The sequence below is a fragment of the Mycoplana sp. 10N416 genome, from assembly GCF_056394765.1.
This window is the reverse complement of record NZ_JBFTIM010000020.1, coordinates 1-41,165: the sequence shown is the minus strand read 5'-3', so window position 1 is coordinate 41,165 and position 41,165 is coordinate 1. Positions and strand designations below refer to the sequence as shown.

Here is a 41,165-nt window from a genome sequence, read left to right as displayed (position 1 = left end):
GTAAGGGTCGACCTCCGCGTGGTGGTGCAGGACGTGCCGCCGCAGGATGTGATTTCGCGCGACAACGTGTCGGTGAAGGTCAATGCGGTGCTCTATTTCCGCATCGTCGATCCCGAACGGGCGATCATCAGGGTCGAGGACTATATGGCAGCGACCAGCCAGCTTGCGCAGACGACGGTGCGTTCAGTGCTCGGCAAGCATGAACTCGACGAGATGCTGGCCGAACGCGACAGGCTCAACGCCGCCATCCAAGAGATTCTCGACCAGCAGACCGACGCCTGGGGCATCAAGGTGACCAATGTCGAGATCAAGCATGTCGACCTTAACGAGAGCATGATCCGGGCGATTGCCAAGCAGGCCGAGGCCGAGCGGCTGCGCCGCGCCAAGGTGATCAATGCCGACGGCGAACAGCAGGCGGCCCAAAAGCTGGTCGAGGCCGGAAAGATGCTGGCCAAGGAGCCGCAGGCGATGCAGTTGCGCTATTTCGAGGCGCTGCACGACATCTCCGGGGAACGCTCGTCGACGGTGGTGTTTCCGCTGCCGATCGACCTGCTCGGCCTTTTCAACAAGACGCGTGGCGACGCGAAGTGAGTTCACTTGCGAAGTTTTTTGTAGGACCTGGCCTTCGTTGCGCGCTAGATGTCGACTTACGGGCCGGGCATATGCGTGAGCAGGCAACCATTGCCTGATTCATGGCCTGCCCAACTGAAGAGGTCGTGATCGCGCCCCAAAGCGGACGATGGTAGGCCTACGGCTTGATCTGAATTTCCCCTGCGATCCGCTCGATCTCAAAATCGCTGATGAACACATCCAGGCGAACTTTCCAGACGCCGGGGAGTGGCAGCACAAGGTCCGAAACCCGCCACGTTCCATCTGTCTGCTTGCCTGCCTTGCGCTTGATTTGCTCCACGCCGGCTGAAGGATTGGCAAGAACGAACGTCACTTCCTTCGCATCCAGCGGGGAAAAGTCGGCATCCATGATGAAGGCCGAAGCGTCGACAGCCCCGACTTTGCCGGGGGCAATCGTTACTTCCGCCATTACCTTTTTTCCGTGGAGATGGACTGAAGCTGGCTGTGCGGCTGCAACGGCCAAGGTTCGTGGAGGCGGGGTAAATCGCCACACGGCTGCAACGCTGAATATTGTCAGGACTACCAGCGCTTCAATAACAACTGTCCGTACCAGAGTTCTGGCCGCGCGTTTGTCACCTGCCTCAGTGCGAGCGGTGAGCATCCATCGGTTGAACGCCGCCAGGGCGAAAAGAAGCGAGACGAGCGCGAGCTTGACAACAAACACGTTGCCGTAAGCCGTGTCTACCAGCGCTGAAGGGCTCTCAAGCTGAACGACTGCGAGCGCCATGCCGGTTGCGACGAGGACGGCAACGACGAAGGGAGCAAGCACGGAAAATCGGTGCAGGGCCTGTATACCGTTCACAGGATCGCCTTTAAGCACCTTTGCAAGCGGCAACAATGCTCCCACCCAAAGCGCAACGGTCAAGGCATGCAGGAAAACCGTCGGCCGCATAAGCCATTGCGGTTCGGCGGCACTGGCGTGACCGCTGAGCGACAGGGCCAGCGATCCGGTAACGAGGGCGATGAGGGATCCCGCCCGTTTCAGGCGTGGATGAAGTGCGAGCGCGCCAAGGGCCAATGCGGCAGCCATTGCAAGCACGGTCCTGCCGAAGCTTGTTGCCAGACCGGTTGACCAAACCAGAGGCTCCAAAAAGGCTGACAGCGGTCTGCCAAGCGCGTCCAAGCCTTGCAATCCGGCAGACAGCCCGACCCCCAAGAAACCTATTGCCAGCATTACCGCGTTGAACCGGCGCGCCACCAATGCGTTCCGGAGCAGCCAGTTGACGGCAAAGACGCCGCCAATGCCAAAGAACAGGCCGACGTACATGGCGATGCGGCCGGACCAGATCGCGGCACGAACCCGCCAATCGTTCGTTTCTGCGACCGGCGCGGACAAGCTCGGCGATCCAATCGAGAAGATGATAGAGCCGCCTACCGGATGACCGTCTTCGGATACGACGCGCCAGGAAAGCACGTGCGTCCCTGAAGACAGACCAGGTGGTGTTGCGATTTCTACGGTGCGGTCCCGAAGGACGAACCGCGTGAGCTCTATTGTGGAACCGTCCGGCTGGATCAGCCTCAATGTCAGCGGCGAAACCGGCTCGCTGAACGACAGCGCAAGTTTTGCCGGAGCGACATCGACGACGGCACCGTCGGGCGGTTCTGTTGCCGTCAGCGAGGCGTGGGCCAAGGCCGTGGTCACCAGGAAGAGCAAGGCCAGAACAGCCATGGCTGCTCGACCGATAAGAGCAGATGTGATGATGCTGACCTTGCTCACTGCCTAGTCCGATCTGAAGGAGGAATAGCTGGCGCAAAGCGCCGACTATTGGCTCAATGTCCGGAGACCTTCTCTTGCAGCGTCAACCCCGGAGCGGGCAGTTCGAGGTCATCGGAAGACTGACCGGCCGCAGGTATCTCAATCCAACGCTCGGCCATGCCATCCGGGCACTCCTGCACGACGGGAAAATACAGTGTTTCCCCTGCTTTTAGATCGGGCGTCAGAAACACCCGAAACTCAAACTCATCATACTCGTCGTCGGCAAGGCTGCCCCCACTCCAGATCACTTCCTTCACCCCTTCGCTCGTCGGGGTACCATAGTAGTCGTAGGTCTTGCCGTAGGAGCCCTTTACCTTCTCCAGTTTCCAGCCGTGTTTCGGTTGCGGTTTGATGGCGATCACGCCATCCGGAATCTGAATGCGGACCGTCGTCGTCGGCTTGCCTTCGCAACCGTGCGGGATCTGCAGGATTGCCTTGTAGGTCGAGCCGACGGGTGCTTCCTTGACCTGCAAGGTGACGTGGGCCAGGGCCGCGCTGGTTCCGAGCGCCAGGATGGTTGCGGTGGCGATAAGCTTCTTGAACATTTGTTTCTCCATGTCGCCTGCTTCGTTGCGCGGCGATGAATTGCTGGGGCATGGCCTGATAGAATCCCGGCATCTCCGCCCGATACGGGCCAGGCGTGCAATCCGGATGGGTAAAGTGGGTATTGTCGAACGGTCGCGAACGGACTTAGCTCAGTACGGAGGCGCTCTCGGGCTTCCCTGAAACTCGTTCAGCAGTTGGTGACGGGCAACATCACGCTCCGCATTGACCTGTTCTGCAAGAACAGGAAATGGTCGGTCAACGGCATAGATCAGTTTGCCATTGAGAGCGGCGGCAGCAGACGCACCGCAAGCAAGTGTGCAGCAATCTGGCTTTCCAGAGTGATGGCTGGGGGGAGCGGTCTCTTTCGCGCCGTGGTCAGAACCAGACACGCACAAGGGATTGCCGAAAGCATCCAATGGGACTTGGCTGAATGCCGCATTGGCTCCTGCGGCAAACTGCAGAATAAGGATGCACGCCGCGACTAGCGCCAGCCAGATGCCCCTTTCAGTCCGCAGATGCTGCAACATCGATTGCTCCAATCGCAGCTTATTTATCACTGTGACCTTCGTTGGAACATGCTCTATCGCAAACATCCTCGAGGAGGTGACCAAAGGCAAGGTCAAACGTTTCCGATCGTTTGGACCAATAGTCCCTGATCTCTTCCTTGAGATCGAAGTTGCTGCCATCCATGCCTACCTCACAAGGTACTGAATATGAAAACGGTCATGGACCGCGGATTTAGCGACATGAGCACGGACGCCGAACACCGTACCGATCAGTTCCTCGGTCAAAACGTCTTCGGGTGCACCGCTTGCCACGACCTTCCCGTGTTGAAGCACGGCCAAACTGTCACAGAACATGGCCGCCAAGTTGAGATCGTGAAGCGCAACGACGCAGGTCAGATCGAGCTTGGAGACGAGGGACAGTATTTCCAGTTGGTGTTGGATATCGAGGTGGTTGGTCGGCTCATCGAGTAGAAGCTCGCTCGGCGATTGCGCCAGAGCCCTGGCGATATGAGCGCGCTGGCGCTCGCCACCGGAAAGCGTCTGCCAAAGTTGCCCCGCCCGGTCCTGCATTCCGACGCTGGAAAGCGCCCGTTGGACGGCTGCGTCATCTTGGACGGTCCAGGACGACCACGCACTGAGATGGGGTGTCCTTCCGAGGCGGACGACATCGCTCACCGTCAACTGGGTTTCGGTTGTCGACTGCTGCTCTACGAAGGCGACGCGGCGCGCGAGTTCATGCCTTGAAATCGTTGAAACGTCGTCATTGCCGAGCCGGATGACGCCGCTCTGGACCTTTCTCAGCCGGGCAATCAGCCGCAGAAGACTGGACTTGCCGGAGCCGTTCGGCCCGAGCAAGCCGAGGACCTTTCCCTTTTCAATCGTGAGGGTGACGCCGTTGATGATAACTGCCTCGCCGGCGGCATAATTGACCTTGTCGATGCTGATGCTCATGCACTCCTCCGAGCGCGATAGAGAATGACCGCAAAGGCTGGCGCACCAAACAGGGCCGTGACCACGCCGATGGGGAGGATCTGTTGGGGTATGATGATCCTGGAAACGATGTCCGCGGCGACCATGAAGATCGCCCCGCCGAGAGCGGATGCGGGAAGCAGTCGATGATGCGCCGGACCGACCAGAAAGCGCGCCGCGTGCGGTATGACCAGACCGACGAAGCCGACCGACCCGACCATGCTGACGACCGTCGCCGTCATTACAGCGGTCGCTCCGAGGAGAACGATCTGCACCCGCCTTACGGCAATGCCGAGCGAAGCGGCTGAATCCGTACCGAACGCAAATGCGTCCAACGACCGGGCGTGGGCCATGCACAAGACGAAACCGGCGATTGCCACCGGAACCGAAAGATAGACGTCCGGCCAGCGGACACCACTGAGAGAGCCGAGAAGCCAGAACAACACGCCTCTTGCCTGCTCCGCATTCGCCGACGTCGTCACGATGTACGATGTCAGCGCATTGAAAAGCTGCGACCCGGCAACACCGCACAGAATGATCCGTTCGCTGGTGCCGCCGGCACCGGCAGCAAGTATCCCGACGAGCAGGAATGCGACGACCGCGCCGATGAAGGCACCGCTGGAAAGGCTGAGGACGCCGTAGCCGAAGCCAAGGATCATGACGCATACCGCTCCGGTCGAGGCTCCGGCGGAGATTCCCAGAACATAGGGTTCAGCCAGCGGATTGCGGAGCAAGGCCTGGAGGATTGCGCCGCAGAGTGCAAGCGATGCGCCAGCACTTGCTGCAACGAGCGCACGGCTCAGCCGATAATCCCAGACCACGCCCTGGTGGATGCGGCTAAGCTCGAAGCCTGTACCAAAGACGCGGTTCGACACGGCTTTCGCCGCCGTTTCGATCGGGATGGATATTTCCCCGATCGAAACGGCAAGGCTGATCATCAGGCCCAAAAACACGAACGCGCAGGCGGTGAGCGCCGAGAGCGCCCACCCCTTTTGCGACAATGCAGATGCACCCCTCACTGCGTCAGACCGAAGGACTTGATGCCGTTCGCCAATGTCTCGATCCCCTCGATCGTCCGGATCGTCGGATTCATCGACTGCGCGTCCATCATCACGAAACGCTTGTTCTTCACCGCGTCCAGCTGACTGGCGACCGCGTCATTTTCCAGGAACTCGAGCTTGATCTTCGGGTCATCGGCCGCGTAGCGCCGCCTATCCATAGTGGCGATGACGATGACGGCGGGATTCGCGTCAGCAATCGTCTCCCAGCCGACGAGCGGCCATTCCTCTTCTGTCGTCACGACGTTCTGTGCCCCAAGTGACTTCAGGATGTAGGCCGGTGCGCTGTTCTTGCCGGCGATGAAGGCGTCTCCGCTCACCTCCTTGCTGGAGAACCAGAAGACGACCGGCAGCGCCTTTGCCGATGCGCCAGCAACGGAAGCGACGGCGGCGGCTTCACGCTTTTTGAGGTCGGCGACAAGCGCGTCACCGCGCTCTTTCACGTCGAAAATCGCCGAGAGCTCCGCGATTTCCTGATAGATCAGGTCCATCGTGAACAGTTCCTTGCGAACACCATCGCCACCGTCGGTGTTGACCTTGGCAACGCAATCCGCCGGCGCGATATAGGTGTTGATCCCGAGTTCGGCGAACTGGTCGCGGCTGCCCACAGAGCCCTGCGCGCCGACATGCCACTCGAATTCGGCTGCAACCATGTCGGGCTCCTCGCCGACGACCGACTCGAAGCTCGGGTCGTTGTCCGAAAGACGTTTGATCTTGGCGTTGACCTCGGCGTATTGCGGCAACACGGGACCAACCCAGACAGCCGTCCCGGCGATCTTGTCGGCGAGGCCAAGCGAATAGAGGACTTCGGTCATGCCTTGGCCGATGGAGACGATCTTTGCGGGCGCTTTTTCGAACGTCACCGGCCGGCCGCAGTTGTTGACGGTCAATGGATATTGGGTCGCAGCGAGGCTCGGTGCGGCAAGGCCGAGCAGGCCGAATGCGAACGTCATACTGGTGAGAAACTGGCGCATGAAATATCTCGATCAGGAGGAAAAACAGCTAGCAACTCCATCGCCGCGCAGCTCGCGAGCGGATGAAGACACAGATACGCAGACGCTAGCGGCGGAAGGCCCAATCAAGGCGGCTGAAAGTCGGAAAACGACGAAGGTTCAGGTCAATCATATCTGCTCCTTTCCGAGCATCCCCGCCCGGCTGATTGGATCGTGATTGACGGCAGGTCTCCTGGCTCACGGATGTTTGTCGGTGATCTGCCTTCCCGCGAAACGTCGCAGTGGCATGGCCAAATGGCCCGAGGATTACCGGCAATCCGCCTACAGTTGCGGGGGCAGCCACGGTCTTGGTCCCTCTTGGGTCGTCCTTACCGTGTTCCCTATTAATCCCCTCAGAGTCATCGTTGGGGAACCGTCACGCTCAGATATGCCCACCTGACATGCGTCGTCAAGGACTTGCTGTCACATCGCAGTTCTTACCGACGAGGTCCGAGTTCGGAGCATTGCGGACTTGGCAAATAGGCCCCGAAGGGCGGCCCGACAGTGCCGTTCGACCGTCGGGCCATCATTCTCAGGCCAGGTTTACCCAGACAGATTTTGTCTGGGTGTATTGCGTCAACGCCTCGAGGCATTTGTCGCGGCCGTTGCCGGTTTGCTTGAAGCCGCCCCAGATGGACGTCATGTCGCCGTGGTCGAAGCAGTTGACCCAGACGACACCCGCTTCGATGTCGCGGGCGAAGTTGTGAGCCTTGGCGATGTCACGGGTCCAGATCGAAGCGGCGAGGCCGTAAATCGAGTCATTGGCGATCTCGATTGCCTGGTCGACGCCATCAACGGGGATGATGGCGGCAACCGGCCCGAAGATCTCCTCGCGCGCGATCTGCATCGTGTTGTTGACCCCCGTGAACAGGGTCGGCTCGACATAGGCTCCCGATGGTGCGCCGGCGAAGGTGCCGCCGCCGAACTTGAGCGACGCGCCTTCCTTGCGGCCGATGTCGATATAGTTCAGCACTCGCTTCTGGTGCGAGGAGGTCACCAGCGGCCCGATCGTCGTCGACGGATCGAGCGGGTCGCCGAGCACGAAATTCTGCTGCGTCCGGGCAACGAAACGATCGACGAAATCGTCGTGGATGCTCTTCTGGACGAGAATGCGCGAGCCGGCGTTGCAGACCTCGCCCTGGTTGCCGTAGATGCCGTTCACCGCATAGGTCACGGCGGTGTCGAGATCGTCGTAGTCCTCGAGAATGATCTGGGGCGTCTTGCCGCCGCACTCGGTCGATACGCGCTTCATGTTCGACTGTCCGGCGTAGATCATCAGCAGCTTGCCGACCTCGGTCGAGCCGGTGAAGCCGATCTTGTCGACGTCATTGTGGAGCGCGAGCGCCTTGCCGGCCTCCTCGCCGAGGCCGTGTACGACATTGAAGACACCGGGAGGGCCACCCGCCTCGATGAAGAGCTCCGCAAGGAGGTTGGCCGAGAGCGGGGATTGCTCGGCGGGCTTGAGAACGACCGAGTTTCCGGTTGCGAGCGCAGGCCCGAGTTTCCAGGCGGCCATCATCAACGGGTAGTTCCACGGGACGATCAGGCCGACGACGCCAAGAGGCTGCCGCAAGATATAGTGCAGCGCGCTGGACGCAGTGGAGGTCACGGCTCCCTCGATCTTGTCGATCGTCTCGGCGAAGAATTTCAGCGACATCACCGAGCCGGGAATGTCGATGTTCATCATGTCCATGACAGGCTTGCCCATGTCGAGGCTATCGAGCACCGCGAATTCCTCGGCATTGCTTTCCACGAGCGCCGAGAATTTTTCGAGAACGGCCATGCGTGACCGCGGGTCCATCCGCGACCAGGAGCCGGACTTGAACGCCTTGCGGGCGACGGCCACAGCCCGATTGATTTCGGCCTGCCCGCCGCGCGCCACTTCGGTGATCGTGCTGCCCGTGGCGGGATTGATCGAGGGGAAGGTGCGGCCGTCGGCCGAGGCGACGTACTGGCCATCAATGAAGTGCTGCGTGCGGAACTTCAATGACGACGCCTTCGAGCGCCAGAAGTCGTGGGTATAGGTTGTGGCGTCCATGGTGTTCTCCCTGTTGGTCTGCGGCTAACGGCGGTCACGCAGAAGCGTGACCGAGAGGATGATGAGGATGAAGGAGGCAGCGACGATAAGTGAGCCGACCGCGTTGATCTCGGGCGTGATGCCCCGTCTCAAGGTGGAATAGATGTAGATCGGCAGGGTCACCTCGCGGCCCGTCAGGAAATAGGTCACCGGGATTTCGTCGAAGGACAGCGTGAAGCAGAGCAATGCCGAGCCGATGACGGAGCTGCGGATTGACGGCAGGGTGACCCGCCGGAAGGTCTCGATCGGCGTTGCCCCAAGGTCCGCGGAGGCTTCGAGCTGGCGACGGTTGAGCTTGGCAAGCCGCGCCATGACCTGCGAGACGACGACGCCGAGCAACGCGGTCGCGTGACCGATGACGACGGCTGTCAGGCTCTGCGGAATGCCGATCTGCTTGTAGAAGTTCAGCATCGCAATGCCGGTGACGAGGCCGGGCAGGCTCAGCGGAAGCAGGATGGCATTCTGGAACAGCCTCTTTCCGGGGAAGTCGTAGCGATCGAGGGCGAGGGCCGCGGTCACGCCGACGACGAGGCTGACGAGCGTTGCGCAGACCGCCACCACAAGGCTGTTCCACAGCGCCCGCAGCATGCCCTCATTGGCAAGGAAGGCCTCGTACCAGTGGAGCGTGAAGCCGGAAAGCGGAAAGGACGTCACCTTGCTGTCGTTGAACGAGAACAGGATGAGCATAACGATTGGCAGGTAGAGGAACGCGAGCACGCCGAGGCTGACGCCCACCAATCCCTTCTGCCACCATCTCAAGGACTGCATCTCAGGCTCCTCAGGTCATGTTGATCCGGCCTGCCCGGTCGAGGCGGCTGGAAATCTGCAGGAGAACGAGAACGAGGATCAGCACCAGCGTGGCGAGCGCCGAACCGAGCGGCCAGTTGAGCGCCGCGCCGAACTGCGTCTGCAGCAGGTTGGCGACCATGGTGCCATCGGGCCCCCCGACCAAGACCGGGGCGACGAAATCGCCGAAAGCCAGACAGAAGGTCATGGTCGATCCTGCGATGACGCCACCAAGCGAGAGCGGCAAAATGACCTGGATGAATGTCATGAACGGCCCGACGCCAAGGTCTTCCGAGGCTTCAATCAGCCGTTTCGGAATGTTGTCGAGCACCGTGTAAAGCGGCATCACCATGAACGGCACGAAGATATAGACGAGCGTGATGACCATGGCGGTCTGGTTGTAGAGGAAGATGTCGAGGGGCGCGTGGATGATGCCGAGCGACACGAGAAGCGAGTTCAGTGCTCCGTCGGTCCCGAGGATGATCTTCCAGGTGTAGGCGCGGAGCAGATAGGACACCCAGAGCGGAACGATGACGGACATGTAGAGCAGGTTCCTGAGCGATCCGGGCCTGACCGTAAATGCGAGAAAATAGGCCAGCGGATAGCCTAGGAGCAACGAGCCTGCGGTCACGAGAGCCGCGATCTTCAGCGTCCTCAGGATGACGGTCGTATATTGGGGGTCCGAGAAGAGCTGGGCGAAGTTGCCGAACTGGAAGTCCGGATAGAAGAGCGGAAACTGCCGGGTCCAGAAGCTGACCGATATCATGATGCCGTAGGGCACGATCAGGAGCAGGATTACCCAGGCTAGCGGCAGGGAAAAGAGCGCGGCGAAACCAGGAAGGGAGCGTCTGTCTACCGTCATCCAGCATGCCCTCCGGTAAAGACGAGGATGTCCGAAGGCTCGACATAGAGATCAAGGTGGCTGCCGGTTTCCGTCTGACTTGAGGCGAGGACGGTCCGAGCCAACTCGGCAAAGATCGGCTTGTCGACCCCTCGCATCATGAGTTCCAGTTTCAGCCGGTCACCATGAAACAGCACTTCCTTGATCGTGAAGGATAGCCGGTTGGCGACTTCCGACCCGGATACGAGCAGCCGTTCCGGCCGGATGCCCAGCATCGCCCCGCTCGCGAGTGCCGACGACGGCTTTCGGGCCGCGCGAATGAGGGTGTCACCCAGGCGATACATGGTGAAACCGCCCTCCGGCCCGGCCGATGTCGCATCGAGCAGGTTCGCTGCGCCGATGAAGTCGGCGACGTAAGGCGTTGAAGGATTGTCGTAAAGTTCCGTCGGCGAGCCGATCTGGGCGATGCGCCCCTTGTTCATCACCACGATGCGATCCGACAGCGCGAGTGCCTCCGTCTGGTCGTGGGTGACCATGATGAAGGTGATCCCGAGTTCCCGGTGGAGGCGCTTGAGCTCGACCTGCATGCCTTCGCGAAGCTTCACATCGAGCGCCGAGAGCGGCTCGTCGAGCAGGAGGACGCGAGGACGCCGTACGACGGCGCGTGCCATGGCGACGCGCTGACGCTGGCCGCCGGACAGCTCTTCCGGCCGGCGGCCGGCCATTCCTTCGAGACCGACCAGTGCCAAGGCTTCGGCCACGCGTGCCGCCTGCTCGGCTCTGGGCACATTGTTGGACTTTACGGATAGTCCATAGGCGATGTTCTGAGAAACGCTCATGTGGGGGAAGAGGGCGTAGTCCTGGAACACGGTGTTGACAGGGCGCAGGTAGGGCGGCCTCGATGTCACGTCCTCGCCGGATATGACGACGCGGCCCGCACTCGCCCTTTCGAAGCCACCGACGAGCCGCAACGTGGTCGTCTTGCCGCAGCCCGACGGGCCGAGGAGGGTGACGAACTCGCCTTCGCCCACCGACAGGTCGGTGGCGTGCAACGCGGTGAAATTGCCATAGGTCTTCGTGACGCCTTCAAGCGACACGATCGGTTTCGAAATCATGTGTTCCCCGAGTATTTTTTAGGTTTTGTATTCCGCGGGCTTAGGCGGATCGCCTCCACCCGCGGAAAGGGATTATGGCGCAGCTTTTACTGCGTTCCAAATCTCGAGGTACTTGTCGAGCCGCTTGGGCTGTTCCCACATTACTAGGCTCTTGACGAACTCGATGTTGCCGACTTGGCGGTCTTTCTTCATCTCGTCGTCCATGCAGCCGCCTACGGCGACCGGGTTGACCGGGAAGTACCCGGTGGACTCTGCGAGGCCGCACTGACCTTCGGCCGACTGCATGAAGGACATAAACTTGTAGGCGCACTCTTCGTTCGGGGTGTCCTTGACCAGCATCATCGAGTCCATCCAGCCCTCGGCCTTTTCCTTGGGCGTGAATTCCGTGACTTCAAACCCCTTCTTGAGGTTGTTGACGTCCTTCGAGGTCAGACCGGTCCAGGCGTTGGAAACGAAGACCTCCTGGTTCGCCATCAGCTCCGTCAGCTCTCCGGCCGAGGTCCAGTACTTGCGCACCAGCGGCTTCTGTTCGATCAGCTTCGCCTTCACGGCTTCCAGTTGTTCGTCCGTGAGATCGAAGGCATCCATGTAGCCGAGGTAGCGAGCGGTCCAGTAGATCGCCGACTTGTCGTCCCACATGGCGATCTTGCCCTTGTTTGCAGGATCGAACAGGACGCCGATCGAGTCGGGCGTGCTGGCGAACTTGTCGGGACGGTAGATCAACGAGACAGAGCCCCAGATCAGCGGGACGGCCCAGGTTTCCGCGTCCACGGCAATATCGGAATGCTTCGCGAATTCGGGGTAGATACCGTCATGCCCGGTCACCTTGGCGGTGTCGATCGGAGACACGAACTCGGCGAGCCTCATCATCGGCACGGTGTCGAGGGAGGGAGTTATGATGTCGTACACGCCGCCGCCGGCGGCCAGCTTTGCGGCGAAGTCGTCGTTGGAGCCGACGAAGGAAGCCGTCACCTTGCAGCCGGATTCAGCTTCGAACTTGGAGATGAACTTTTCGGCGGTATAGCCCTCCCAGGTCAGGATGTTCAGCTCCGCAGCCGTCGCCGCAGCCGTCTGGCCGAACGCGGAAATCGCGGCAACGGTCGCGACCAGAATTCTCCTCAAATTGCTCATTGTCATTCCCCTTTTTTGATTGACGTCTATGATCTCCGCTTCGTCTTTCGGACGAGCGTCGCAATATCGATGCCGAGCGCCTTGGCGGCGCTTCGTTTGCTTCCATTCTCTGCGATGGACTTTTCCAGCACCCACGTCTCGAACTCCTGGACCAGGTCCTTGAAGTTTCCTGCGCGGCTGCCGATTGGGTGGGGCGGAGCCTGATTGACCGGCGACGCTGGCCGGGCGGCCCCCGCCCTCGGTCCGATGAAGTGTTCCGCTGACGCAAGCTCGCTCGCCGACGCCCCGGCGCGCTCCAGGATATTGATCAGCTCCCGGATGTTGCCGTGGTACTGATGGGCGTGCGCGAGCTCACGGAACTCCCTGGAGAGCCGCAAGACTGGCTTCCTGCCCACGTTGAGTGCGGCGAGGTGGTGATCGAGAAGCGTGTCGATCACCGCCGTGTCACCGCGGAGAGGAGGGAGGTCGAAGGTCATTACCGCCACGCGGTAATAGAGGTCTCTTCTGAACAAGCCTTCTCCCATCAGCTCGTCCATGTCGGCGTTCGTTGCCGCTATGATCTGCAGTTTCGCGTGACGTCGTTGCGCCGACCCGACCCGGCTGAATGTCTGCGTCTCGAGGAAGGCCACGAGCATTGCCTGCGCGGACGGGCCGAGGTCGGTGATCTGGTCGAGAAAGAGGATGCCGCCGTCGGCAGCTTCCACGTAGCCGAGTTTCCCACGCGTCGAGGTGTCGAGCCGCGAGCCCGGCTCGATGCCGAACATCTCGGCCTCGAACTGCCCGTCGGAAATCAATCCGCAGCGGACATGGACGAATGGCGGCGCGCCTGCATCGTTTGCCCTTCCGATGAGCCGGGCCATCTCCGTCTTTCCGGTTCCCGTTTCGCCTGTGAGCAGGACGCTCGCGCCACGTCCCAGGGCCGCTTCCGCACGTGCCGACAAGGCCGCAGAATGCGGGGTTGAGAGGAACGAGGTCTTCGTCCGGGTTGACGTCTCGTCGAACCGGAAGTTCTCCGACCCATCGACCGGTCGGGAGGCCCGGTTGGCCTCGCGCATGGTCAAGAGCGCCCCATAAGCGCCCCCATCCTGCGTCCTGAGGATTGTAATGGCGGCCACTACCTGGCGCTGCGAATTGAGAGCACCGGTGACCTCTGTTCGCTTCAATTGCTGGAGGCCGGTCCAGAGCTTTGCCACCACTGGACCTGCGGTCTTCGCATGCTTTGCCAGGTCCGTGCCAACCAGGTCGCGTCGTCCCAGGTTCAACAGCATTTCGATCTTGGCATTGACCAGCTTGATGCGCCCGTCGGTGTCGAGAAGTGCGGCCCCGTCCGGGAGTGCCTCGAGGAAAGATGCGAATTGGGGATCGTCGATGAATCCGGGGCGGAGCCGGCGGGACGAAAGGTTGGTTATGTCGTTGGAATAGAACTTCATCAGAACGCCTCCTCGGTGAGGACACGCGGGCGGCGCTTGGTCTTGCGGCGCGCGGTCACGACATACCTGCGCACTTCGCCCTCCAGGCGGGAGGCATGAAACCTCCAGATGTCCTTGGTACGGTCCGCCGAGATGACCGCGAGATCGCATTCGCCGTCTTCGCTCTCTGAGGCCGCCGAACGAAGTTTCTCTGCTGCGTTCCTGGTCTCCACGAAACGCTGAATGGGACGCCCGAGAATGTCCTCCGCCTCGTGCGCCCAGGCGGCCTGTGTCGCGGGATTCGCAGCAAGGATTGTTCCCTCTTCCGAGATCACGAGAATCGGATCGGGCGTCGCGCTCAGGATGTCCTGCATCGTGTCCGCTCGGTCGTTCAACCGCTGCTCCCGCTCCTTGAAAGGGCTGATGTCGCGCGTCGTGCCCCAAAGGCGGATCAGAAGGCCGTCCCGGATGGCGGCGCGGAAGTCGTTTTCGACGAACATTTCGGTGCCATCGTGCCGTCGGTCGATGGCAGCGGCTCGGTCTAGGCGATAGTTCGCCCTGACCAGCTCTCTCACCATTTCGCGGTTGACTTCGGTGTCCGGAAAATAGCGAGCCACGGGCTGCATGTTGAAGTCCAGTTCCGGTGGCACCCTGTAGAGCCGAGCCATCGCATCGTTGCAGGCCCGCCACCGGCTCTGTTTCTTGAAAATGCTGTCGACGATCTCCTCTTCCGATAGCGATATGTCCACGGGTTCCAGGAATTCGATGCACCAGCATGCGTCGGTCGCAGCCCCGATCATCTGGGAAAGGATCTCCATCCGTTCCGAAAGCTCGATTCCGATGCCCAGCAAGGAGGCGGACAGCGCCTGCTTCACCACGGCGATACCCTGGCCCGGGTTGCGGACAACGGTCGCCACCATCGGGATTTCGCTGTAGGAGGGCGAGTTCACCCAGACGGGAAATGAGGGATCGGGGGGCGTTTCGCCCCTGGCTATCGCCTTGAGCATCTGCGCGGACGTGCTGCTGTAGATGCGCTCGAGTGCGATCGTCCCGCCCTTCTCGACGTCGACTTCAAGTTCTCTGGCTTCATAGGGGCTGACGGCATAGACACGGCCATCCTCATCGATCCAGTCGATCATCAGGCCATCGGAACCAGTGGTGGTCAGTGGTGGTGTCTTCATTTCCATCCCTGCGGCGTTGATGCCCCGATGCCGCTTGTCGCCAATGCGCAGCAGTCGAGCCTTGGTGGGCGATGAAAACAAGCTGGAAACGGGCCACGCAACGAAAATGTACTTTGGAACCGACGTGTGTCGGCGCTACCGCATCAAAGTGATGCGGAATTGCGCACGCAAATTGGCCTTCGTGCCGTGGGCTACAGGTGAGGTGCTTGGCAATGACCGATGTTGGCGCGAAGGCGACGAAACTCCTGCCAATACGATGTCCGCTTTAAGCTCGACCTCGACGACGGCGTCGATGACTGGCTTGGCGGCGCGTTCCGACCGTGGCTGCGTCAGCGAAGTGGACGGATGGCTTTCAGGAATTTCATCGGGGGATGCGAACGGCCGAATCGCGCCCCGAACAGGACTTCGCTCGCCCGGCCCAAGGGGTCGAGCACACCACGGAAAGCGTTCCTGTGGCCGCTGACGCAGGGTCGCCTGCAACGACAGATGCGCGTTTCCTCGGCATTACTCCGCGGGCGGAAGCAGGAAGAGAGCCCAGCGCGCGATCATAGAAAACATAGGCGCCCAGAACGGTGAGCGACCGATCGGCGTTCGAATGGGCCGTGCGTTCGCAAAGGGCGACGGCCTCCTTCTATTCCGGCACCAGCGGGCCATTCGGCCTCCTCAAGTGGCGGCAGCGGTTGGCCGCTTGATGTGATCCGCTTTTAATTCGCGCGAAGCGGAGCCATCGCCTTCTGGATGCTCGCGATCAGTGCGTCCCGCTGCGCGGAAAGGTCCGCCGGCGACTGGCCGTTGGCTTCCTGGGTCACGCCGGCAACGAGCGTCTCTGCAATCGCAGCGTCGAGATGAAGGACGCCGAGATCGTCCCACCAGCGATTGAAACTGTCGGTATAGCGCTCGCAGAAAGCGGCAAGGCCGCCCTCGCCCGCACCGAGGTGGAAAAGCATGGTCGGCCCCATCGCGGCCCAGCGCAAGCCCGGTCCGGCCCACATCGCCTTATCGACGTCCTCGACGCTGGCGACGCCGGATTTCACGAGATGGATGGCTTCGCGCCAAACTGCCGCCTGGAGACGGTTTGCCACGTGGCCGGGCACCTCGCGGTTGACGCGGATCGTAACCTTGCCCACCGCATCGTAGAAGCGCTCGGCCGCCTCCACGACCCCATCTGCAGTTCGCTCGTTCCCCATAACTTCGACCAGCGGGATCAGGTGCGGCGGGTTGAAGGGATGGCCGAGCACAAACCTGCCGGGGTCTTTCCAGCCTGCCTGCATCTCGCTCAGCGTGAGGCCGGAGGCGGAAGTGGCCACGATGGCATCGGCGCTGAGCAAAGATTCGATTTCTGCATAGAGCGCGCGCTTGATCTCGATGCGCTCCGGGACATTCTCCTGAATGAACGACGCACCCTCGACGGCTTCAGCGGCCGATTTGCAGAAGCGAACGCGGTCGGGGCTGCCGCCCTTCACCAAACCGAGATCTTCAAGGGTGGGCCAGGCGCGACTTACATAGTCTCTGACGGTCTTCTCGGCTGTTGGAGAAATGTCGTGAACCGCCACGTCCCGTCCGGAAGCGAGGAAGAGAGCCGTCCAACTCGCACCGATAACACCAGCGCCCAGTACTGCAGTTTGCTTGAATTCGCTCATCAAAATAATCCAGGTTGAAGGGGGATGGGGCGGTCAGCCCGCCAGCGACCACAATGGCCTGTCACGAACGAGCCTTCGGGGCGAAATCTGCCAAGCGCGGCGTTCGCGCGTCTTCCGGTGTTCGGTGGGCCAGGTGGCTGACGATAGAACCGCTGCAGACTTTCTGGGTCGTTTGCGAGCGCGGTGGCGTCCAAGCCCCTAACCGCGGCGTCCACCTGCCCAAGGCTGCCTCACATCAGAACGCCACCTTGTCGGCGCCCTTGAGGCCGAGCCGCGCACGCGCCTCCTCGGCCGTCGCGACCTTGAGGCCGAGATTTTCGACGATAGTCCTGATCTTGCGCACCTGCTGAGCGCTCGAGATCGCCTTTTCACCGGGTCCGATATAGAGACTGTCCTCCATGCCCACACGAACGTTGCCGCCGAGGAGTGAAGACTGCGTTGTGAACGGCATCTGATGACGTCCGGCGGCCAGCACCGACCATTCGTAATCGTTGCCGAACAGCTTGTTGGCAATTGTGTGCATGTGCATGAGGTTGTCGAGGTCCGGCCCAACACCCCCGAGGATTCCGAACACCATCTGCACGAAGAACGGCGGCTTCACCCAGCCCTGATCGATGATCCAGGCGAGGTTGTAGAGATGGCCGAGATCGTAGCATTCAAACTCGAATTTTGTCCCGTGGCCATCGCCGAGTTCCTTCACCGTGTATTCGATGTCGCCGAAGGTGTTCCGGAATATGAAGTCCCGCGTCATCTCCAGAAATTCGGGTTCCCAGGAGTGCTTCCAGTTGGAATACTTCTGGAGCATCGGGAAGATGCCGAAGTTCATCGAGCCGACGTTCAGGGATGCCATTTCCGGGCTCGCCCGGGTGGCGGCGCGCAGGCGCTCCTCGCGAGTCATGCCGAGTCCGCCGCCCGTGGAGACGTTGAGAACCGCATTGCACGACTGCTTGATGCGCGGGAGGAATTCCATGAACAGGTCAGGGTTCGGATCCGGTTTGCCGTTATCGGGATTGCGGGCGTGGAGGTGGATGATTGCGGCCCCCGCTTCCGCCGCTTCGATGCTCGCCTCAGCGATCTGCGAGGGCGTGATTGGAAGATGCTCCGACATGGTGGGCGTGTGGATGCCGCCGGTCGGCGCGCAGGTAATGATAACGGATTTCGACACGTCAGAGCCTCATTTGTTGAACTTGGGCCGAAAGGCCGCCACCCAGAACCCATCGTTGTCAGGTCGCGTGCTTGGCTTCGTCGCTCGCCAGACAGTTCACCAGAATTTGCGATATCGTCGCGGACGTTTCTAACTTCCCGCCAGTCGAATGCTCTTTCTGTGCACCGTACGCCGCTGGTTTATCTTTTTTCGCCGCAGTCTTGCTCGCTTAGGACCTGACGCCGGACTTGCGATGCATCGGCCAGGCCCGGAACTCGAAGGGAACCCTGCCCTCGACACGATCCGTCCGCGGCGATAGGCCAAACCGCTCGCGATAGGCCCTGCTAAAGTGCACCTGGCTGGCAAACCCCGATGCGATGGCGATTTCAGACATCGGCATGTCGGTTTGCGTGACCAGCCCTCTCGCACGGTCGAGCCGGATATCGCGATAGTAGGTGGCAGGCGACTTCCCCACGTATCGCATGAACAGCCGATTGAGTTGCCGATGGGAGATTTTAACCCGGTCCGCGATTTCGGGAATAGAGAGGGCGTTTTCGAGATGCTGCTCCATGACGACGATAGCTTGTCGGATCATGCCGGGGATATACGTTCCGATTGGCTCGGCATTCGCCGGGTTCTGCGACGTGCCCGCCGGTCGCAGCGAGGGGTGGAAGATGTAGCGGGCCGATGCATTGGCGAGCGCATCCCCGGAACTTGCCCGAATGATCTGGAGCGCGATGTCCGACGAGGCGATACCACCCGAGCAGGTAAAACGCTTCCCGTCGCGAACGAAGATGTCTTCGGATACGTCAACGTCACCGTGCAGTTCCTTGAAGGCATCGATATGCTCATAGTGCACGGTCGCCCGATGGCCACGCAGCAATCCGGCGTCCGCCACGATGAAGGCGCCCGTATCGAGGGCGCCGATGATGCTTCCCGCCCGCGCCCATTTCCGCAAGGAGGCGAGAAGCTGTGGCGTTCTTCCGGCCTCCGGCGTCCAGCTCGCTGACATGACGACGATGTCGAACGCCTCGTTCTGGAACTCGGCGAGCCTCTCCGTCTCGACCACGAGACCGTTACTTGCTTGGCACCGGCCACCAGGTGCAGATGCCAGAACCCAGCGGAATCTGGTGTCCCCTTCCAGATAGTTTGCTGCCCGAAACGGGTCGATGAACGATGTTGTCGCAGCCAGATTGAAGTTTGGCGTGACCAGGATGAGTATCTGAACAGGGGGGCGGTCTATGTTCGTCATGGTCCAGATAGGTATAAATCTATACTTTGGCGATCAGCCGCAAGCTCGTGCCGTACATCACTTAACCAGCGTAATTCAACGCCATATCCATTGCGACCTGACCCTTGACCCATTGCACGAAGCTTTTTCCCGCTGCGGTAAGGCGTCTCGTTCGCGTGACCAGATAGTAGGCATGGGTCGTCGACAAAACCATATCGGAAAATGGCGCGACCAACTCCATTTTCGCTGTCGCTTCCGCGGCTAGTTCAACCGCGAATAACGCCACTCCGTGGCCGCGAACCGCTGCGTGATGTAGCATCGCGGTGTCCTGGAATACGTGTCCCGATTCCACAGAAGTCCCGGCAAGCCCTGCGACGGACGACCACTGGCTCCACAGCGCGTAGTCTTTTTCGTGCAACAGCACTTGCCCGAGAATGTCTTCCGGCTTCTTGAGTTTGCGCGCCAAAGCGGGAGCACACATTGGAGTAAGTCGAAGCTCCATGAGGCGCTCAGAAGAAAACCCGCGCCAATCTTCGTCGCCCCATTTGATGGCAAGTTCGGTGTTGCCGACGAATTCAAGCCGACGATGGGAAACATTTATGGTGATATCGATTTCAGGAAAGCGCTCGGTAAAGTCCGCCAGTCGTGGGGTAAGCCAGAAAGTGGCAAACCCTGTTTCCAGTTCAATCTCCAGAACGGTACGGTCGTTCGGAGCGACCCTCGTATCAAAGAGAACATCAAGTTGCTTAATTATAGGCCTGAGCTTCAGGTGGAGCGCCGCGCCGGCTTCCGTAATTTCGACCTGGTTCGTATTCCGATTGAACAGCGCAGTTCCCAGCTGTGACTCCAGCTTGCGGATCTGATGGCTGATCGCCGATTGTGTCTGATTGAGCTTTGCACCGGCACCGGTAAAGCTTAGTTCGGACGCAACAGCCAGGAAGGCCTGCAATTGACGGATGTCAGGTATCTGTGACGGCATGCGTCATGATAGTTTGTCATGAGAGTTACAACAAGACGTCATTTCCCGACTTGAATCTTCGTTCCTATGCTCGCTCCAAGGGTGGAGGAGAACGAACATGACCATGACAGCGACAGACGCATTTTCATTTGGATCCAATGTCGACAACATCGGTCTTCGCCAGGATCTTGCCGCCTCATTTCGCCTGGCAGCAATGTTCAATTGGCATGAGAGCGTCGCCAACCACTTCAGCGTTGCGGTTTCCGACGACGGCTCGAAGTTCCTTATCAATCCGAAGTGGCGACATTTCTCACGGATACGCGCCTCCGAACTCCTCCTGCTCGACGCGACCGACAGCGAGACGATGTCGCGACCAGATGCACCGGACGAAACGGCTTGGGCAATCCATAGCCGTCTTCACGCGGTAAACCCCTCAGCCCGCGTCATCTTGCACGTCCACTCGGATTACGCCACGGCACTGGCCTGCCTCGAGGACCCCGAGATCAAGCCCATCGATCAGAACACCTGCCGGTTCTATCAGCGAGTTGCAATCGACCGAGCCTACGGAGGCTTTGCCGATGCGACAGAAGAAGCAGATCGAATAGCGACCGTTCTCGGCGACCATAAAGCAATGATCATGGGGAATCACGGAGTGATGGTTATAGGATCGTCGATCTCGGAGGCTTTCGATCGTCTCTACTACTTTGAGAAGGCCTGCAAAACTCTTGTGCTGGCGTACTCCACGCAACGTCAGTTGAGTATTCTCGATCACGAAGTTGCAGAGAAGACGGCACGACAATGGGAAGATATCGGCGACTTCCACGTGGCTCACTTTTCAGAGTTGAAAGCGCTGCTCGATGGTGTTGATCCAAGCTATATTAGGTAGATAACCCTGCCGTTCGAGACCCTCACTGGACGCAGCGGCCATTCAATCTGAAAGCCATACAAACGCTCGCAAATATGCCGACCAGCAGCGAGTGCGGACCCGCTGCATGGCGGTAAAAGGATGGCCTGTCAGCATGTCCCCGGCGCGGCGTCCCGATGTCCAAAAATCTCAAATTACTGTCCGAAATAGTCATATAGCCAGCCGCAAACGTGCGAGCCTTTGAAGCTGGCTTGGTGTGAACCACCAGGGTGCCAACGGCAAATGGTGGTTGGCCGATGATGTCCAGAACCAAGTTGGGAGGAGGTTCTAATGACTGACGAGTTGAAGTACCTGGCGGCTTTGGTCGCCCGTGGAAGAATGGACAGGCGGTCCTTCTTGGGGCGCGCGGCCATGCTGGGCGCAGCCGCATTGGCACCCGGCCTTCTTGCACATGCAGCCCGCGCCGAGGGACCGGTCAAGGGTGGCACGATGCGCGTAGGCCTCGGCGGCGGCCAGTCGACGGACACACTCGATCCGGCACTGGCGTCCGCAGAAGGGCCGAATACCCTCATCGCGCAATTCGGCGAGAAGCTGTTCGAAGTCGACGCAAAGGGAGATATAGTGCCGCGTCTGGCTACGGAGTTCGGCTCGTCGAAGGACGCCAAGACCTGGACGTTCAAGATCCGCGAAGGCGTGACCTTCCACAATGGCAAGCCCGTGACCGCCAACGACGTCGTCGAGACGATGAAGCGCCACGCCGACAGCAAGAGCAATTCGGCCGCCCTTGGCCTGATGGCAGGCATCACCAAGATGACCGCCTCCGGTAACGAGTTCATTGCCGAGCTGCAGGATCCGAACGCCGACTTCCCCTACATAATGGCGGATTACCATCTGGTCATCCAGCCAGAGGGCGGCCGCGCGAACCCGGCGGACGGGATCGCCGCGGGACCGTATAAAGTCGTCAGCCAACAGCCTGGCGTGCGGTACGTTTTCGAGAAGTATGCCGACTACTGGGATGATTCCCGAGGTCACGCCAACACGCTGGATGTGACGATCATCAATGACGACACCGCCCGCGTCGCCGCCGTTCAGGCGGGTCAGGTGGACATGATCAATCGCGTTGCGCCGAAGGTCGCGGCACTTTTGGCGGGCATGAAAACCGTCGCCGTCAAATCGGTACCGAGCCGCGGCCACTACGTTCTGGTCATGCGGACCAACGCGCAGCCTTTCGACAACAATGACCTGCGCCTTGCCTTGAAATACGCGATCGACCGCCAGTCTCTGCTGGATAAGGTACTGCTGGGCCACGGCACGTTGGGCAACGACGTCCCGATCAACAACCTCTATTCGTTCTTCGCCGATGATCTGGAGCAGCGCGTCTACGATCCCGATAAGGCGAGCTTCCATTTCAAAAAATCGGGTCACCAGGGTCCTGTGGTGATCGAGACGTCCGAGGTGGCCTTCCCCGGCGCCGTCGACGCCTGCCAGCTCTTTCAGCAGAGCGCCGCAGCGGCAGGAATACCCCTTGAGATCAAGCGCATCCCGGGCGACGGTTACTGGTCGGACGTGTGGAACAAGAAGCCGTTCTGCGCCTCCTACTGGAACGGGCGGCCAACCCAGGACATGGTCTATTCGACGATCTATACGACAGGGGCCGCCTGGAATGAATCGGCCTATTCAAACCCCGAATTCGACCGCACGGTCGTTCTCGCCCGCGGCGAGCTCGACGCAGAGAAGCGCGCCGCCCTTTACGGCAAGCTCGCTCTGATGGTTCGGGACGAAGGCGGGACTATCGTGCCGATGTTCAGCAATTTCATCGACGCCGTGGGTCAGAATGTCGGCGGCTGGACCGATGATCCGAACGCCCCGCTGATGAACGCGCTGGCGCCGGTCAAATGTTGGCTGACGAACACGTAATATCCGGTTCGGTTGTGCGAGCGGCTGAGGATGACGCCGCTCGCAGCAATCACATCATGACAATGTCAGTTTGCTTGGTTTTGGAGGTAGGAGCGCGATGACCGTTCCATTGATCGTTATGATAACCGCGGCGGCGTCGGGAATCGGCCGGACGGTCGCCGAAGCATTTGCGGCCGCAGGCCATCGTGTCTTCGTCTCCGATACCGACGCCAAGGCAATCGACGAGATGTCGGCGAGCAGCCCAGAGATCGTGGCGAGCCGGGTCGACGTTACCTCGTCGACGGAAATCGAAGCGTGGTTTGCCAAGGTGAAGGCCGAGGTAGGCGGCGTCGATATTCTCATCAACAATGCCGGGATTGCCGGCCCAACGGAGAGGCTTGAGAACATCGGGATCGAAAGCTGGCACAACTGCATCGACGTGTGCCTGAACAGCCAATTCCTGACGAGCCGCTGCGCCATTCCGCTGATGAAGGCGAAACGGAGCGGAAGCATCATCAACCTGTCTTCCACGGCCGGACTATTCGGCTATGGACTGCGAACGCCCTACGCAGCGGCAAAATGGGCCGTCGTTGGCCTCACCAAATCGATGGCCATCGAACTCGGCGACTGGAACATCCGCGTCAATGCAATCTGCCCTGGATCCGTATCCGGTGATCGCATGAACCGCGTCATCGCCGCCGAAGCCTCCATGCGATCGACATCGCCGGAGGACATCAGGCGCGAATACACCAGCGGCCAATCCATCAAGCGATTTGTCGAGCCGAAGGAAATAGCGGACTTGTGCTTGTTCTTATCCTCGCCTGCCGCAAGCATGATCAGCGGGCAAGCCATAGCGATCGACGGACACACCGAGACCTATCACATATAGGTTTCGCTGCCCTGCCGGCGAACGACCCCGCGTTTGGGGGCGACTAAGGGTGAACCGCGCAGTATCGTTCGTCGTGGTTATGTCAGATTGACTCGGGACGTAAGCCGCGCTGCCGCGCTGTCGAACCAAGTCGATCAGGTGCCGCCAGCCGTTGTGCCCACGATCGGCGACGACGATGGACGCTGCCGGGGCCCCGAGTTGGCCGGGTGCCTTGTCGGAAGCCTACTCGGCGTGGGCGACCGGCGCGCGTTCAGAGCGGGCTGCCAAACATGGCAGCACCGACCAGTTCCGTATCACAACCGCCCCGCCTCAATAATTTGCCGCAGGAACTCACGCGTGCGCTCTTCTTTCGGGTTGCCGAATATCTGCGACGGCGGTCCCGCCTCCAGCAGTTTTCCCTGCTCGAGAAAGACAACCAGATCCGAGACCTCGCGAGCAAACTGCATTTCGTGGGTGGCAAGGATCATCGTCATTCCATCCCGCGCCAGGTCGCGCACGATGTTCAACACTTCGGCCACCAGCTCCGGGTCAAGTGCAGAGGTGATCTCATCGAGAAGCAGCGCCTCAGGCTGCATGGCAATGGCGCGGACGATGGCGACACGCTGCTGCTGGCCACCGGAAAGCTGATCCGGGTAGTACTTCGCCCGGTGCCCGAGATTGACGCGCTCTAGCAGGTCGCGGGCGCGCTTCAGTGCCGTGCCACGGCTTTCGTTCAGGAGCTTGACCGGGCCGATGGCGATGTTCTCTTCCACCGTCATGTGTGGGAACAGGTTGAAGGACTGGAACACCATGCCCACCTTGCGGCGCAGCCGGTTCAGGTCGACCCCAGGGCCGGAGACCACGTCCCCGGCCACCCGGATCGTGCCGCCGTCGATCGTTTCAAGCGCGTTCAGGCAACGCAGCAGCGTCGACTTGCCGGAACCGGAGGCACCGATCAGCGTCACCACCTGATGGCGGTCCACCTGCAGATTGATGCCCTTCAGCACCTCATGCAGATGGTAATTCTTCCGCAGGCCGTCGATTTCGATGAATGCCATGGGGTCAACCTCTCATGCGCTTGGTCGCTCGCGCCAGCATCCAGTCGACATAGCGCGTCTGCGGAATGGTGATGACCACGAACAGGATCGCCACCACCGTCACCGAGGAGAGATTGAAACTGGACGAGGCGTAGAATTTGGCCTGGTTGAAGGCATCGAGCGTGCCGATGACATTGACCAGGGAGGTATCCTTCTGCAGGGCGATAAAGGTGCTGAGCAGCGGCGGGATCACCAGTCGGATCGCCTGCGGCAGGATAAAATAGCGCAACGTCTGGAGATAACTGAAGCCGAGCGACCGGCTTGCCGACCATTGCGAGGGATGGATCGAGGCGATGCCCGAGCGATAGATCTCGGCGACATAGGCGCTGTAAGTCAACGAAAGCGCCATGACCGCGAACCAGTCGGGCGATAGCCGCGAAATTACGGGTAGATTGGTCAGCGGCAGACCGAAGCCGATCAGGTAGAGCACGATGATCGCGGGAACGGCGCGCATCAGGTCGATATAGGCCACCGCCATGACGCGCAAAGGCGCGCCGGCTCTGCCGGGTGCCATCCGCGCCACTGCCAGGACCAGCCCGAAGGCGAGAACGATCGCCTGCGAGATCAGCGCCAGCTTGATATTGACCAGGAAGGCCATGGCCACATCCCAGGCGCTGGCCTGCATCAGTTCCCATTGCAGGAAGGTTCGCTGGATGTTTCCGTCGTTCATCAGCAGAAGCTGGATGAGGGCGAAACCCACCATGACCGCCAGCGCGAGGCCGAAGGTAACAAAGGCGCTTTGCCGGGACTGCGCCGCCGCCGCGCGGGCTTCCAGCACCTTGCCGGCGGCGGTTCTCCCGGCAGCACGAAGTGAGAGACGCAACGCCGAAAGTGCCGCCATCAGCGCCAATGTTCCGGCGACAAGCCCCGCCACGATGGTGCCCAGGCTAAAGGTGCTCAGGCCGGCAGAGGTGATGCCGCCTCGCACCGTCCCGCCCAGGACGCCAATGAAAAACAGCAGCAGAACTGCCGTGACCGTCGCGGTCACGGCAAGGCCCATACTGCGCGGAGCGGGGCTCAGCATTGTCATGCGCTCTCCTTCACCGATCCGAATTAGGGCTGTTGCCAGACCGGAATGCTATTGGGATCGGCGCCGAACATCGGGGTAAGATAACGGCTCGAAAGATCAGCCAGCGTTCCGTCCTCGATCATCGCTCCTACTGCGGCATCGACGACCGTGCTGTTTTCCGAACCTTTCGGCGTGATTACACCGTAGCCGTGGTTCAGCTCGAACTGGCCGATCACCTTGATCGCACCATTGGTGCCCGAGGTGGCGGAAAGGACGAGCGTGGTGTCGGAAATGATCGCGTCCACCTGGCCGGCCATCAGCGCCGTGACCATGTCGGGCTGCGACTGGTAGAGGGCTGGCTGGGTCTCGGGCTTCAAGGTGTTGACCACCCAGTCTGACCCCATGTTCCCCTGAAGAACGCCGATGCGCTTGCTGCGCAGCGTCTCCGCGCTCAATTCCGTGCCGGCCTTGACCGCAACACCGAGATTTGAGCCAAAATAGGGACGGCTGAAATCAAAAACCTGCTTGCGCGCATCGGTAATCGTGGTCGAGGCGATGGCGATGTCGTATCCCTTGGCCGTGCCGGAGATGTACTGATCCCAGGCCAGGTTCATCAGCTTGAGATTGGCCAAACCGGCGCGATGGGCGATCTGGGCAGCCATGCAGTATTCGTAACCATCCTGGACAGCCACCGGCGAAACGCCGTTGTACCAGCCCGGATTGGGGAGAACGGTGGCGACGATCAGGGTATCGGGTTCGACAGTGCTCAGGCTAATCGAGCCTGCTTCGCCAGTGGGTGCGCAATTGCCATAGTTCGGCGCAACTCCGTCGGCCAGTGCCGGTCCTGCCAGAAGTGCGGCAAGCGCCAGTGCGCCGAAAAAAAAGTTCGGTTTCATGTGTCTTCTCCCTCTCAATTGAATTCTAGCGAGCGTTGCGCCTAGGCGCGCTTGCGCTGTCGCGCCGCATCGATGAAGCCGGTCATCAGCAGGTCGAGATCGGCGGACGGTGCCTTGGGATCTTCGGGATGCCATTGCACACCCACCATCCAGTGCGACCCCTCGGCCTCGACAGCCTCGACGATTCCGTCCTCGGCGCGGGCGGTGACCGCAAGCCCCTCACCCACGCGCGCAACCGCCTGATGATGGCCTGACCGGACCGACAGCGCGCGTCCACCATAGATAGCATCGAGCCGCGAGCCGGGTTCCAGCGTGACGGGATGCGAAACCATGATCGAGTTGTCGGCCGTGCCGTTATGAACGGTGCCAGGACCGATCTCCTGAACAAGATCGCCACCGTGCAGGATATTGATGAGCTGCATACCGCGGCAGATGCCGAGCGCAGGAACGTCACGCGCTGCTGCATCACGAAGCAAGGCAAGCTCGAAGCGGTCAGCGTCGGCGTTGATACCGTACATCGTATCGGCCTCCCGCGGCTGGCCGTAACAGGCTGGATCGGCATCGGCGCCACCGAGAACCAGCAACGCATCCATCCCGTCGAGCGCCACATCCGCCGCGCGGTCCGGCGCCGACGCCTCGACGAAGTGAACCTCGCCGCTGCCGCGGCGAAGCGACGAGAGCGCGCTGTCGGAGAATTCGCGCAAAACGCTTTTCAGATAGTCGCTGACATCGGGAGGCGTCAGAGAGCCCACGACGAGGATGTGTACGACTTCGTTTTCGGGCGGAGTCGGCTTGGCAGAAAAGGTTGTGTTGGGCATGGTCTTCCAAGTATTTAACTGCTATACATTTAACATCTATATTCTAGAGGTCAAATGAAATTTCTTTCCTCGTTAAGTGATGCCTCGAAGTCGACGCCGAACCTGGTCGCGCGGCGCCTGCATGAGGCCATCGCTACCGGCGAATTGCGGCCGGGTGACCGGCTGCCGCCGGAGATCGAGCTAGCGCAGGGCTTCGGAATCGCACTGATGACGGTTCGAGTTGCCCTTGGCGCATTGCGGGACATGGGTCTGCTGACAACCGTCCGCGGTCGCAACGGCGGAAACTTCGTCGCCGCCGATGTTGGCCTGCGCCTGGCGGAAGCGGCGCGACGGGCGCCGCTAAGCCGAGCGGAGCTACGCGACCTCACCGACTGGCGCCGAGCCATTTCCGGTGAAGCCTGTTTTCTCGCAGCGGAACGGGCTGGTCCCGAAGCATTGACCAAAATTCGGGAAGCCGGCAAGGATTTCGACCGGCTCCTGCACCAGTTCCCCGATCTGCGGTTTGCCGACGCCCGCTTTCACAGCCTGATTGCGGAAGTATCAGGCTCCGCCGCCCTGTTGCGGGCTGAAACCGAGATCCAGCTCGCTCTGACCGATGTGATCCTCGCGATCGATAAACCAATCGGCAGCAGACGCCTGACCGCCTATACGCACGATCCAATCATCGAGGCGATTTCACACGGCAATGGCAACGCCAGCCGCGAGGCCATGATCCGCCACGCCGAGGACACCTTCAGCTGGGTGACGATGCTGCTCTGAGGCAAGAGTGGGAAAGGTGTAGCTCGCCGCCTGCTGCCTTCTGACGTTCGCCTTGTGCAGGCAGCTGCCTAGCTGCTGAGGCATCGTAACGTTAAGTTGCGATCGACCTCAATCTGCGTCAAATTTTCCTTCGCCGCCGCCCGAAAGGGCGTCGTCACATCCCGCGACGCGATGACTCACTGCTGGCAAAGATCGTACAATCGAATTGCCAACTCCAAATCGAATCGTTTCGCCGGGGAATCGAGGTTGAGCCCAAACAGTTCTGCTGATTTGGCAAGCCGATATCGTAACGTCGTGACATGGATGCCCAGTTCGTCCGCGCACTGCTGATTTCGGCATCCGGTATTGACGTAGGCTTTCAACGTGGCAAGAAACTGGGTTTCATTCGCCTCATCGTGATCCAGAACCGCCCCCAGGGTGCGGCGGACGAATTCCTGGACATAATCCGCATTGGCGGTTGAAAGCAGTATCGGCAGAGGGCCGAAATCTTCGGCCGAAAGGATGCCCCGCTTCCCAAAGACCTGGGCGATGTCGAGAATGTTCCGACAGCTCTTCCAATGCCCCTGATAGTCTTGCAGGCTGGTACAAAGTGCGCTCAACACCGATACCGGCTCAACGGGGGTGTATAGGCGGATCTCGCGCATCACCTTCATCATCAGTTCGCGAAGATATTCGTCCGTCAGATTGTTCGTGGCCGGCACGAGAATGATCATGCAATCCGCATGGCCGACCACCACCGGAGTGGAGCCGCCCCGGTCGAAGAGCAGCGCGATGCCCTGCTGCACATTGCCGAGCGTCGCGGCTGCCAGGTTGTCGCTCTCGGCAAAGGACACAACGATCATCCGATGGGGGCGGTTGAGCCGGATCCCGAACTTCAGCGCCCGTTGGGCTAGGTCGTTCTCGTTCTTCCATTTGCCGTCGATGATTTCGCTGAACAGCTCATCCAGGCTGCGTCTTTCGAACTGGAAGCGGATCAGATTGCGCATCAGCTGGACGCTGACCGCCAGCCGGATGCTGCCGATCAGAAGCTGATCATACTCGGTCAGCCCGTCGTCACCGAGAACCATCAGCGCACCGACGCTCGTCCCGTCGATGCGCAGCGGGTAGACGCTGGCCGCCAGGCCGAAGCCGTGGCGCTCCAGCGTGATGGGAAACTCGATCAGCGTGACGCCGTCCTCCCGCATCGTGTCGAAGGACAGCCGCCGGATGCGGGGACGCAACTGGGTTTCGACGATCTCATGCCATTCCCCGTCATCGAACAGCCTCGGCTTTGGGGAGGCGCCGGCCAGGATGGCATTGGTTGTCAAATCGACGATCAGGACCGGTCTCTGAAGGATCGGATGGATGGCGTCGGAAAGCTTCTGGACCGAATCGTCCGAGATCGCTTGCTGCATCAATCGGGTATGGGTGGACAACACCATCTCCCGCTGCCGGGCGGAATCCTTCTGCTCGGCGATCGCCTTCTGCTTCTCGACCGCAATCGATCCGAGCTGAACGATCAGCTTCATCAGGGCAAGGTCCGTCGGGCCGATATCCTTGACTCGCTCGGAATTCACCGTCAGCACCATCGGCCGGCCAAGCAGATCCGTGCAGCGCATGGGCATCACCAGGACGCTGCAATAACCTCGCTCGCGGGACTCCTTGCGAAACCCCGGAAACTCGTCCGATGCTTGTGCGTCCGGGATGAATACCGGCTGGTTACCGCGCAGCGCGACGAGCGACGGGCTGGTGGCCAGAACCCATTGGTCCTCCGGGCGCTCGAGTTGCAAGGTCGGGTCATGCCGCACGGTGACATAGCCATAGCCGCTGGCAAGGTCGATGCTCATGATGGAGCCGCGCAGCCAGTCGCCATGCCGGCAGGCCGCGACCACCAATTGCCGCAGTGTCGCATCCGTATCGCTGCCGCTGTTGATGAGGTCGGCGACATCGCCGAGCGCGGTGATGAGCGAATTGATATCCATGAATATTTTACCGCATCCTCGAAACGAAGAATAAAACCCGAGCTTCATCCTATAAAGCAGGGATGAATTTGACGTCTGTCAATAGGATTTTGTGGGCCTGCAAAACCCTGGAGGACACGACCAGCCAATGACACTAACAATCCGAAAGATCTTCACCGTCATCGAAGAAGTGCTAGTAGAGGGCAGCAAGCCGGCGGATCGCCCGGTCACCGCCGTGGCGGTCGCGGCCGTCCTGACGAACCCCTGGGCGGGTCGCGGCTTCACCGATGACCTGCGGCCGATCATCAACGAATACGCGCCCGTCCTCGGCAAGATGATGACCGACCGGCTGACGGGCCTGATGAAGCCGGAACGCATCGAGGCCTATGGAAAATGCGCCGCCGTCGGCCTTGACGGCGAGATCGAGCACGGCTCGGCCCTGATCCACACCTTGCGGTTCGGAAACCTGTTTCGCGAGGCCGCTGGCGGGACCGCCTATCTGAGCTTCACCAACACCCGCAACTCCGCCGGGAGTCTGTTGTCCCTGCCGATGACGCACAAGACGACGACCGGCACCCGCTCCCATTTTATCACGCTCAATTTCCAGATCGCCGATGCGCCCCGCGCCAACGAGATCCTGATCGCCATCGGCGCGTCCGACGGCGGGCGGCCGCATGCCCGCATCGGTGACCGCTTCCAGGACATGGAGGATATGGGCATCCGCCAGCCCTGATCGCCCCTGATGCCATGCAGACCCACGGCGGCGCAGCCCATGCGCCGCCGCTTTTTTTCGCGCGCTGCTCTCAGGACAGTTTCAGCACTGCGCCGAGTTCGTCCGCGTGCAACACCCAGCCGTAATTGCGTTCGAAGGCGGCAAGCGTCGCCTCGTGCTGCTGCGGCGTATTGGAGGACAGGCCGTCGGCCACGAGGATCGTCGGATAGCCGTAGTGCACGGCATGTCGCGCGGTGTCCTCGACGCACATTTCGGTGATCGTGCCAACAATTGCCACGCCGTCCACCCCATGCGTGCGCAGTCTCTCCTCCAGATCGGTGCGATGGAAGGCGCTGTAATAGATTTTGTCGACCACATCCTCGCCCGGCTGCGGCAGAAGTTCGTCGATGACATCGATGACGCCGCGCTCGTCGCCAAGATCGGCATAGTGGCGGCGAAAACCGGGAACGCAGGCATTGATTGGCGGTTGCAAGCGGTCGATCCAACCGAAACGCGCCGCCAGGGGCTTGTACAGGTCGTCGGCGACATAGCGCGTATAGACGACCGGCAGGCTCGCCCGACGAAATTTCCCGATCAGGTCGCGGATGACGGGGATCGTGTCCCGCGCCGACGGTACTTCGAGCGGCGCATCGCGGCGAACGAAATCGTTCTGCATGTCGATAACGAGAAGCGCCGGCCGCTTCAGATTTTCAAGCATGGGTCTTGGGCTCCCTTGGATGGCATGAAAACGGGGCCGGCCGCTTGCGCGACACCGGCCCCTCGCTCATTGGCGGATATCGGCGCGCCTTACTGCGAGACCGCCTTGGCAGCCTCGACAACCCAGCCGTCGAAAGTCGCCTGGTTCTCGGCGATCCAGGCTTCGCCGAGCTTGCGCAGGGAGCGGTCCGAACTGTCCTTGTTCAGTTCGGTCTCCCACTGCGCCCAGGTGGCGGTCGGCCAGCGCATCACCTCGACGAATTTCTTGACGGCGGGGTTGGCGTTGATGAAGTCCTTGTTGACCGCCATCATCCAGTTCCAGGAGCCCGTCGTCATCCGGCAGGGATCCTGTCCCCCGGCGCAGCCGACGATGCCCTCCACCAGATGGCCGTTGGCGGAAGTGACGTTTTCCGGCAGGGCATCGAAGGGGATGGGCAGCCAAACGGCATCGACGCCCGGCTTCAGCGTATCGGTGACCCAGGAAGGCGTCCAGGTGTAGAGCAGCACCGGCTCGCCGCGCTTGAAGCGGGCGAAGGTCTCGGCCAGAAGCACCTCATATTTGGCGCGCACGGTCTGCACCGTATCATTCAACCCGAATTTCTCGACCTGATAGTCGACGACATCGCCGCAGCGCCAGCCGGGATCGCAATTGACCATGTCGGCCTTGCCGTCGCCGTTGGTGTCGAACAGCGCCGCGATCTTCGGATCCATGAGCTGCTCGATATTGGTGATGTTGTGCGCCTCGGCGGTCTTCTTGTCGACGTAGTAGCCATTGGTGCCGCCGCCGATGATCGAGCCCTCGCCGATCAGATCCAGCTTGTCCTTCACCTTGACGAAGGAGGCTTCCTGCTGCGGCATGTTGATGTCGGAGACCAAATCCATATCGCCCTGCGAGGCGGCCAGCATCGAAGCGGTCGAACCGAGCGTGCTCATCTGGACGTCATATCCGAGCTTCTTCAGCCCTTCGATCAGGATCACGTCCTGAACATAGTTGGCTCCAAGGCTGTCGCTGCGGGCGAACCTGAGTGTCTTGCCCTCGCCCGGCATGTCCTGCGCCAGCACCGGCTGGCCGGCCATCGCGAAAATGGCAGCGGCCGCGAAAATTTTATGCTTTCCCGTCAGTTTCATTGTCATGCTCCCAGTTGAATGACGTCCCATTATCCGCACTCCCGGTCAGACCGACCGGGCGGCGGGTTCCTCCGACTTGATCTCCTCCCGATCCCGCGAGAAGAACAGCGTGCGCATGAAGCGCGAGGCAAAGGGTGCCTTGCGCTTGGCATTTGGTTTACGCGAGGCGAGCGCCTGCGTGATGCGATCGAGCACCATGGCCAGCAGAACGATGGCGATGCCGCCGACGGCGGCACGGCCGACGTCGAGCCTGCCCAGCCCCTGCAAAACGACGAGGCCGAGGCCTTCCGCTCCGATCATGGCGACAACCACCGACATGACCATCGCAGTCAGGACCGTCTGGTTGAGGCCGCCGAGAATGGTCGGCACGGCGAGCGGAAGCTGGATTTCCCACAGAAGCTGGCGCCGGTCCGCACCGAAGGCGTGGCCCGCCTCGACCAGTTCCTTGTCCACCATGCGGATGCCGAGATTGGTGAAGCGGATCAGCGGCGGCGCGGCCGCGACAATGACAGCCACGCCACCCGGAACCGTTCCGACCCCGAAAAGCATAACGACCGGCACCAGATAGACGAAGGTCGGCGTCGTCTGCATGATGTCGAGAATGGGCCGAACGACGCCCCAGACACGATCGTTGCGGGCCGACCAGACACCGATCGGAATGCCAATCACGGTGCAGATCAGGATCGCCGTGGTGATGAGCGACAGCGTCGTCATCGCATCGGCCCAGACGCCGAGCGCGGCAACCACGATCAGCGCAACGGCACTGAAGCAGGCGACCGAAAGGCTCGCCAACCGATAGGCGAGCAGAAAGACCAGCACCACGAACAGCGGAAAGGGCGTTGCCTGCAACACGGTTTCATTGAATCTCAACAGGCTTTCGACCGGCCATTTGATCGCGACGAACAGCGGCCGGAAATTATAGGCCAGCCACTCGACACCGTCCTGGATCCACGCGTCGACCGGGAAAACGTTCAGATCATCGTCGTCAAGCATGGGGCGCTCCCGTGGAATTCGCATGAGGTTGGGAAGAAAGCGCGGCGATCTCCGCAAGCATCCGTTCGGGAGTGAGACGCCCGACCAGACGCCGTCCTTCATCGACGACAACCAACGGTCGGCCGCTGCGATAGAGACGGGCCGCATCGATGAGCTTGGTATCCGCCGAGACGGAAACTACATCGGCGGAGACGAGGCCCTCCGGCGCGGCGCCGGCGCGTATCCGTTCCACGTCCGCGGCCAGGACCGCGCCCACCACCTGCATCCGGGCGTCGACGACGATCAGATCCGCCGTCCTCGCGTCCGGCACCAGGCGCAGTTGGCCGATCTCGATGACCTCTTCCGCCGCTGTCATGGCCATGCGCGCATCGAAAAGCCGGGCCCGGTCCACTTCGCGGGTGAACGAGGCAACGTAGTCGCTGCCAGGGTCGAGCACGATTTCCTCCGGTGCGCCCTCGCGCACCACCTTGCCATCGGCCATGATGGCAATGCGGTTGCCGAGCTTCAGCGCCTCCTGGAAATCGTGGGTGATGAACAGGATCGTCTTCTGCAAAGTGCTTTGCAGGCGCAAGAGCTCATCCTGCATCTCCGACCGGATCAGCGGATCAAGCGCGCTGAAGGCCTCGTCCATGATCAGAACGTCGGCATCCGTCGCCAGTGCGCGCGCCAGCCCGACGCGCTGGCGCATGCCGCCGCTCAGCTCGTGTGGCTGGTGATAGGCCCAGCGCGCCAATCCGACCACGGCCAGCACCTCCTCGGCGCGCCTGCGACGCTCGGCAGCCGGCACGCCGCGCAGCTTCAGGCCGAATTCCACATTGGCGATCACGCTCTTGTTGGGCAGCAGCGCGAAATGCTGGAACACCATGGAAATGCGCGTGCGGCGAACTTCGCGCAGCTCAGCTTCGCCAAGCGGCACGAGGTCGCGGCCATCGAGCAGGATGCGTCCGGCGCTGGGCTCGTTGAGGCGGTTGATGCAGCGCGCCAGGGTGGACTTTCCCGATCCCGACAGACCCATGATCATGTAGATCGCGCCCGAGGGAACCGAAAGCGACACATCGCTGAGACCCACGACCATGCCGAGTTCGCTCAGCACGCGGTCCTTGTCCGCACCGCCTTCCAGCATGGCCACCGCCTTTTGCGGCGCCTCGCCAAAGATCTTGTATAGTCCTTCAACTTTAAGCCGTTCGCTCAAGACCGTACGCCCTCACGTTCATGTTCACATTCCCGCGGTCCGTCTCGCCTATTTCAATGGCGAAAAGTCGGTTGGCAGGAGAATCCGGTTTTCCATCGTCTCGATACAGGCCGACAGCCGCGGCGTGAAAGCCTGCCATCGCGGATCCTCGGCCAGTTCCTGCCGTCGCCGCGTGCGATCGGCAAAGTCCTCGTAGCCCCACATGTGCACCACATGGTTCAGAGGGCCGATCTCGCTGACGAAATAGGCGATCAGGTTGCCGAGAATGGGCTGCTGGATCGCCAGCCCTTCCTCGCGCACCAACGCCAGATACTCTTTCAGCCGGCCCGAACGGATCCGATAGATGCGCTCCTCGACAATCATGGCTTGCCCTCGCCTTGTGCCATTTCGTCGCGCACCTGCTTCGCAACGCGGAACGCTTCGACACCTGCCGGAACGCCGCAATAAACGGCGATCTGCACCAGCGCCGCCTGCAATTCGGCTTCGCTCAGACCGTTGCGGATCGCTCCGCGAGAATGAATGGCGAACTCGTGCATGCGACCGAGCGCAGCCAGCATCCCGAGATTGAGAAGGCTGCGCTGCTTGAGATCCAGCGCCTCGTCCGACCAGCAGGCACCCCAGCAATATTCATTGAGCATCGCCTGGAACGGTGCACCGAACGCGTCGGCATTGCTTATCGCCCGGTCGACATAATCATTGCCGAGCACGCGGCGGCGAATCCTCTCGCCGGCCTGCTGAAGATCTCTATCCATCCGCTCTCTCCTTCTGCGCCAGAAAATCGTCCATCATCTTGGCGACCTGGTCGGGCGCCTCTTGCAGGATCGAATGGCGAAGGCCCGGCAGGATTCTCAGCTTGGAGCCGGGGATGTTCTCATGCATGAAGCGCGCCATGCGTGGATTGGAGCCGATATCGTCCTCACCCGTGGCAATCAGCGTCGGGCAGCGGATCCGGTCGAGCAACCCGCCAAAGTCCGTTTCCGCAAGGACGCGATAGGCGGACGCATAGCAATCGGGATCGTTCTCGGCGTTCCTGCGTCGAAGTTCCGCCATGAGGCCCGGATTCTCCGCCTGGAAAGCTTCGGAAAACCAGCGCGACACGGAGGCGTCGTAATGGGATCCGCGCTCGCCGCTGCGCAGTGCCTCCAGCCGGGAAAGCACACGCTGGCGCTCCTCATCCGTTCGTCCCGCCACGGTGGACAGGAGAACGAGGCGGCGCAGGCGATGGAGATGCGTGAGGGCGATACGCTGGGCAATCAGCCCGCCGAGCGAGAAACCGGCCAGGTGGAATGTATCGAAGCCCACCTCCTCCACCAGCGCAAGCGTATCGCCGACGAAATCGTCGATCTCGTAGCGGCCGTTGATCTTGGAGGTCTTGCCGTGTCCCCGAAGGTCGAAGGTCAGTATCGTGTAGTGGCGATCGAGCCGCTTGGCGATGCCCTCCCAGGCCTTCAGCGACGCGCCCACCCCGTGGACGCAGACGAGCGGCTCCGGCCCGCTACCCGTGAGGCGGTAGTTGAGGGTGACATCGCCGACCGTGAACAGGCGATCACGGTTCATTGCGCGGCCTCAAGCGCCTTGCCCGCGCGCTCCCGCTTGGCGAAGACCGGGATGATCTCCTCCGCGAAAAGTTCGAGCGTGCGCTTCTGGAGGTCGAACGGCAGGTTATAGTTCAAGCCGAGGCAGAGCTGGTCGACGCCTGCCGCCTCGTAGGCTTCCAGCTTTTCGATCACTTCGTCCGGCGTTCCGAACAGCATGTTGGCGCGGATGTTCTCCGGATTGTAGTTTTCGCGGCCCGCCACCGCCTCGTAGGAGACCGCCTCGGGGAATCCGTTCGTCACGGTACCGATATTCTGGAAGAGGTTCTCGAAATAGCGACCGTAATCCATGCTGTATCTGACGAATTTCTCCCAGTCGCTGGCCTTGTCGAACACGCCGGCGCGGCGTTGCATCATGAACAGCGGCCGCGGGACCTCCGGGTGGTCGGCGACGGCCTTGTTGAACTTCGAGGCAAGGTTCGCGACCTCCGCCATGGGCTGGGAAAGCGGCGTGGACATGATGCTTGCGCCCATCCCGACTGCCCAGTCGAAGCTGCCCGGATCGCGCGCCGCGACCCAGATACGCGGATGCGGCTTCTGCAATGGCTTCGGAACGGAGGTCGCCGTCGGAAACTTCCAGATCTCGCCGTCATGGGCATAGTCGCCTTCCCACAGTTTCTTCACCGCGGGCACGATTTCCTTCATGTAGGCGACGCCCTGCTGCTGCGGTATGCCGCCGGCCATGCGGTCGAATTCGTATTGGTAGGCGCCGCGGGCAATGCCGAACTCCAGTCGGCCGCCGGTGAGGTGATCACAGAGCGCGGCCTCTCCGGCCAGTCGGATCGGGCTCCAATAGGGCGCCACGACCGTCGCGGTGCCGAGCCGGATGCGGTCGGTATGCTGGGCCAGCCATGTCAGCACCAAAAACGGATTGGGAGCGATCGTGAACTCGATGGTGTGGTGTTCTGCCGTCCACAGCGTCTCGAAACCGCCGCGGTCGGCGATCTGTGCCAGTTCCAGCATGTTCCGGTTGACCTCGGTCATCGGCGTGTCCGGGGACGAGCGTTCCAGATGGAGGGAAAGTGCGAACTTCATGGTGTTCCCTTTCGGGGTTGTGACTTTCAAAAATGACGGGAATGGATGGTCATCGCAGACGGATGACGAAGGGGTCCTGCATGGCGCCGGAGTAGTCGAGCACGACATTCTTGACGCGCGAGAATTCACGCATCACGTCGAACCCGCCGCGCCGACCGTAGCCGCTCTCCTTGAAACCGCCCATCGACGACATGTAGGCTGCAGAGCGATAGGTATTGATCCAGACGGTTCCGGCATCGACCTGCGTCGCAAAGCGCATCGCCCGGTCGATGTCCTTGGTCCAGATGCCGGATGCCAGTCCGTAGCGCGTGTCGTTGGCCAGCGCGATCATCTCGTCCTCGCTGGAGAACGGCATCACGCCGACGACCGGGCCGAAGAGCTCGTCGCGCATGAAGCCCATGTCGTTGCGCGCATCGAGCATGACCGTCGGCTCGTAGTACCAGCCCTTCGTCAGATCCTCGCGTTGCGGCCGCTTGCCGCCGGCGGCGACCCTAGCCCCCTCCCGAACGCCGGACGCCACATAGGCCTCGACCTTCGTCACCTGATCGAGAAGGGCGAGTGGGCCGATGTCGGACGTTTCCAGCATCGGATGGCCGACGGTGATCCTGCCGGTGCGCTCGATCAGCGCTTCGACGAACCGGTCATAGATGCTGGCTTCGACAAAGCAGCGGGAGCCGGCGACGCAGGTTTGCCCGGCCGCGGCGAAAACGCCGGCAACAACCCCGTTGACCGTGCGCTCGATATCGACGTCGCCGAAGACGACATGCGGCGACTTGCCGCCCAGTTCCATCTGGCAGGGGATGAGATTGCCGGCTGCATTACGGGCGATCGTGCGCCCGGTCTGCGTGCTGCCGGTGAAGACGATCTTTGCGAGGCCGGGATGGTTGGCGAGCGCATTGCCCGCCGTGCGTCCCGCTCCGGTCACGACATTGACGACACCCGGCGGGAAGCCGGCGGCCTCGATCAGTTCCATCAGCGCCAGCGTCGAGGCCGTTGCATGCTCCGACGGCTTGATGACGACGGTATTGCCGATCGCCAGGCACGGCGCCAGCGTGCCCGTCAGCAGCATCAAAGGCGAGTTCCACGGTGTGATCATGCCGACGACGCCGATCGGCTCGCGCATGGTGAAATTGATCATGTCGAGCTTGTTGACGGGGATGGTATCGCCCTGAAGCTTGTCCGCCATGCCGGCGAAATAGGTATACGAATCCGGCAGGGCGCGCATCTGTGCGCGCATTTCCTTGATGAGCTTGCCGTTGTCGCGCGTCTCGATTTCGGCAAGCTGGTCGGCATGCTCCAGCATGAGTTCAGCCAGTCTGCGAACCAGCTTGCCCCGGTTGGTCTGGGTCATGCGACGCCAGGCCGGATCGACGAATGCCTGCCTTGCCGCCACCACGGCCGCGTCCACGTCCTCCGCGCCCGCATCGGCGAATTCGTACCAGGGTTCCCCGGTCGTGGGGTCAAGGCTCTTCAGGTAGTTGCCGCTCTTCGGCTCGACCGGTCGACCGGCGATCAGCAGTTTCTGACGGGAACCCTCGAGCGTCGTTACAGTCGTTTTCATGCTATCCTCGCGAATATTTCAAATCAGGCGCCGTAAAGGCCTTCGCTTTCGATCATTGCGACGCGGCCGCCATTGCGGCTGTCCATGTAGATTCCGAAACGCTGCCCCTTGCGCTCGCGCACGTATCGCCTGAGCACCGCCTTCATTTCGCGGCTCGGCACGCGCTCGTAGGGCAGGTCGTCGACGGCGAAGAACTGGAGCCCTTCCGGCAGATCCCGCGCCGCATCGGCGGCCAGCGAGGCCCGGTAGATGAGGTAGCCCGGGGCGCTGTCGGCCACGTCGAACACCGAATAGAGGAAGGTCCTTTCAGGCTCGACGGAGACGGCCTGGCCGCTCGCCAGCACAACCTGGCTGTCTGCCCGGCGCGTCTTTGCGGTGGGCAGCGACAAATGCCCCTTGTCGTCGCATCGCAACAGGATGCTGTCGGCGCCCTCGATCAGATAGCCGACGACCATGCTCTGCGAGGCCGACCAGTCTGTCGGCAGGGGGTCATTGACACTGACATAGCGTCCCCGGCAAAAGCCGAGCGGGGTTGCCGGACTGGTGCCGAACGCCCGGACATGCCCGATGAGGATGATATGGTCGCCGGCATCCACCTGGTCATGAACCGTACAGTCGAACCAGGTCAGGCTGTCTGTCAGGACCGGTGCGCCGGTGTGCACGCTGTCGACATTTACGGCATTGAACTTATCGGGGGATTTGGAGGCGAAGATCGCGGAAACCTCGACCTGATCCTCGTGAAGCAGGTTGACGGCGAAGGAATCGGTCGCCGCGAAAACCGGAAAGCTCGACGCGGACTTGCCGATACAAACCAGGAGCAGCGGCGGATCGAGTGACACCGAAGTAAACGAATTTGCCGTCATCCCCCGCGGATTGCCGTCCTCGTCACGCGTCGTGACGACCGTCACGCCGGTGACGAATGTGCCGAAGGCCCGCCGCAACTCGATCGGATCAATGGCTCTATTGTGCCGGTCCATTCCCGCGCTTCCCAATTCCCGGATATCTGTGGCAGCAACGATATCGAAGAATCCTGGGCCATCTTCCTCTGAAACGAGGATACGATTACTTATCTTTTATCAATTTCTAGAAACCCTCCTCCAATGTTTGGCGGGATCGATGGTTCAACTTTCACTTTGGCGCGCTTGCTTTTCGGGTTGTCGCGTAATCGAACCACCGCGGTCTGCGCGCTGGCGACCTGCAATGTCGCCGATTTCGAGGAACCCCGCCTGACCATCACCCATCCGTGAGCGTTTCGCTGACGTTGCGGATCGCCAAAAACTCGGCAGCAGACGCCTCTCGCGGACCAACTTGCGACGCGCGCTCGCTGGAGGCCTCACCTTCCGTCGGTCTCAGCCCTTGAAGCGATCGAACGCCGTCAGCCGCTTCATCGGCGGGCTGGCATCGTAGCGGTAGATTTCGGTTCGCAGCCAACAAAGCTCGTCGTCGAGATCAGCGTCGGAAACCTCGGTCCACCAGGCCTTGGGGCGACCGTCGCTGCCGTCGGACCAGCGATACCCCCTCCCCTTCAGATGATCCTTGAGGTCGAAGGGAGAATTTTCCGCAAAGATCCGGACACGCGAACGCTGACTTCGTTCGTACAGCTCGGCGAACGCAGATCCGGCGTGGCATTCGTCATTGCCATCGAGGACTTCCAGAAGCGCAAAGCAATCGTCGACAGCCCGATGCCCGTCATGAAAATAGCCGGCCTGGCCGACCAGATAGCCAAGCTTCGTTCCCTCAAAGCCACGCGCCCGCCAATCTACCTCCGACACCGAGCAGGCCCAGGGTTTGTCGGCAAAGACCGGTGACAGCGCCTCGCAGAATGGTCGATCGAAGCCCGCATTATGGGCAATGATCAGGTCGGCCGGCTTTATCAGCGCCTCCAGCCGATCGAGGTCGATCATTTGTCCCGCGACCATCGCGTCGGTAATGCCGGTGAGCCGGGTGATGTCAGCGGGGATGGGACCGCTCGGTTGCCGCAGTCCGCCGTAGACGGCGGTCACCGCACCGATCGTGCCGGTCTCATCGAAGCTGAAGGCAACAGCGCCGATCTCGATGATCTCGTCCTTGCGCGAACTGAGACCGGTCGTCTCGGTGTCGATGATGACGCCGCG

General features: G+C 61.1%; 40 protein-coding genes, 1 pseudogene and 1 riboswitch. Of the genes and pseudogenes, 7 read left to right on the top strand and 34 right to left on the bottom strand.

Annotated features, from left to right (window positions below):
* Window positions 1-591 (top strand): slipin family protein (locus tag AC1DDS_RS23780; protein WP_477481113.1); only part of this gene is annotated, 591 nt, incomplete at its 5' end.
* 157 nt (window positions 592-748) lie between these two features.
* On the opposite strand, the gene AC1DDS_RS23775 is transcribed toward AC1DDS_RS23780, so the two are convergent.
* The 7 genes and pseudogenes from AC1DDS_RS23775 to AC1DDS_RS23745 all read right to left on the bottom strand — a co-directional run bounded on the left by AC1DDS_RS23775 (window position 749) and on the right by AC1DDS_RS23745 (window position 6,439).
* Window positions 749-2,347 (bottom strand): copper resistance CopC/CopD family protein, encoded by a 1,599-nt coding sequence (locus AC1DDS_RS23775; protein ID WP_477481112.1) that lies wholly within the window; start codon window positions 2,345-2,347, stop codon window positions 749-751.
* A 53-nt stretch (window positions 2,348-2,400) separates the two neighbouring features.
* Complete coding sequence (locus tag AC1DDS_RS23770) at window positions 2,401-2,931, bottom strand: YcnI family copper-binding membrane protein (RefSeq protein ID WP_477481111.1); 531 nt, start codon at window positions 2,929-2,931, stop codon at window positions 2,401-2,403.
* Between the two features lie 150 nt (window positions 2,932-3,081).
* The gene (locus tag AC1DDS_RS23765) at window positions 3,082-3,459 is read right to left on the bottom strand and encodes a hypothetical protein (RefSeq protein ID WP_477481110.1); all 378 of its coding nucleotides are present in this window, start codon (window positions 3,457-3,459) and stop codon (window positions 3,082-3,084) included.
* A 76-nt stretch (window positions 3,460-3,535) separates the two neighbouring features.
* Window positions 3,536-3,622: pseudogene (locus tag AC1DDS_RS23760) on the bottom strand (SAM-dependent methyltransferase); the annotation flags it as partial.
* Window positions 3,623-3,624: 2 nt separating this feature from the next.
* Entirely contained in the window at window positions 3,625-4,389 is a 765-nt protein-coding gene (locus AC1DDS_RS23755) for an ABC transporter ATP-binding protein (protein ID WP_477481109.1), read from the bottom strand.
* Window positions 4,386-5,408 (bottom strand): FecCD family ABC transporter permease, encoded by a 1,023-nt coding sequence (locus tag AC1DDS_RS23750; protein WP_477481108.1) that lies wholly within the window; start codon window positions 5,406-5,408, stop codon window positions 4,386-4,388. The genes AC1DDS_RS23755 and AC1DDS_RS23750 overlap by 4 nt, the downstream gene beginning before the upstream one ends.
* A 14-nt stretch (window positions 5,409-5,422) precedes the next feature.
* A complete protein-coding gene (locus tag AC1DDS_RS23745) occupies window positions 5,423-6,439 on the bottom strand; it encodes an ABC transporter substrate-binding protein (RefSeq protein WP_477481107.1) in 1,017 nt (338 codons plus the stop codon).
* Here AC1DDS_RS23745 and AC1DDS_RS23740 point away from each other — a divergent pair.
* On the top strand, window positions 6,438-6,635 hold the full coding sequence (locus AC1DDS_RS23740; RefSeq protein WP_477481106.1) for a hypothetical protein: 198 nt from the start codon (window positions 6,438-6,440) through the stop codon (window positions 6,633-6,635). The genes AC1DDS_RS23745 and AC1DDS_RS23740 overlap by 2 nt on opposite strands.
* Window positions 6,624-6,850: riboswitch (cobalamin riboswitch) on the bottom strand. It overlaps the preceding gene by 12 nt.
* Window positions 6,851-6,989: 139 nt before the next feature.
* On the opposite strand, the gene AC1DDS_RS23735 is transcribed toward AC1DDS_RS23740, so the two are convergent.
* The 11 genes from AC1DDS_RS23735 to AC1DDS_RS23685 all read right to left on the bottom strand — a co-directional run bounded on the left by AC1DDS_RS23735 (window position 6,990) and on the right by AC1DDS_RS23685 (window position 19,991).
* Window positions 6,990-8,495, bottom strand: coding sequence for an aldehyde dehydrogenase (locus AC1DDS_RS23735; RefSeq protein WP_477481105.1), 1,506 nt, complete (start codon window positions 8,493-8,495; stop codon window positions 6,990-6,992).
* 24 nt (window positions 8,496-8,519) lie between these two features.
* A complete protein-coding gene (locus AC1DDS_RS23730) occupies window positions 8,520-9,302 on the bottom strand; it encodes an ABC transporter permease (protein WP_477481104.1) in 783 nt (260 codons plus the stop codon).
* A gap of 10 nt (window positions 9,303-9,312) precedes the next feature.
* Window positions 9,313-10,182, bottom strand: coding sequence for an ABC transporter permease (locus tag AC1DDS_RS23725; protein WP_310422596.1), 870 nt, complete (start codon window positions 10,180-10,182; stop codon window positions 9,313-9,315).
* On the bottom strand, window positions 10,179-11,276 hold the full coding sequence (locus AC1DDS_RS23720; RefSeq protein WP_477481103.1) for an ABC transporter ATP-binding protein: 1,098 nt from the start codon (window positions 11,274-11,276) through the stop codon (window positions 10,179-10,181). Before AC1DDS_RS23720 ends, AC1DDS_RS23725 begins: the two co-directional genes overlap by 4 nt.
* Before the next feature lie 72 nt (window positions 11,277-11,348).
* On the bottom strand, window positions 11,349-12,407 hold the full coding sequence (locus AC1DDS_RS23715) for an ABC transporter substrate-binding protein (protein WP_310422590.1): 1,059 nt from the start codon (window positions 12,405-12,407) through the stop codon (window positions 11,349-11,351).
* A 26-nt stretch (window positions 12,408-12,433) separates the two neighbouring features.
* Window positions 12,434-13,837 (bottom strand): sigma 54-interacting transcriptional regulator, encoded by a 1,404-nt coding sequence (locus AC1DDS_RS23710; RefSeq protein ID WP_477481102.1) that lies wholly within the window; start codon window positions 13,835-13,837, stop codon window positions 12,434-12,436.
* Complete coding sequence (locus tag AC1DDS_RS23705) at window positions 13,837-14,997, bottom strand: PAS domain-containing protein (RefSeq protein WP_477481101.1); 1,161 nt, start codon at window positions 14,995-14,997, stop codon at window positions 13,837-13,839. Before AC1DDS_RS23705 ends, AC1DDS_RS23710 begins: the two co-directional genes overlap by 1 nt.
* Window positions 14,998-15,701: 704 nt before the next feature.
* The gene (locus AC1DDS_RS23700) at window positions 15,702-16,637 is read right to left on the bottom strand and encodes a 3-hydroxyacyl-CoA dehydrogenase NAD-binding domain-containing protein (protein ID WP_477481100.1); all 936 of its coding nucleotides are present in this window, start codon (window positions 16,635-16,637) and stop codon (window positions 15,702-15,704) included.
* Between the two features lie 235 nt (window positions 16,638-16,872).
* Window positions 16,873-17,802, bottom strand: coding sequence for a 3,5-dioxohexanoate:acetyl-CoA acetone transferase (gene kce, locus AC1DDS_RS23695; protein ID WP_477481099.1), 930 nt, complete (start codon window positions 17,800-17,802; stop codon window positions 16,873-16,875).
* Window positions 17,803-18,010: 208 nt separating this feature from the next.
* Window positions 18,011-19,033 (bottom strand): GlxA family transcriptional regulator, encoded by a 1,023-nt coding sequence (locus AC1DDS_RS23690; protein ID WP_477481098.1) that lies wholly within the window; start codon window positions 19,031-19,033, stop codon window positions 18,011-18,013.
* 61 nt (window positions 19,034-19,094) lie between these two features.
* Complete coding sequence (locus tag AC1DDS_RS23685) at window positions 19,095-19,991, bottom strand: LysR substrate-binding domain-containing protein (RefSeq protein ID WP_477481097.1); 897 nt, start codon at window positions 19,989-19,991, stop codon at window positions 19,095-19,097.
* Between the two features lie 97 nt (window positions 19,992-20,088).
* On the opposite strand from AC1DDS_RS23685, the gene AC1DDS_RS23680 reads away from it, so the two are divergent.
* The 3 genes from AC1DDS_RS23680 (at window position 20,089) to AC1DDS_RS23670 (ending at window position 23,620) form a co-directional block, all read left to right on the top strand.
* A complete protein-coding gene (locus tag AC1DDS_RS23680; RefSeq protein ID WP_477481096.1) occupies window positions 20,089-20,856 on the top strand; it encodes a class II aldolase/adducin family protein in 768 nt (255 codons plus the stop codon).
* Window positions 20,857-21,165: 309 nt separating this feature from the next.
* Entirely contained in the window at window positions 21,166-22,752 is a 1,587-nt protein-coding gene (locus tag AC1DDS_RS23675) for an ABC transporter substrate-binding protein (protein WP_477481095.1), read from the top strand.
* Window positions 22,753-22,849: 97 nt separating this feature from the next.
* Window positions 22,850-23,620 (top strand): SDR family oxidoreductase, encoded by a 771-nt coding sequence (locus AC1DDS_RS23670; RefSeq protein WP_477481094.1) that lies wholly within the window; start codon window positions 22,850-22,852, stop codon window positions 23,618-23,620.
* A 293-nt stretch (window positions 23,621-23,913) separates the two neighbouring features.
* On the opposite strand, the gene AC1DDS_RS23665 is transcribed toward AC1DDS_RS23670, so the two are convergent.
* From AC1DDS_RS23665 to AC1DDS_RS23650, 4 genes are read right to left on the bottom strand one after another with little or no spacing between them, the layout of a single operon-like run.
* Entirely contained in the window at window positions 23,914-24,657 is a 744-nt protein-coding gene (locus AC1DDS_RS23665) for an amino acid ABC transporter ATP-binding protein (RefSeq protein ID WP_477481093.1), read from the bottom strand.
* Between the two features lie 4 nt (window positions 24,658-24,661).
* Complete coding sequence (locus AC1DDS_RS23660) at window positions 24,662-25,726, bottom strand: amino acid ABC transporter permease (protein WP_477481092.1); 1,065 nt, start codon at window positions 25,724-25,726, stop codon at window positions 24,662-24,664.
* A 23-nt stretch (window positions 25,727-25,749) separates the two neighbouring features.
* Window positions 25,750-26,601, bottom strand: coding sequence for an ABC transporter substrate-binding protein (locus tag AC1DDS_RS23655; protein WP_477481091.1), 852 nt, complete (start codon window positions 26,599-26,601; stop codon window positions 25,750-25,752).
* A gap of 41 nt (window positions 26,602-26,642) precedes the next feature.
* On the bottom strand, window positions 26,643-27,419 hold the full coding sequence (locus AC1DDS_RS23650) for a gamma-glutamyl-gamma-aminobutyrate hydrolase family protein (RefSeq protein WP_477481090.1): 777 nt from the start codon (window positions 27,417-27,419) through the stop codon (window positions 26,643-26,645).
* A 54-nt stretch (window positions 27,420-27,473) separates the two neighbouring features.
* Here AC1DDS_RS23650 and AC1DDS_RS23645 point away from each other — a divergent pair, with 54 nt between their 5' ends.
* Window positions 27,474-28,178, top strand: coding sequence for a FadR/GntR family transcriptional regulator (locus tag AC1DDS_RS23645; protein ID WP_477481089.1), 705 nt, complete (start codon window positions 27,474-27,476; stop codon window positions 28,176-28,178).
* Window positions 28,179-28,354: 176 nt separating this feature from the next.
* On the opposite strand, the gene AC1DDS_RS23640 is transcribed toward AC1DDS_RS23645, so the two are convergent.
* Window positions 28,355-30,139, bottom strand: a complete 1,785-nt coding sequence (locus tag AC1DDS_RS23640) for a helix-turn-helix domain-containing protein (RefSeq protein WP_477481088.1) — start codon at window positions 30,137-30,139, stop codon at window positions 28,355-28,357.
* Between the two features lie 127 nt (window positions 30,140-30,266).
* Here AC1DDS_RS23640 and AC1DDS_RS23635 point away from each other — a divergent pair, with 127 nt between their 5' ends.
* Window positions 30,267-30,851 (top strand): amino acid synthesis family protein, encoded by a 585-nt coding sequence (locus AC1DDS_RS23635; protein ID WP_477481087.1) that lies wholly within the window; start codon window positions 30,267-30,269, stop codon window positions 30,849-30,851.
* A 70-nt stretch (window positions 30,852-30,921) separates the two neighbouring features.
* Here AC1DDS_RS23635 and AC1DDS_RS23630 read toward each other — a convergent pair whose 3' ends face one another.
* The 11 genes from AC1DDS_RS23630 to AC1DDS_RS23580 form a co-directional block, all read right to left on the bottom strand.
* The gene (locus AC1DDS_RS23630) at window positions 30,922-31,548 is read right to left on the bottom strand and encodes a cysteine hydrolase family protein (RefSeq protein ID WP_477481086.1); all 627 of its coding nucleotides are present in this window, start codon (window positions 31,546-31,548) and stop codon (window positions 30,922-30,924) included.
* An 89-nt stretch (window positions 31,549-31,637) separates the two neighbouring features.
* Window positions 31,638-32,675, bottom strand: a complete 1,038-nt coding sequence (gene proX / locus AC1DDS_RS23625; RefSeq protein WP_477481085.1) for a glycine betaine/L-proline ABC transporter substrate-binding protein ProX — start codon at window positions 32,673-32,675, stop codon at window positions 31,638-31,640.
* Window positions 32,676-32,720: 45 nt separating this feature from the next.
* Window positions 32,721-33,668 carry an ABC transporter permease gene (locus tag AC1DDS_RS23620; protein ID WP_477481084.1) on the bottom strand — a complete coding sequence of 316 codons (948 nt, stop codon included), beginning with the start codon at window positions 33,666-33,668 and terminating at the stop codon, window positions 32,721-32,723.
* Window positions 33,661-34,860 carry a quaternary amine ABC transporter ATP-binding protein gene (locus AC1DDS_RS23615; protein ID WP_477481083.1) on the bottom strand — a complete coding sequence of 400 codons (1,200 nt, stop codon included), beginning with the start codon at window positions 34,858-34,860 and terminating at the stop codon, window positions 33,661-33,663. Before AC1DDS_RS23615 ends, AC1DDS_RS23620 begins: the two co-directional genes overlap by 8 nt.
* A 48-nt stretch (window positions 34,861-34,908) precedes the next feature.
* A complete protein-coding gene (locus AC1DDS_RS23610; RefSeq protein WP_477481082.1) occupies window positions 34,909-35,223 on the bottom strand; it encodes an NIPSNAP family protein in 315 nt (104 codons plus the stop codon).
* Complete coding sequence (locus AC1DDS_RS23605; protein ID WP_477481081.1) at window positions 35,220-35,612, bottom strand: carboxymuconolactone decarboxylase family protein; 393 nt, start codon at window positions 35,610-35,612, stop codon at window positions 35,220-35,222. The genes AC1DDS_RS23610 and AC1DDS_RS23605 overlap by 4 nt, the downstream gene beginning before the upstream one ends.
* A complete protein-coding gene (locus tag AC1DDS_RS23600) occupies window positions 35,605-36,417 on the bottom strand; it encodes an alpha/beta fold hydrolase (protein WP_477481080.1) in 813 nt (270 codons plus the stop codon). Before AC1DDS_RS23600 ends, AC1DDS_RS23605 begins: the two co-directional genes overlap by 8 nt.
* Window positions 36,414-37,490 carry an LLM class flavin-dependent oxidoreductase gene (locus AC1DDS_RS23595; protein WP_477481079.1) on the bottom strand — a complete coding sequence of 359 codons (1,077 nt, stop codon included), beginning with the start codon at window positions 37,488-37,490 and terminating at the stop codon, window positions 36,414-36,416. The genes AC1DDS_RS23600 and AC1DDS_RS23595 overlap by 4 nt, the downstream gene beginning before the upstream one ends.
* 49 nt (window positions 37,491-37,539) lie before the next feature.
* The gene (locus tag AC1DDS_RS23590; RefSeq protein ID WP_477481078.1) at window positions 37,540-39,051 is read right to left on the bottom strand and encodes an aldehyde dehydrogenase; all 1,512 of its coding nucleotides are present in this window, start codon (window positions 39,049-39,051) and stop codon (window positions 37,540-37,542) included.
* Window positions 39,052-39,074: 23 nt separating this feature from the next.
* Entirely contained in the window at window positions 39,075-40,028 is a 954-nt protein-coding gene (locus AC1DDS_RS23585) for a flavin reductase (RefSeq protein WP_477481077.1), read from the bottom strand.
* Between the two features lie 372 nt (window positions 40,029-40,400).
* Window positions 40,401-41,165: 3'-5' exonuclease (locus AC1DDS_RS23580; RefSeq protein ID WP_477481076.1), on the bottom strand; the 765-nt coding region annotated here is incomplete at its 5' end.

What these genes read in the sequence shown, in the direction of transcription:
- AC1DDS_RS23630 (WP_477481086.1), bottom strand. Translation starts at nt 31,548, where the DNA reads ATGCTTGAAAATCTGAAGCGGCCGGCGCTTCTCGTTATCGACATGCAG.
- AC1DDS_RS23675 (WP_477481095.1), top strand. Translation starts at nt 21,166, where the DNA reads ATGACTGACGAGTTGAAGTACCTGGCGGCTTTGGTCGCCCGTGGAAGA.
- AC1DDS_RS23705 (WP_477481101.1), bottom strand. Translation starts at nt 14,997, where the DNA reads ATGAAGACACCACCACTGACCACCACTGGTTCCGATGGCCTGATGATC.
- AC1DDS_RS23680 (WP_477481096.1), top strand. Translation starts at nt 20,089, where the DNA reads ATGACCATGACAGCGACAGACGCATTTTCATTTGGATCCAATGTCGAC.
- AC1DDS_RS23605 (WP_477481081.1), bottom strand. Translation starts at nt 35,612, where the DNA reads ATGGATAGAGATCTTCAGCAGGCCGGCGAGAGGATTCGCCGCCGCGTG.
- AC1DDS_RS23755 (WP_477481109.1), bottom strand. Translation starts at nt 4,389, where the DNA reads ATGAGCATCAGCATCGACAAGGTCAATTATGCCGCCGGCGAGGCAGTT.
- AC1DDS_RS23745 (WP_477481107.1), bottom strand. Translation starts at nt 6,439, where the DNA reads ATGCGCCAGTTTCTCACCAGTATGACGTTCGCATTCGGCCTGCTCGGC.
- AC1DDS_RS23590 (WP_477481078.1), bottom strand. Translation starts at nt 39,051, where the DNA reads ATGAAAACGACTGTAACGACGCTCGAGGGTTCCCGTCAGAAACTGCTG.
- AC1DDS_RS23585 (WP_477481077.1), bottom strand. Translation starts at nt 40,028, where the DNA reads ATGGACCGGCACAATAGAGCCATTGATCCGATCGAGTTGCGGCGGGCC.
- AC1DDS_RS23670 (WP_477481094.1), top strand. Translation starts at nt 22,850, where the DNA reads ATGACCGTTCCATTGATCGTTATGATAACCGCGGCGGCGTCGGGAATC.
- AC1DDS_RS23765 (WP_477481110.1), bottom strand. Translation starts at nt 3,459, where the DNA reads ATGTTGCAGCATCTGCGGACTGAAAGGGGCATCTGGCTGGCGCTAGTC.
- proX (WP_477481085.1), bottom strand. Translation starts at nt 32,675, where the DNA reads ATGAAACTGACGGGAAAGCATAAAATTTTCGCGGCCGCTGCCATTTTC.
- AC1DDS_RS23720 (WP_477481103.1), bottom strand. Translation starts at nt 11,276, where the DNA reads ATGATTTCGAAACCGATCGTGTCGCTTGAAGGCGTCACGAAGACCTAT.
- AC1DDS_RS23740 (WP_477481106.1), top strand. Translation starts at nt 6,438, where the DNA reads ATGAAATATCTCGATCAGGAGGAAAAACAGCTAGCAACTCCATCGCCG.
- AC1DDS_RS23730 (WP_477481104.1), bottom strand. Translation starts at nt 9,302, where the DNA reads ATGCAGTCCTTGAGATGGTGGCAGAAGGGATTGGTGGGCGTCAGCCTC.
- AC1DDS_RS23610 (WP_477481082.1), bottom strand. Translation starts at nt 35,223, where the DNA reads ATGATTGTCGAGGAGCGCATCTATCGGATCCGTTCGGGCCGGCTGAAA.
- AC1DDS_RS23665 (WP_477481093.1), bottom strand. Translation starts at nt 24,657, where the DNA reads ATGGCATTCATCGAAATCGACGGCCTGCGGAAGAATTACCATCTGCAT.
- AC1DDS_RS23690 (WP_477481098.1), bottom strand. Translation starts at nt 19,033, where the DNA reads ATGACGAACATAGACCGCCCCCCTGTTCAGATACTCATCCTGGTCACG.
- AC1DDS_RS23655 (WP_477481091.1), bottom strand. Translation starts at nt 26,601, where the DNA reads ATGAAACCGAACTTTTTTTTCGGCGCACTGGCGCTTGCCGCACTTCTG.
- AC1DDS_RS23640 (WP_477481088.1), bottom strand. Translation starts at nt 30,139, where the DNA reads ATGGATATCAATTCGCTCATCACCGCGCTCGGCGATGTCGCCGACCTC.
- AC1DDS_RS23715 (WP_310422590.1), bottom strand. Translation starts at nt 12,407, where the DNA reads ATGAGCAATTTGAGGAGAATTCTGGTCGCGACCGTTGCCGCGATTTCC.
- AC1DDS_RS23650 (WP_477481090.1), bottom strand. Translation starts at nt 27,419, where the DNA reads ATGCCCAACACAACCTTTTCTGCCAAGCCGACTCCGCCCGAAAACGAA.
- AC1DDS_RS23700 (WP_477481100.1), bottom strand. Translation starts at nt 16,637, where the DNA reads ATGAGCGAATTCAAGCAAACTGCAGTACTGGGCGCTGGTGTTATCGGT.
- AC1DDS_RS23595 (WP_477481079.1), bottom strand. Translation starts at nt 37,490, where the DNA reads ATGAAGTTCGCACTTTCCCTCCATCTGGAACGCTCGTCCCCGGACACG.
- AC1DDS_RS23620 (WP_477481084.1), bottom strand. Translation starts at nt 33,668, where the DNA reads ATGCTTGACGACGATGATCTGAACGTTTTCCCGGTCGACGCGTGGATC.
- AC1DDS_RS23645 (WP_477481089.1), top strand. Translation starts at nt 27,474, where the DNA reads ATGAAATTTCTTTCCTCGTTAAGTGATGCCTCGAAGTCGACGCCGAAC.
- AC1DDS_RS23710 (WP_477481102.1), bottom strand. Translation starts at nt 13,837, where the DNA reads ATGAAGTTCTATTCCAACGACATAACCAACCTTTCGTCCCGCCGGCTC.
- AC1DDS_RS23685 (WP_477481097.1), bottom strand. Translation starts at nt 19,991, where the DNA reads ATGCCGTCACAGATACCTGACATCCGTCAATTGCAGGCCTTCCTGGCT.
- AC1DDS_RS23770 (WP_477481111.1), bottom strand. Translation starts at nt 2,931, where the DNA reads ATGTTCAAGAAGCTTATCGCCACCGCAACCATCCTGGCGCTCGGAACC.
- AC1DDS_RS23600 (WP_477481080.1), bottom strand. Translation starts at nt 36,417, where the DNA reads ATGAACCGTGATCGCCTGTTCACGGTCGGCGATGTCACCCTCAACTAC.
- AC1DDS_RS23725 (WP_310422596.1), bottom strand. Translation starts at nt 10,182, where the DNA reads ATGACGGTAGACAGACGCTCCCTTCCTGGTTTCGCCGCGCTCTTTTCC.
- AC1DDS_RS23660 (WP_477481092.1), bottom strand. Translation starts at nt 25,726, where the DNA reads ATGACAATGCTGAGCCCCGCTCCGCGCAGTATGGGCCTTGCCGTGACC.
- AC1DDS_RS23635 (WP_477481087.1), top strand. Translation starts at nt 30,267, where the DNA reads ATGACACTAACAATCCGAAAGATCTTCACCGTCATCGAAGAAGTGCTA.
- AC1DDS_RS23735 (WP_477481105.1), bottom strand. Translation starts at nt 8,495, where the DNA reads ATGGACGCCACAACCTATACCCACGACTTCTGGCGCTCGAAGGCGTCG.